At 68.6% G+C, this 55972-nt stretch carries 62 protein-coding genes and 1 pseudogene (1 of these 63 cut by a window edge); 35 read left to right on the forward strand and 28 right to left on the reverse strand.

Annotated features, from left to right (window positions below):
• Window positions 1–1718, reverse strand: a pseudogene (locus AD72_RS22610) (molybdopterin cofactor-binding domain-containing protein); the annotation flags it as partial.
• Window positions 1715–3055, reverse strand: coding sequence for an 8-oxoguanine deaminase (locus tag AD72_RS22615; RefSeq protein ID WP_031468565.1), 1341 nt, complete (start codon window positions 3053–3055; stop codon window positions 1715–1717). The pseudogene AD72_RS22610 and the gene AD72_RS22615, both read right to left, overlap by 4 nt.
• A 217-nt stretch (window positions 3056–3272) precedes the next feature.
• Here AD72_RS22615 and AD72_RS22620 point away from each other — a divergent pair, with 217 nt between their 5' ends.
• Window positions 3273–4625 carry a PepSY-associated TM helix domain-containing protein gene (locus AD72_RS22620; protein WP_037347013.1) on the forward strand — a complete coding sequence of 451 codons (1353 nt, stop codon included), beginning with the start codon at window positions 3273–3275 and terminating at the stop codon, window positions 4623–4625.
• A complete protein-coding gene (locus AD72_RS22625) occupies window positions 4622–5266 on the forward strand; it encodes a DUF5134 domain-containing protein (protein WP_037347016.1) in 645 nt (214 codons plus the stop codon). The genes AD72_RS22620 and AD72_RS22625 overlap by 4 nt, the downstream gene beginning before the upstream one ends.
• Window positions 5267–5276: 10 nt before the next feature.
• On the opposite strand, the gene AD72_RS22630 is transcribed toward AD72_RS22625, so the two are convergent.
• Complete coding sequence (locus tag AD72_RS22630; RefSeq protein ID WP_231644935.1) at window positions 5277–5816, reverse strand: MarR family winged helix-turn-helix transcriptional regulator; 540 nt, start codon at window positions 5814–5816, stop codon at window positions 5277–5279.
• Between the two features lie 64 nt (window positions 5817–5880).
• Between AD72_RS22630 and AD72_RS22635 the strand changes: the two genes are divergently transcribed.
• From AD72_RS22635 to AD72_RS22645, 3 genes are read left to right on the forward strand one after another with little or no spacing between them, the layout of a single operon-like run.
• Entirely contained in the window at window positions 5881–6708 is an 828-nt protein-coding gene (locus tag AD72_RS22635; protein ID WP_031468569.1) for an SDR family NAD(P)-dependent oxidoreductase, read from the forward strand.
• A gap of 7 nt (window positions 6709–6715) precedes the next feature.
• Complete coding sequence (locus tag AD72_RS22640; RefSeq protein ID WP_031468570.1) at window positions 6716–7594, forward strand: sugar phosphate isomerase/epimerase family protein; 879 nt, start codon at window positions 6716–6718, stop codon at window positions 7592–7594.
• Window positions 7591–8205, forward strand: a complete 615-nt coding sequence (locus tag AD72_RS22645) for a nucleoside/nucleotide kinase family protein (protein WP_031468571.1) — start codon at window positions 7591–7593, stop codon at window positions 8203–8205. The genes AD72_RS22640 and AD72_RS22645 overlap by 4 nt, the downstream gene beginning before the upstream one ends.
• 5 nt (window positions 8206–8210) lie before the next feature.
• Here the strand turns inward: AD72_RS22645 and AD72_RS22650 are convergent, their stop codons facing one another.
• Window positions 8211–8810, reverse strand: coding sequence for a superoxide dismutase (locus AD72_RS22650; protein ID WP_031468572.1), 600 nt, complete (start codon window positions 8808–8810; stop codon window positions 8211–8213).
• Window positions 8811–8932: 122 nt separating this feature from the next.
• Between AD72_RS22650 and AD72_RS22655 the strand changes: the two genes are divergently transcribed.
• Both AD72_RS22655 and AD72_RS22660 read left to right on the forward strand, forming a co-directional pair.
• On the forward strand, window positions 8933–9355 hold the full coding sequence (locus tag AD72_RS22655; protein ID WP_031468573.1) for a pyridoxamine 5'-phosphate oxidase family protein: 423 nt from the start codon (window positions 8933–8935) through the stop codon (window positions 9353–9355).
• Window positions 9352–10197, forward strand: a complete 846-nt coding sequence (locus AD72_RS22660) for a hypothetical protein (protein ID WP_051898899.1) — start codon at window positions 9352–9354, stop codon at window positions 10195–10197. The genes AD72_RS22655 and AD72_RS22660 overlap by 4 nt, the downstream gene beginning before the upstream one ends.
• Here AD72_RS22660 and AD72_RS22665 read toward each other — a convergent pair.
• The 7 genes from AD72_RS22665 to AD72_RS22695 form a co-directional block, all read right to left on the reverse strand.
• Window positions 10142–11560 (reverse strand): MFS transporter, encoded by a 1419-nt coding sequence (locus AD72_RS22665; RefSeq protein ID WP_031468575.1) that lies wholly within the window; start codon window positions 11558–11560, stop codon window positions 10142–10144. The genes AD72_RS22660 and AD72_RS22665 overlap by 56 nt on opposite strands.
• Window positions 11561–11603: 43 nt before the next feature.
• Window positions 11604–13175: a sialidase family protein gene (locus tag AD72_RS22670; RefSeq protein ID WP_031468576.1), complete on the reverse strand. Its 1572-nt coding sequence runs from the start codon at window positions 13173–13175 to the stop codon at window positions 11604–11606.
• Between the two features lie 93 nt (window positions 13176–13268).
• Window positions 13269–14105 carry an ABC transporter permease gene (locus AD72_RS22675; RefSeq protein WP_031468577.1) on the reverse strand — a complete coding sequence of 279 codons (837 nt, stop codon included), beginning with the start codon at window positions 14103–14105 and terminating at the stop codon, window positions 13269–13271.
• Window positions 14102–15064 carry an ABC transporter permease gene (locus AD72_RS22680; RefSeq protein WP_031468578.1) on the reverse strand — a complete coding sequence of 321 codons (963 nt, stop codon included), beginning with the start codon at window positions 15062–15064 and terminating at the stop codon, window positions 14102–14104. The genes AD72_RS22675 and AD72_RS22680 overlap by 4 nt, the downstream gene beginning before the upstream one ends.
• Complete coding sequence (locus tag AD72_RS22685) at window positions 15061–16737, reverse strand: ABC transporter substrate-binding protein (protein ID WP_082469103.1); 1677 nt, start codon at window positions 16735–16737, stop codon at window positions 15061–15063. The genes AD72_RS22680 and AD72_RS22685 overlap by 4 nt, the downstream gene beginning before the upstream one ends.
• Before the next feature lie 68 nt (window positions 16738–16805).
• On the reverse strand, window positions 16806–17291 hold the full coding sequence (locus AD72_RS22690; protein WP_031468580.1) for a DUF1003 domain-containing protein: 486 nt from the start codon (window positions 17289–17291) through the stop codon (window positions 16806–16808).
• Window positions 17284–18561, reverse strand: a complete 1278-nt coding sequence (locus tag AD72_RS22695) for a magnesium transporter MgtE N-terminal domain-containing protein (protein ID WP_031468581.1) — start codon at window positions 18559–18561, stop codon at window positions 17284–17286. Before AD72_RS22695 ends, AD72_RS22690 begins: the two co-directional genes overlap by 8 nt.
• Window positions 18562–18795: 234 nt before the next feature.
• On the opposite strand from AD72_RS22695, the gene AD72_RS22700 reads away from it, so the two are divergent.
• The 7 genes from AD72_RS22700 (at window position 18796) to AD72_RS22730 (ending at window position 24212) form a co-directional block, all read left to right on the forward strand.
• Window positions 18796–19098, forward strand: a complete 303-nt coding sequence (locus AD72_RS22700; RefSeq protein ID WP_156365331.1) for a hypothetical protein — start codon at window positions 18796–18798, stop codon at window positions 19096–19098.
• Window positions 19099–19235: 137 nt separating this feature from the next.
• On the forward strand, window positions 19236–19871 hold the full coding sequence (locus tag AD72_RS22705) for a hypothetical protein (RefSeq protein ID WP_031468583.1): 636 nt from the start codon (window positions 19236–19238) through the stop codon (window positions 19869–19871).
• Window positions 19872–20090: 219 nt separating this feature from the next.
• On the forward strand, window positions 20091–20822 hold the full coding sequence (locus AD72_RS22710) for a S1 family peptidase (protein WP_425480780.1): 732 nt from the start codon (window positions 20091–20093) through the stop codon (window positions 20820–20822).
• A 103-nt stretch (window positions 20823–20925) separates the two neighbouring features.
• Window positions 20926–21285, forward strand: coding sequence for a VOC family protein (locus tag AD72_RS36750; protein WP_031468585.1), 360 nt, complete (start codon window positions 20926–20928; stop codon window positions 21283–21285).
• A 239-nt stretch (window positions 21286–21524) separates the two neighbouring features.
• Complete coding sequence (locus tag AD72_RS22720; protein ID WP_255357175.1) at window positions 21525–21932, forward strand: DUF6228 family protein; 408 nt, start codon at window positions 21525–21527, stop codon at window positions 21930–21932.
• A gap of 366 nt (window positions 21933–22298) precedes the next feature.
• Complete coding sequence (locus AD72_RS36755) at window positions 22299–22700, forward strand: hypothetical protein (protein ID WP_156365332.1); 402 nt, start codon at window positions 22299–22301, stop codon at window positions 22698–22700.
• A gap of 321 nt (window positions 22701–23021) precedes the next feature.
• Complete coding sequence (locus AD72_RS22730; protein WP_031468588.1) at window positions 23022–24212, forward strand: acyl-CoA dehydrogenase family protein; 1191 nt, start codon at window positions 23022–23024, stop codon at window positions 24210–24212.
• Here AD72_RS22730 and AD72_RS22735 read toward each other — a convergent pair.
• The gene (locus tag AD72_RS22735) at window positions 24209–24751 is read right to left on the reverse strand and encodes an NADPH-dependent FMN reductase (protein WP_031468589.1); all 543 of its coding nucleotides are present in this window, start codon (window positions 24749–24751) and stop codon (window positions 24209–24211) included. The genes AD72_RS22730 and AD72_RS22735 overlap by 4 nt on opposite strands.
• 93 nt (window positions 24752–24844) lie before the next feature.
• Here AD72_RS22735 and AD72_RS22740 point away from each other — a divergent pair, with 93 nt between their 5' ends.
• Complete coding sequence (locus tag AD72_RS22740; protein WP_031468590.1) at window positions 24845–25411, forward strand: YflT domain-containing protein; 567 nt, start codon at window positions 24845–24847, stop codon at window positions 25409–25411.
• Between the two features lie 150 nt (window positions 25412–25561).
• Here AD72_RS22740 and corA read toward each other — a convergent pair whose 3' ends face one another.
• Window positions 25562–26647: a magnesium/cobalt transporter CorA gene (gene corA, locus AD72_RS22745; RefSeq protein ID WP_020498148.1), complete on the reverse strand. Its 1086-nt coding sequence runs from the start codon at window positions 26645–26647 to the stop codon at window positions 25562–25564.
• A gap of 331 nt (window positions 26648–26978) precedes the next feature.
• Between corA and AD72_RS22750 the strand changes: the two genes are divergently transcribed.
• Window positions 26979–27491 carry a MaoC family dehydratase gene (locus AD72_RS22750; RefSeq protein WP_031468591.1) on the forward strand — a complete coding sequence of 171 codons (513 nt, stop codon included), beginning with the start codon at window positions 26979–26981 and terminating at the stop codon, window positions 27489–27491.
• A complete protein-coding gene (locus AD72_RS22755; RefSeq protein ID WP_031468592.1) occupies window positions 27488–28600 on the forward strand; it encodes a DUF2332 domain-containing protein in 1113 nt (370 codons plus the stop codon). Before AD72_RS22750 ends, AD72_RS22755 begins: the two co-directional genes overlap by 4 nt.
• Here AD72_RS22755 and AD72_RS22760 read toward each other — a convergent pair.
• A complete protein-coding gene (locus tag AD72_RS22760; protein WP_031468593.1) occupies window positions 28584–28985 on the reverse strand; it encodes an NUDIX hydrolase in 402 nt (133 codons plus the stop codon). The two genes, AD72_RS22755 and AD72_RS22760, sit on opposite strands and share 17 nt — an antisense overlap.
• 152 nt (window positions 28986–29137) lie before the next feature.
• Between AD72_RS22760 and AD72_RS37215 the strand changes: the two genes are divergently transcribed.
• The 6 genes from AD72_RS37215 (at window position 29138) to AD72_RS22785 (ending at window position 32642) form a co-directional block, all read left to right on the forward strand.
• Window positions 29138–29299: a hypothetical protein gene (locus AD72_RS37215; protein ID WP_197285051.1), complete on the forward strand. Its 162-nt coding sequence runs from the start codon at window positions 29138–29140 to the stop codon at window positions 29297–29299.
• Window positions 29300–29318: 19 nt separating this feature from the next.
• Window positions 29319–29897, forward strand: coding sequence for a PH domain-containing protein (locus AD72_RS22765; RefSeq protein ID WP_031468594.1), 579 nt, complete (start codon window positions 29319–29321; stop codon window positions 29895–29897).
• A gap of 67 nt (window positions 29898–29964) precedes the next feature.
• Entirely contained in the window at window positions 29965–30825 is an 861-nt protein-coding gene (locus tag AD72_RS22770) for a PHP domain-containing protein (protein ID WP_031468595.1), read from the forward strand.
• A complete protein-coding gene (locus AD72_RS22775) occupies window positions 30822–31439 on the forward strand; it encodes a MarC family protein (RefSeq protein WP_031468596.1) in 618 nt (205 codons plus the stop codon). Before AD72_RS22770 ends, AD72_RS22775 begins: the two co-directional genes overlap by 4 nt.
• Window positions 31440–31449: 10 nt before the next feature.
• Window positions 31450–32283, forward strand: coding sequence for a RecB family exonuclease (locus tag AD72_RS22780; RefSeq protein WP_156365333.1), 834 nt, complete (start codon window positions 31450–31452; stop codon window positions 32281–32283).
• Window positions 32283–32642, forward strand: a complete 360-nt coding sequence (locus AD72_RS22785; RefSeq protein WP_156365334.1) for a hypothetical protein — start codon at window positions 32283–32285, stop codon at window positions 32640–32642. The genes AD72_RS22780 and AD72_RS22785 overlap by 1 nt, the downstream gene beginning before the upstream one ends.
• A 7-nt stretch (window positions 32643–32649) precedes the next feature.
• Here AD72_RS22785 and AD72_RS22790 read toward each other — a convergent pair whose 3' ends face one another.
• Window positions 32650–33183, reverse strand: coding sequence for a VanZ family protein (locus AD72_RS22790; RefSeq protein WP_031468599.1), 534 nt, complete (start codon window positions 33181–33183; stop codon window positions 32650–32652).
• A 117-nt stretch (window positions 33184–33300) separates the two neighbouring features.
• Here AD72_RS22790 and AD72_RS22795 point away from each other — a divergent pair, with 117 nt between their 5' ends.
• Entirely contained in the window at window positions 33301–34308 is a 1008-nt protein-coding gene (locus tag AD72_RS22795) for an NAD(P)H-dependent flavin oxidoreductase (RefSeq protein ID WP_425480781.1), read from the forward strand.
• Window positions 34309–34339: 31 nt separating this feature from the next.
• Here the strand turns inward: AD72_RS22795 and AD72_RS22800 are convergent, their stop codons facing one another.
• Both AD72_RS22800 and AD72_RS22805 read right to left on the reverse strand, forming a co-directional pair.
• The gene (locus AD72_RS22800) at window positions 34340–35797 is read right to left on the reverse strand and encodes an amino acid permease (protein WP_425480782.1); all 1458 of its coding nucleotides are present in this window, start codon (window positions 35795–35797) and stop codon (window positions 34340–34342) included.
• A gap of 121 nt (window positions 35798–35918) precedes the next feature.
• Complete coding sequence (locus tag AD72_RS22805; RefSeq protein WP_031468602.1) at window positions 35919–36884, reverse strand: zinc-binding dehydrogenase; 966 nt, start codon at window positions 36882–36884, stop codon at window positions 35919–35921.
• A gap of 58 nt (window positions 36885–36942) precedes the next feature.
• Between AD72_RS22805 and AD72_RS36760 the strand changes: the two genes are divergently transcribed.
• The gene (locus AD72_RS36760) at window positions 36943–37110 is read left to right on the forward strand and encodes a hypothetical protein (RefSeq protein WP_156365335.1); all 168 of its coding nucleotides are present in this window, start codon (window positions 36943–36945) and stop codon (window positions 37108–37110) included.
• 132 nt (window positions 37111–37242) lie between these two features.
• Complete coding sequence (locus AD72_RS22810) at window positions 37243–37518, forward strand: barstar family protein (RefSeq protein ID WP_231644937.1); 276 nt, start codon at window positions 37243–37245, stop codon at window positions 37516–37518.
• 25 nt (window positions 37519–37543) lie between these two features.
• Here AD72_RS22810 and AD72_RS22815 read toward each other — a convergent pair whose 3' ends face one another.
• The 11 genes from AD72_RS22815 to AD72_RS38120 all read right to left on the reverse strand — a co-directional run bounded on the left by AD72_RS22815 (window position 37544) and on the right by AD72_RS38120 (window position 47483).
• Entirely contained in the window at window positions 37544–38176 is a 633-nt protein-coding gene (locus AD72_RS22815; RefSeq protein WP_051898903.1) for a hypothetical protein, read from the reverse strand.
• Window positions 38177–38191: 15 nt separating this feature from the next.
• A complete protein-coding gene (locus AD72_RS22820; protein ID WP_031468605.1) occupies window positions 38192–38962 on the reverse strand; it encodes an enoyl-CoA hydratase-related protein in 771 nt (256 codons plus the stop codon).
• Window positions 38959–39663: a sirohydrochlorin chelatase gene (locus AD72_RS22825; protein WP_031468606.1), complete on the reverse strand. Its 705-nt coding sequence runs from the start codon at window positions 39661–39663 to the stop codon at window positions 38959–38961. Before AD72_RS22825 ends, AD72_RS22820 begins: the two co-directional genes overlap by 4 nt.
• Window positions 39660–40544 carry an ABC transporter permease gene (locus tag AD72_RS22830; RefSeq protein ID WP_031468607.1) on the reverse strand — a complete coding sequence of 295 codons (885 nt, stop codon included), beginning with the start codon at window positions 40542–40544 and terminating at the stop codon, window positions 39660–39662. Before AD72_RS22830 ends, AD72_RS22825 begins: the two co-directional genes overlap by 4 nt.
• Window positions 40525–41316 carry an ABC transporter ATP-binding protein gene (locus tag AD72_RS22835; RefSeq protein ID WP_031468608.1) on the reverse strand — a complete coding sequence of 264 codons (792 nt, stop codon included), beginning with the start codon at window positions 41314–41316 and terminating at the stop codon, window positions 40525–40527. The genes AD72_RS22830 and AD72_RS22835 overlap by 20 nt, the downstream gene beginning before the upstream one ends.
• A 10-nt stretch (window positions 41317–41326) precedes the next feature.
• A complete protein-coding gene (locus tag AD72_RS22840; RefSeq protein ID WP_031468609.1) occupies window positions 41327–42391 on the reverse strand; it encodes an ABC transporter substrate-binding protein in 1065 nt (354 codons plus the stop codon).
• Window positions 42392–42401: 10 nt separating this feature from the next.
• Window positions 42402–43712 carry a sulfate adenylyltransferase subunit 1 gene (locus tag AD72_RS22845; protein ID WP_031468610.1) on the reverse strand — a complete coding sequence of 437 codons (1311 nt, stop codon included), beginning with the start codon at window positions 43710–43712 and terminating at the stop codon, window positions 42402–42404.
• A gap of 2 nt (window positions 43713–43714) precedes the next feature.
• A complete protein-coding gene (gene cysD / locus AD72_RS22850; protein ID WP_051898904.1) occupies window positions 43715–44659 on the reverse strand; it encodes a sulfate adenylyltransferase subunit CysD in 945 nt (314 codons plus the stop codon).
• Complete coding sequence (locus AD72_RS22855; protein ID WP_031468612.1) at window positions 44656–45351, reverse strand: phosphoadenylyl-sulfate reductase; 696 nt, start codon at window positions 45349–45351, stop codon at window positions 44656–44658. Before AD72_RS22855 ends, cysD begins: the two co-directional genes overlap by 4 nt.
• A 210-nt stretch (window positions 45352–45561) precedes the next feature.
• On the reverse strand, window positions 45562–47283 hold the full coding sequence (locus AD72_RS22860) for a nitrite/sulfite reductase (RefSeq protein WP_031468613.1): 1722 nt from the start codon (window positions 47281–47283) through the stop codon (window positions 45562–45564).
• A 101-nt stretch (window positions 47284–47384) separates the two neighbouring features.
• Window positions 47385–47483 (reverse strand): putative leader peptide, encoded by a 99-nt coding sequence (locus AD72_RS38120; RefSeq protein ID WP_343123744.1) that lies wholly within the window; start codon window positions 47481–47483, stop codon window positions 47385–47387.
• A 117-nt stretch (window positions 47484–47600) separates the two neighbouring features.
• On the opposite strand from AD72_RS38120, the gene hemW reads away from it, so the two are divergent.
• The 9 genes from hemW to AD72_RS22905 all read left to right on the forward strand — a co-directional run.
• Window positions 47601–48815, forward strand: a complete 1215-nt coding sequence (gene hemW, locus AD72_RS22865) for a radical SAM family heme chaperone HemW (RefSeq protein WP_031468614.1) — start codon at window positions 47601–47603, stop codon at window positions 48813–48815.
• A gap of 158 nt (window positions 48816–48973) precedes the next feature.
• Complete coding sequence (locus AD72_RS22870) at window positions 48974–49357, forward strand: hypothetical protein (RefSeq protein ID WP_031468615.1); 384 nt, start codon at window positions 48974–48976, stop codon at window positions 49355–49357.
• Window positions 49358–49421: 64 nt separating this feature from the next.
• Complete coding sequence (gene hrcA, locus AD72_RS22875; protein WP_031468616.1) at window positions 49422–50453, forward strand: heat-inducible transcriptional repressor HrcA; 1032 nt, start codon at window positions 49422–49424, stop codon at window positions 50451–50453.
• 75 nt (window positions 50454–50528) lie between these two features.
• Window positions 50529–51701, forward strand: a complete 1173-nt coding sequence (dnaJ, locus tag AD72_RS22880; protein ID WP_031468617.1) for a molecular chaperone DnaJ — start codon at window positions 50529–50531, stop codon at window positions 51699–51701.
• The gene (locus AD72_RS22885) at window positions 51698–52465 is read left to right on the forward strand and encodes a 16S rRNA (uracil(1498)-N(3))-methyltransferase (protein WP_031468618.1); all 768 of its coding nucleotides are present in this window, start codon (window positions 51698–51700) and stop codon (window positions 52463–52465) included. The genes dnaJ and AD72_RS22885 overlap by 4 nt, the downstream gene beginning before the upstream one ends.
• Before the next feature lie 539 nt (window positions 52466–53004).
• The gene (locus AD72_RS22890; RefSeq protein ID WP_031468619.1) at window positions 53005–54066 is read left to right on the forward strand and encodes a PhoH family protein; all 1062 of its coding nucleotides are present in this window, start codon (window positions 53005–53007) and stop codon (window positions 54064–54066) included.
• Window positions 54063–54593, forward strand: coding sequence for an rRNA maturation RNase YbeY (gene ybeY / locus AD72_RS22895; protein ID WP_031468620.1), 531 nt, complete (start codon window positions 54063–54065; stop codon window positions 54591–54593). The genes AD72_RS22890 and ybeY overlap by 4 nt, the downstream gene beginning before the upstream one ends.
• Window positions 54594–54599: 6 nt before the next feature.
• A complete protein-coding gene (locus tag AD72_RS22900) occupies window positions 54600–55892 on the forward strand; it encodes a hemolysin family protein (RefSeq protein ID WP_031468621.1) in 1293 nt (430 codons plus the stop codon).
• Window positions 55889–55972, forward strand: partial view of a hypothetical protein gene (locus AD72_RS22905; protein WP_031468622.1) — the 5' end (the start) only. Its footprint extends 276 nt past the window's final position; 84 of the gene's 360 nt are visible here — the first part of the coding sequence; its start codon is at window positions 55889–55891; the stop codon falls past the right edge of the window. The genes AD72_RS22900 and AD72_RS22905 overlap by 4 nt, the downstream gene beginning before the upstream one ends.

Here is a 55972-nt window from a genome sequence, read left to right on the forward strand (position 1 = left end):
CGGTCTCCGGATCGAGCGGGTGCGTCTCGCGGTGCCGCCAGCACACGGTTTCCTCGAGCTCGCCCGCACCGTCCCAATCCGGAAGGCGCTCGCGCAGCGCCGCGCAGGCGGCCCGCACCGCGCCCGCGGCCATATAGGTCTGGCGCGAGGCGGACGTGGACCCCGCGCTGCCGATACCGGTGTCGGCCGGTGCGACCGTCACCACCCGGACACCGAGCTCGGTACGCACGAGTTGTTCGAGCACGGTGGTCAGTCCCTGCCCGACCTCGCAGGCGGCGGTGTGCACCAGGGCGGCGGGTTCGCCACCGAGGAGATGCAAGCGCACCCGTACCTCGGCATCGTCGGCGAACCCCTCGGCGAAGCCGACGTTCTTGATGCCCACCGCGTAGCCGACACCGCGCACCACGGATTCGCCACGGGTGGTGTTTCCCGCGGCCCCGGGCAGTTCGAGCGGATCCGTGGCCCGCGGCGGGGGAAGCGGGGCCGCGCGCACCCGGCGCAGCAGCTCGGCGACCGGGGCGGGGGAATCGATGCGCTGCCCCGTCGGTGCGGTCGCTCCCTCGTGCAGGGCATTGCGTTCGCGTAGTGCTACCGGATGTATGTCGCAGGCTTCGGCGAGCCGGTCCATCTGGGACTCGTAGGCGAACGCGGCCTGGACGGCGCCGAATCCGCGCATGGCACCGCACGGGGGGATTGTTCGTGTAGACGCCAAAGCAGTCGATCGAGACGTTCGGTACCACGTACGGTCCTACCCCCAGGGTGGCGGCGTTCGCCACGACCGAGGCCGTCGAGGAGGCGTACGCGCCGCCGTCGAGATAGATGCGCGCCTTCACGTAGACCAGCCTGCCCTCGGCATCCGCGCCGTGCTCGTAGTGCAGTACCGCCGGATGCCGGTGCACGTGGCCGTGGAAGGACTCGGTGCGGTCATAGACCATCTTCACCGGTTTCCCGGTCCGCAGGGCGAGCAGGCAGGCATGCGCCTGGACGGAAAGATCCTCGCGGCCGCCGAACGCCCCGCCCACTCCGGAGAGGGTGAGCCGCACCTTGTCCGCGCCGAGCCCGAGCGCGGCCACGAGCTGGCGCTGGTCGGCGTGCAGCCACTGCGTCGCGACATAGAGGTCGACGCCGCCGTCCTCGGCCGGGACGGCGAGCCCGGCCTCCGGGCCGAGGAAAGCCTGGTCCTGCATCCCGACCCGGTAGCTGCCGCGCACGACCACATCCGCGACCGGATTCCTCGTGCCACGGCGGATCGGCAGGTGCCGCACGATATTGCCGCCCTCGTGCAGTGGGGGAGCGGCGGGCGCGGTCTCGGCATCGATGACCGGTTCGAGCGGGGTGTAGTCGACGCGGATACGGCCGAGTGCCCGGCGCGCGGTCTCCGGATGATCCGCGGCGACGAGTGCGAGCGGTTCGCCCTGATAGCGCACCAGATTCTCGGCGAGCACCGGCTGATCGGCGCGTTCGAGACCGTAGCGGTTGCTCCCGGGAACGTCCTCGTGGGTGAGCACGGCGTGCACCCCGGCCAGGGCCACCGCCCCGGTGATGTCCACCCGGTCGACGCGCGCGTGCGGATGCGGGCTGCGCAGGGTCGCGCCCCAGAGCATGTCCTCGTGCCACAGATCGGAGGCGTAGGCGAACTCGCCGCGCACCTTCGCGCCGCCGTCCGTCCGGAGTGGACTCGTGCCGATGCCCTCGGCGCTGGTCGCGACCCCGGTCATGCCAGCCTCCCGGTTGCCGCGCGCAGCTCGGCGGCCAGCTCCCGCGGCGACCAACCGTGCGGTTCTCCGTGGGAGACAACGGGTTTCCCGCCGACGAGCAGCAGTTCGAGCGGTGCGGGCGCGCCGAGCACCAGCGCGGCCACCGGATCGGCGATCCCGGCGTGTTCGAATCCGTCGAGCCGCCACACCGCGATATCGGCGAGCTTGCCCGCCTCGATCGAGCCGAGCTCCCGGTCCCGGCCGAGGCAGCGTGCTCCGCCCATGGTCGCCATGCGCAGCGCCTCCCGCACGGTCAGCGCGCCCGTCCCATCCCGTTGCCGCGCCTGCACCAGCGCCGCACGCATTTCCTCCGCCAGGCCGCCCGCTTCGTTCGAGGCCGCACCGTCGACGCCGAGCCCGACCGGGACACCGGCGTCGAGCAGGGCGCGCACCGGAGCGATTCCGCTGCCCAGCCGTCCGTTGGAGCTCGGGCAGTGCGCGCTTCCCGAACCGGTGGCGCCGAACAGCCCGATGGCCTCGGGGTCCGGATGCACCGTGTGCGCCAGCCACACATCGGCGCCGAGCCAGCCGAGCCGCTCGGCGTACTGTGCCGGGGTGAGGCCGAACTCGGCGCGGCAGCGGCGATCCTCCTCGGCGGTCTCGGCCAGATGGGTGTGCAGCCGGACTTCCTTGCGCCGCGCCAGTTCCGCCGCGCCGCGCATGAGCCGTTCGGTCACCGAGAACGGGGAACACGGGCCGACCGCGATCCGGACTCGCGCGTTCGGCGCCGGATCGTGGTGCACCTCGATGGCCGCCTCGGTCCCGGAAAGCGCTTCCTCGGTGTCCTCGACCAGCTCGTCCGGTGGCAGACCGCCTTCGCGGGCGCCGCGGTCCATCGAACCGCGCACCAGGTGGCACCGGGTACCGATCCGCTCGGCCGCCGCGAGCACCGCGCCCACCTGATCGCCGCCCCCGTGCGGGAAGATGTAGTGGTGGTCGGCGACCGTGCTCGTACCGGTCAGGGCGAGCCGGGCGAGACCGGCGCTCGCCGCGGCGTGCGTGATCTCCGCGTCGAACCGGCTCCACACCGGATACAGCGCGGTGAGCCAGTCGAAGAGCCCGGCGTCGACGGCGTGCCCGCGGGTCGCCCACTGGTACAGGTGGTGATGGGTATTGATCAGGCCGGGGGTGACCAGGCAGCCGCTCCCGTCGACGCGGTGTTCCTGGGGCGCACCGGTCGACGGGGCCGGACCCGCGCCGACGGCGGTGATCCACTCCCCGTCGAGCACGACGTACCCGTTCGCGTACTCGGTACCGGCCGAATCCACGGTGCAGATCGCGACGTTCTCGATGATCATGCCGACCACGCCGCCCGTTCAACCCTTGCCGGGTGCCGCGGTGAACTTCGTTGTCCACGGGATGCCATGACTCAAGTACACACGCTCGAACACGCAGCGGCAACGACATGAGCGCGCGAATGGCACCATTGACGTGTCGTGGATCGGCGTGTCCGGGCCCACAGCAGGGCGCCGAAACCTCGGGAACCGATCGGCACCGCCCGACGACTCCTTATACGTGACCCAAACCGCCGAACCGGAGATCGCCACGCAGGATCCGCGCGCCCGCGCGGACTGGTGGCCGGGGCTGCGCGCGCTTCTGCTGCGGCTGCATACCTACGCCGGGATCCTCATCGGGCCGTTCCTGCTGGTGGCCGCATGCACCGGCCTGCTCTACGTGTTCAGCCCGCAGATCGACAAGCTGCTCTACGCGCACGAGCTGACCGTGCCCGCCGCGCCCGGGAACGTCCCGCTGACCGCCCAGATCGACGCGGCGCGGGCCCAGCTGCCGGGTGCCGGGCTGCATTCGGTGCTGCCCTCGGCGAGCCCGACGCAGAGCACCCAGGTGGTCTTCGACGCTCCCGATCAGGGCGAGGAGCACTTCCGCTCGGTGTTCGTGGATCCGCACGACGGTTCGGTGCGCGGCACCCTGGACAACTACCGCAATGTGCACAATCTGCCGGTGCAGAGCTGGTTCGACGAGTTGCACCGGGGACTGCATCTGGGGCAGTTCGGCCTGTTCTACAGCGAACTCGCGGCCAGCTGGATGTGGGTCCTGGTGTTGGCCGGAGTGGTGCTCTGGCTGCGCAAGCGGTTCGTGGCGCGCCGTTCCGGTACCCGGCGGCGCGCGGTGAACGGCAGGCGGCGACTGCTTTCCTGGCACGGGTGGGCAGGCCTCGGGATCAGTCTCGTACTGCTGTTCCTCTCCGCGACCGGGATGACCTGGTCCACTCTGGCCGGGGACAATGTGTCCAAGTTCCGTGCCCAGTTTTCCTGGCAGGCACCGGAGATCTCGACGACCCTACCGGCACGCGCGGCCGTCGGCGCGGACATCGGTTTCGACCGGGTGCGCGAAGCGGTCTCCGCCGCGGGGCTGCGCGGACCCCTGGAGATCACCCCGCCGAGCGGCCCGGGGGCGGCCTACGAGGTCAAGCGTGAGGTCCGGGCCTGGCCGGGGAGCATCGACACCATGGCCGTGGATCCGGGAACCGGACGGATCACCGCCGATCTGCCGTACGCCGACTACCCGTTCATGGCCAAGCTGAGCCACTGGATGGTGCTGGCGCACCAGGGACTGTTGTTCGGCTGGGTGAACCAGATCGTGCTCGCGATCGTGGCGATCGCCCTGATCCTGGTGATCGTGCTCGGCTACCGGATGTGGTGGATGCGCGGCCCGGCGAAACGCGGATTCGGCAGGCTTCCGGCCCGCGGAACTTGGCGCAGGGTCCCCGGAAAGGTGCTCGCCCCGATCGTGCTCGGTGCGGTACTCGCCGGCTACTTCGCCCCGTTGCTCGGCGGATCCCTGCTGCTGTTCCTGTTCATCGACGGACTGCTCGCGCTGCGGGCCAGGCGTAGGGAGGCCACGGCGTGATCGAGTCGATGCTGCTGCGGGTACTGCTCACGATCCTGTTCGCGGGTACCGGCCTGTGGTGCCTGTACGCCGCCGTGCGCCGGTTCCCGAAGGTGCGCCCCTCGGCCGCCGACCGGGTCAGCTGGATCGCGCACGTCCTGATGAGCGCCGGAATGATCGCGATGGCCTGGCCGTGGGGGATGAGCCTGCCGATGAACCCGCAACTGGTGCTGTTCGCCCTCGTCGCGCTGTGGTTCCTCGGTCTCGCCGTGCGCGGGCATCAGCCCTGCGTGGGGCACGGCAATCTGCGCAGGCTGCCGCACGTGCACCACGCCGTGATGATGGGGGCCATGGTGTGGATGATCGCCTCCATGCCGATGGCGATGGGCGGCGGCGCAAGCTCCGGAGGGCACCACCACATGGCGATGCCCGGGATGCCGGGAATGGACATGCCCGCCACCCCATCGCTTCCGGTGGTGTTCGTGGTCGCCAACCTGGTGCTCGGCGCCTACTTCCTGGTCACCTCGCTCGGCTGGATCGCCTCGGCCGTCGACCACGCCAAGGTCGCGGACACCGGACTGAACCGGTTCGCCGCCGGGGAATCCACCTGCCACGCGGCGATGAGCATCGGTATGGGCGCGATGTTGCTCGCCATGCTCTGATCTTCCCCATTCACTGCCGCAGCCGTGGCGTGTCGTGCTTCGGCGCGGGACCGAGCTGCTGCTCGAAGTGACCGAGCAGGGTGGCGAGCAGACCGTTGAGCCTGGCCAGTTCCCGCTCGGTGAGCGCCTCGGTGAACAGCTCGCGCTCGGATGCGGCCCGTTTGCCGGTCGCCGCCCGCCATTGGGTGTGCCCGCGCCGGGTCAGCCGCACCGGTTTGCTGCGCCCATCGCTGGCCCCTGCCGGTTCGACGAACCCGGCGCGGATCAGCCGATCCAGCCGCACGCTCACGGTGCCCGAGGTGAGCCCCAGCGTTTCGCCGAGTTGCTTGGGGGTGCGCTCGTACGGCGGGCCGCTGCGCCGCAGCACCGAAAGCGCCTCCAGGTCGCCGATGGACAGCCCCTGCCCCTCGGCGGCCCTGGCCAGCAACCCCTCGCAGGAGCGGACGAGCCTGCCGAGCCGCTGGCGCGCGGCCTCGACCTCCCCGTCGACCCCGGAAGGCATGGCCCGTAACCATTCCGGGAGTTCCGCGCCGACCGAATCCGTAACCACTGGACACCTCTTGATATTCAAGCTAATTTGTCTTGAGTATCAAGCTATCAGGTTGGAGTCGCGGATGCGGAAGGTATGGTTCGTCACCGGGGCGAACAGGGGACTGGGCAAGGCGATCACCCGCGCGGCGCTGGCCACAGGGGATCAGGTCGTGGCGACCGCGCGCGATGCCGCGGGGCTGGCCGAACTCACCGGACTGGGCGCCACGGCACTGCGCATGGATGTCACCGAACGCGGCGGTGTGCAGGCCGCGGTGCGCGAGGCGATCGACCGGTACGGCCGCATCGACGTACTGGTGAACAACGCCGGGCACGGCCTGATCGGCGCACTCGAGGAGTTGTCCGAGGACCAGATCGACGCGGTGCTGGACACCAATGTGCGCGGGGTCCTGCACGTGACCCGTGCGGTGCTGCCGCACATGCGCGCCCGCCGCGGTGGGCACATCGTGCAGCTGTCCTCGGTCGGCGGGGTGGTGGCCAATCCGGGGCACGGTATCTATGCGACCTCCAAGTTCGCCCTCGAAGGCATGTCCGAGGCGCTCGCCGGAGAACTCGCCCCGTTCGGCATCCGGGTCACCCTGGTCGAACCGGGGCCGTTCCGCACCGACTTCGCGGGCACCTCGATGCGGTTCGCCGCGCCGATCGAGGACTACGCGCAGAGCCCGGCCGGGCAGCTGCGCGAACGGTTCCCCGCCCAGGACGGGAAGCAGCCGAACGATCCGGACCGCGCGGCGGAGCTCATCGTGCGGCTCGCCGGTGCGGATTCCGCGCCACTGCGGTTGCCGCTCGGTCCCGAAGCCGTGGACCGGATCCGGGAGAAACTGCGCGGGCAGCTCGCGGAACTGGAGCAGTGGGCCGAGGTCGCGGCGGACACCCGGTTCGCTGGGCGATAATCACCGCATGGACCACGTGTTCCCGAACCCGCTCGGGGTCCATTCGCTGGTGTGGACCGGGGAATGGACGGCCGGTGCGGCCCGCGACGCGGTGCGCGCGACCGCGGCCTGCGGCTACGACCTGCTCGAGCTGACCCTGCACGACACCACGGCGATCGACACCGCGGGAACCAGAAACCTGCTCGCCGAGCACGGGGTGGAGATCGCGTGTTCCCGCGGCCTGTCCTTCGAGGCCGACCTGTCCAGCACGGATGCCGAGGTGTCCGCGCGCGGTGAGGCGCTGCTCGACGAATCACTGCGGGTCGCGGGGGAGCTCGGCGCCCGCTATCTGTGCGGCGCGCTCTACGGTGCGCTCGGCAAGTATCCAGGACCGGCCAGTGCGCGCGGCCGCGCGCATGTGGTCGCCGGGCTCACCAGGCTGGCCGGGCGGGCCGCGGACCTCGGGATCACCCTCGGACTCGAGGTGGTGAACCGGTACGAGAGCAATCTGGTGAACACCGCGGAGCAGGCGCTGGCGCTGATCGCGGAGGTCGATGCACCGAACCTGATGCTGCACCTGGACACCTATCACATGAACATCGAAGAGCCGGATCTCGTGACCCCGGTGCTGCGCGCGGGGGAACGGCTCGGCTACGTGCATATCGGAGAGAACCACCGCGGCTATCTCGGTTCCGGGCACCTCGACTTCGGCGCGTTCTTCCACGCCCTCGCCGAGATCGGATACGCGGGGCCGGTCACCTTCGAAAGCTTCTCCTCGGCGGTGGTCTCACCCGGACTGACCGCGGACCTCGCGATCTGGCGGGACCTGTGGACGGACGGGGCCGATCTGGCGGCGCACGCGCAGCGGTTCATCGCGGGCGGGCTCGAAGCGGCGTGGCGCCGATGAACCTGGAGGCATTGGCGCAGCGCTGCTCCGGGCTGCTCGCGGCCGCGCCGTCGCAGCGAAGGGTGATCGTGGGCATCGTCGGGGCGCCGGGAGCGGGCAAGTCCACGCTCGCCACGGCACTGGCCGAACGGCTCGGTGAGGTCGCGGTGACCGTGCCGATGGACGGGTTCCATCTCGCGCAGCGGGAACTGGACCGGCTGGGCCGCGCCGAGCGCAAGGGCGCGAGGGACACCTTCGACGCCGTCGGATACGCCGCGCTGCTGCGCCGTTGCCGGGATGCGGAGGATCCGGTGTACGCCCCGGACTTCGACCGCGGCCACGAGGAACCGATCGCGGGGTCGATTCCGGTGCACAAGGCACGGATCGTGCTCACCGAAGGGAACTATCTGTTGCTGGACGAGCCGCCGTGGAGCGCGGTCCGCCCGCTGCTGGACGAGGCCTGGTACCTCGCGGTGCCCGAGGACCGGCGAACCGGGCGGCTCCTCGCTCGGCACATGCGGTTCGGGCGCACCCGCGAACAGGCCGAGCGGTGGGTGAGCCGGGTGGACGGGCCGAACGCGGCGCTGATCGAGCGGACCGCGCGCCGCGCCGACCTCGTCCTGGACGGCTAGCCTGCTCAGGCGCGCGCGGCGTCGAAGCGGGACTGCGCGTCCGCCCAGTTCACGACGTTCCACCAGGCCTTGACGTAGTCCGGCTTCACGTTCTTGTACTGCAGGTAGAAGGCGTGCTCCCACATGTCCAGCATGACGATCGGAACCTGGTTGGCCGGCAGGTTCGCCTGCTGGTCGTAGAGCTGGTGCACCAGCAGCTGGCCACCGAGCTTGTCCCAGCCCAGGATCGCCCAGCCGGAGCCCTGGATCGTGGTGGCCGCGGCGGTGAAGTGCGCCTGGAACTTGTCGAAGGAACCGAAGGTCTCGTCGATCGCGGCGGCGAGCTCACCGGTCGGCTTGTCGCCGCCGTCCGGGGACAGGTTGTTCCAGAAGATGGAGTGGTTGACGTGCCCACCGAGGTTGAACGCCAGGGTCTTCTCCAGGCCCACGATCGCGTCGAAGGAACCGGCGGAGCGGGCCTCCTCGAGCTTGTCGAGGGTGCCGTTGAGGCCGTTGACGTAGGTCTGGTGGTGCTTGCTGTGGTGCAGCTCCATGATCTCGCCCGCGATGTGCGGTGCCAGTGCACCGTAGTCGTACGGCAGATCCGGAAGCGAGTATTTCGCCATGAAAGGATTCCTCCTCGTCGTGTCTACGGAAACGATCATGCAACCTCGATCTCGCTTGAGGTCAACGGGGGTGTGAGCTTCGGAACCAGGTTTTGTCGGTGGCCCCGGTTATGGTGCCTGGCATGGCCCTTTCCGTTACAGAACGCGAACAGTTTCTCGCCGAACCGCACATCGGCGCCCTCTCCGTACTCGAATCACCCGATCGTGGTCCGCTGAGTGTTCCCACCTGGTACGACTACGAACCGGGAGGTGAACTCCTCATCCTCACCGCGGTCGGCTCGCGCAAGGGCAAGGCGATCGAGGCGGCCGGAAGGTTCACCCTACTCGCCGAGCGAGTCGAGCCGACGGTGCGCTACGTGTCCGTGGAAGGACCGGTGACCGGCATCGTGCGCGGCACCGAGGAAGAGCTGGTCCGGATGGCGCACCGGTACCTTCCCCCGGACAAGGCCGAGGCATACCTGGAGTTCGCCCGCAGCGACCATCCCGATCAGCTCGTGGTGCGGATGCGCCCGCGGCACTGGCTCTCCGCGGACCTCGGCGGATGAGCGGTGCGGAACAGCGGACCGGGGCTGCCCGCGGGGCGGAGGACGGGGAGCAGGTCCTCACCGACGCGGTCGCCGCCGCCGAACGGGTGTTCGGTCCGGAACTCGAAGCCGCGTACGCCCTCGGCAGCCTGGCGCACGGTGGGTTCGCGCCGCTGGTCAGCGATGTCGACCTGGCGCTCGTGCTCACCGAGGTGAACGAGCACACGCCAAGCGGGATCGCCGAGATCCGGGCACGTACCCCGGGGGCGCTGGCCGAACGGCTCTCGGTGTTCTACGCCGACTGGTCCGGTGTGCGCGCCGGCCGGCCGGAACCGGGACGGCTGCCCGCGATCGACCGGCTGGACCTGCTGGAGTCCGGGCGGCTGCTGTACGGCACCGACCGGCGCACCGGAGCCGAGCCACCCGGTCGGCACGAACTCGTGCGCTGCGGTGCGGAGTTCGCCGCGGACCGGTTCGACCCCGCCTATCTCCGCGAGATCCGGGACCCGGCCGCGCTTCCCGGGCGCGGGGTACGTGCGGTGACCAAGCTCGTGCTGTTCCCGGTGCGGTTCCTGTACACCCTGCGTGAGGGGCGGATCGGGCACAACCAGGCGGCGGGGACGTGGTACCGGGGTGCGGCCCGGGACCTCGTGCTCGCGGCGCTCGACTGGCGTGAGCACGGCCTGCCCGCGGATCCGGTGCCGCTGCTGGAGAGTGAACTCGCCGGGCTGTACCTGGAATTCCTGGACGCCTACATCGACGCGGTTCCGGAGTTCGCCGAGCAGCTGCGCGTGGTGCGTTCGGGCCTCACCGCACCGGATCGACCTGCTGCTCCTCGTGCACGGGGAACCGCCGGGGAGTGAGCACCAGCAGCACGAGCAGGACGGCAACCGCGATCAGCAGCATGGCGAGGAAGACGTGGTGCGTGCCCGCGTAGACCGCGCGCGGTCCGTGCCCGGTTTCCGTACTCGCGTTCGACACGGCGCCGTACACGGCCGCGCCGAGCCCGGATCCGAGATAACGGGCGAACTGGTTGGCCCCGGTGACCACGCCACGCTCACTCCAGCCGACACCGGCCTGCATACCGATCAGCAGGGAGGCCGAGAGCAGCCCGAACCCGCCGCCGAGCAGGGCGACCGCCAGGACGCACTGCCACACCGATCCGGGGTCGGGCAGCGCGAACAGCACCGCCGAACCGGCGATCGCGAGCAGGGCCCCGATCAGCGCCGTATCGCGGAAGCCGATGCGCAGATAGCAGCGCGCCGAAAGGGCCGAGGCCAGCGGCCAGGTCAGGCTCATGGTGGATAGCACGAGCCCGGCGGCGATCGGGCCGAGTCCGAGCAGGGACTGGGCATAGGTGGGCAGGAACGTACTCGGGCCGATCAGCAGCAGCCCGAGTCCCGCGGTGGCCAGGCAGGACCCGGCGAGCGCGCGCCGGGACCAGATCCATGGCGGCACGATCGGTTCCGCCGCGCGGCGCTCCACGAACACCGCGGCGAGCAGTGCCAGGAGCCCGCAGCCGTGCAGGAGCAGGCTCGGCGCGGACAACCAGGCCCAGCCGGTGCCGCCCTCGGTGATCCACAGGAACAGCGCACCCGAGGCGAGCAGCACCAGTACGGCCCCGGGATAGTCGATCCGATGGGTCGTCCGTGGCCGCTGTTCGCGCAGATAGCGCAGGAGCAGCAGCAGCGCGATCGCCCCGATCGGCAGGTTCACCAGGAAGATCCACCGCCACGAGGCGTACTCGGCGAACGCGCCGCCGAGCAGCGGGCCGAGGATCGCCGACACGCCCCACACGCTGGACAGCCAGCCCTGCACCCTGCCGCGCTCGGCGACCGTGTAGAGGTCCGAGGCGACGGTGGCGATCATCGACTGCGCACCACCCGCGCCGATTCCTTGTACCGCGCGGAAAACGACGAGCAGCACCATGTTCGGGCTGACCGCGCACAACGCCGAGCCGAGCAGGAACACCAGGATGCCGACGAGCAGCACCGGTTTGCGCCCGTAGAGGTCGCCGAGCTTGCCGTAGACCGGGATGGTCACCGTCTGCGCCAGCAGGTACGCCGAGAACACCCAGCTGAACAGGGTGTACCCGCCGAGATCTCCGACCAGCTGGGGGACCGCGGTCGCGACGATCGTGGTGTCCATCGCGGCCAGGGCCATGGTCGCGACGAGTGCCGCGAGCACCTTGCCGCGGCCGGTGGATCCGGTTCGCGCATCGCTCACCGGATCATCCTCGAAGCTCGTGCGCGGTGGAGGTCAAGGCCGGTCAGGAGAGCGAGCCGAGCCGCACCTCGCGCGCCCAGATCGCATAGGGCGCGGGTGCCGGGCGTGCCCAGTTCGCGCCCCGGTCACCGAAAACGAGCAGCGAGTTCCCGGTCCGCACCATGGTGCCGTTGCCCGAGTTCCGGTAGTCCACCGAGATCGGTGCGTTCCACCGGATCCCGTCCCGCGAGGTGTACAGCCGCAGCCCGGGACGCCCGGTGAGCAGGGCGAGCCGTCCGCCGGGAAGTGGTTCGAGCACCGGGTAGATGCTGGTGACCGGAAGCTCCTCGGATCCGGATCGCAGCACCTGCGGCGGGTCCCAGGTGCGCCCGTCGTCGGTGGAGCGCGCGGCGACCATCGCCCGGTAGTCCCCGGTGCGCATCACCGCGAGCAGGGCACCGTCGGCCGTGTGCGCGAACGCGCCCTCCGCGTAGCCCTGGCCCCCGCCCTGCGCGGCGACGGTCGAGCGCACCGTCCAGTTCCGGCCCCCGTCGGTCGAGGCGAGCAACAGCTGCCGGTAGGTCCGGTCGTTCGCGTAGTAGCCGTAGGCGGACTGCAGCAGGGTTCCGTCCGGCTGCTCGAGCGCGCCGTGCACCAGGACGAACCCACCGAGCCGGGTACCGGGGCGGTCGGTCTCGGTGGAGATCGGCCGCATTGCCTGCGGGGTGTGCAGCACCCCGGTGCGCCGGGTCCAGCTCGCGCCGCCATCGGTGGACACGCTGGTCTCCACGCTCGCCTCGGTGTTGCTGCCCTTGCGCAGGTAGGTGTGGTAATTCGTGGCGAGCAGGGTGCCGCCGGAAAGCTTGGTGAGATTCACCGAGGGGACCTCCGGCATCGGGTTGCCCGAGCGGTCGGTGGTCCAGCTCCGGCCGCCGTCGTCGGAGTACACGTACCGGTTACCGGCACCCGCGCTGTCGTCGGTGTGCACCGGATAGCTCATCCGGATGCGTTCCCCGCGCGGTCCGGGCACGGTCACCGCGGAATTGGGCATCTGCTCCGGGGAATCCGAGTGGGACAGGAGTTCCGGCTCACCGACCCGCGGATGGGCGCTGGGCGGCCAGGCACGCGCGGAGACCGGCTCCAGCCGGGGACCGTCGGGCAGTTGCGGTTCGAACCGGACCCCTTCGAGGCGAACCGGTGCCCGCATGCCGACCGGGCCGAACTCGCCGATGACCCGGGATCCGACCGCCAGATAGGCGCGTTCCCGGTTGGGCGGTACGTAGAGCGCCATGGAGACCGGGGAATCCGGCACCGTGCCCGCGGTGGCGATCTCGGTCCAGCCCGAGCCGTCCCACCAGCGGATCGAACCGTCGGCCGGGACGGAGAACCGGAACACCGGTCTGCTGCCCGCGATACCGGTCACCGTGCCGAGCACGGTGACCGTCTGGACCGTGCGTCTCTGTTCGAGGCTGAATCGCAGCGCGAGCGAGTCCTGCCGGGTGAGTGCCTGGTACCCACTCGCCGGACCGGTGTTCCCGCCGCCCGGTTCCGCCGAGGCCGGTGTGGCCGCGAGCGAATTCGCCGCGATCGTGCTGAGGCCGAGGAAGGCGCCGATCAGGCTCGTGTTCAACCGCATACAAAGCTCCATTGCTCGTGTGTCCGGGCTGGTGGGGCTATCAGTACTGCACGCAGAGGTGACAGGCAATCGCCCTTTGTGTGGATAGTGGGTTCAGCGCACCCGGTCCACCTGCGAGCGCGGTTCGAGGGCATCGCGCAGCCCGTCCCCGAGGAAGTTGACCGCGAGCACGGTCAGCGCGATCGCCACCCCGGGTGCGGCCCACAGCCAGGGCAGCTTCGTGATGACGGTGAGGCTCTGCGCGTCGGTGAGCATATTGCCCCAGCTGGCCGCCGGTGGTTGTACGCCGACGCCGAGGAAGGACATGGTCGCCTCGAGCGCGATCGCCTGGGCCAGTGCGATGGTGCCCGCCACGCTCACCGAGGGAAGTACCGCGGGGAGCACGTGCCGCAGGAAGATCCAGCCGGACCCGGCCCCTGAGGCGCGGGCAGCCCGCACGTACTCCCGTTCCCGCAGGCTCAGGGTCAGCCCGCGCACCAGGCGGGCGATGGTGGGGAACTGGAAGATCCCGATCGCCAGGGTCATGGTGGTGACGCTCGGCCCGATGATCCCGGCCAGCACGATCATCACGACGAGGGAGGGAAAGGAGAGGAACACGTCCGCGCCGCGCATGAGGATCTGGTCGATCCAGCGGCCGAAGAGCCCGGCGATTCCGCCGATCAGGGTACCCAGCAGCACGCCGATCAGCGCGGCGCTCCCGCCGACCCCGAGCGAGACCCGTCCGGCGTAGAGCAGCCGGGACAGCTCGTCCCTGCCGAGCGAATCGGTGCCGAGCCAGTGCCGTGCCGAGGGGCCGGAACGGACCAGGTCCAGGTCGATGTCCGTCGGCGCGTAGCCGGAAAGGGGACCGGCGAAGACCGCGGCGAGCACCAGGACGGCGAGCAGCACCGCGGCGGCGACGGCCATCCGATTGCCGAGGAACCGTCTCATGTCAGCCGCACCCTGGGGTCGATGAGCGGATAGAGCAGATCCGCCACCAGATTGGAGATCAGCACGAACACCGCGACCACGAGCGCGAACCCGATGATCACCGAATAGTCGTGACTCTGCACCGAGGACAGGGCGAGCTGGCCCAGCCCCGGCCAGGCGAACACCTGCTCGATCACCACCGCGGCGGCGAGCTGCTGCGGCAGGTTCGCCGCCACCACGGTCACCACCGGGAGCATCGCGTTACGGAGGATGTGACTGCGCGCGATCCGGCCAGGCGAGGTGCCCTTGGCCGCCGCGGTCCGCACGTAGTCGGCCCCGATCTCCCCGAGCACGCTGGAACGCACATACCGCATATAGGGCCCGGCATTCGTCAGCCCGAGCACCAGCACCGGAAGGATCAGGTGCCAGACGAGATCACCGAGACCGGCACCCGATCCGGGGGTGCTGATCCCCGAGGAGGGCAGCAACGGCAGCTGCACGCTCAGCAGGAAGATCGCCACGATGGCGAGGAAGAACGGCGGGATCGAGACCGCGCCGAGGCTGAGCACGGTCACCGAATGGTCGAGAACCGTGTTGCGGCGCAGCGCGGCCAGCGTGCCGAGCGGGATCGCCAGCAACAGCGCGATCGCCAGCCCGATCCCGGTCAGCTCCAGGGTCGGCCCGATGCGCTCGGCGAGCAGTTCGCCCACCGGGCGGCCGTTGACAAGGGAATAGCCGAGGTCACCGTGCACCGCGCCGGAGACCCAGCGCAGATACTGCACCGGCAGCGGCAGATCGAGCCCGAGCTCGTGTCGCTTCGTCGCGATGAACGCCGCGCTGCCGGCGTTCAGCTGTGCGGGCGGGATCTGCATCGCGATCGGGTCCCCCGGCGCGTTGTGCACCAGCGCGAAGATGGCGATGGTGATCAACACGAACACCACGAGATTCGCGGCGATCCGGCGCACCAGGTAACCGGTCATCGGGTGAGCCGCCAGCTCGCCGGGTCCCAGAAGGCGGGCGTGTCCTGGGATCCGGGCGCCTGGAAGCCGTGCACCCGGTTGTTCACTCCCCACAGTCCGCGCGGCGCGTAGAGCCACATCAGGTCGGCCATCGCATTGCTGCGCCGGGCCGCTTCGGCATAGGTGGCCGCACGCGCCCGCGGATCGGCGAGCGCGTTGGCCCGGTCCATCAGCCGGTCGAGCTCGCGGTCGCAGAAGAAGTCGATGTTGCCTCCGTCCGGGTAGAACTGCCCGCATCCGCTGATCACCGCGACGCTGTTCGGATCGGCCGCGTAGTTCCCGCCGCCGTAGAGCGTCAGATCGTAGCTGCGGTCGGTGTAGCTCGGCGGCAGCTGCGCGGCCTGCACCTGGTCGATCCGGACCCGGACCCCGACCTTGCCCAGCTGTTCGGCGACCACCATGGCGGTCAGGTCACGGTCGCGCTGCCCGGGAACCAGCTGCAGGGTGAGGGTGCGGTTCGGATCCCAGCCCGCCTTGGCGAGCAGGGCACGCGCCTTGGCCGGGTCATAGGCATAGGGATCGAGATCCCGCGGCGCCGAACGGTTGAAGAAATCGGAATTCTGTACCTCCGCGTTGCCGAGCAGCACATTGCGCACGATCTTGCGCCGGTCGACCGCGTACAGAAAAGCCTTGCGCACCCGCACATCCCGGAAGTAGGGCCTGGACTGGTTCAGCGCGATCCGCACGAATCCGGAGCCGAGCCCGGAGGCGATCCGCACCGAGGGGAAACCGCTGGCCACGTCCAGATCGGTGGGAGAGAGGGAGGCGATGTCCAGACCGCCGCTGCGTAGCTGCGCGGCCGCGACATCGGATTTCATCATCTTGAGGTAGATATCGCGTATTCCGGCTTTCCGGTAATAAAATCGGTTCGCGGTCACGTGTACGAATTGGTTGGATCGGTAATCGACGAACCGGAATGGACCGTTCGTCACGGTCGGGGACCGGAAATACGGTGCCTTCGCGACCTTCTCGACCGGGATCTTCCCGAGCACGTGCTCGGGAAGGATGGGCGAGGTGCCGATCCGGGCGAGCAGCCCGGCGTCCGGTTTCCCGGTCCGGATCACGAAGGTGTGCGCGTCCGGGGCGGAGAGCGCGGTGATGTCCGCGTAGTTGCTCGCGTTCGCCGAGGTACTTCGCTTGTCGCCGAGCAGCCGGTAGGTGAACACCAGGTCCGCGGAGGTCAGTGCGCGGCCGTCGCTCCACCGTGCCTCCGGCCGGAGGTGGAAGGTGAAGGTGCGCGCGTCCGGGGAAACCCGGTAGTCGCGCGCGATCCGCGGCCGGATGCGGTAGTCCGGCCCGACCGCGAGCAGGCCCTCCTCGATGAAGGAGAGCACCTGGGTGTCCGGCCCGGAGGCGGGCGCGAGCGGGCTGAACACCCCGGTTGGTTCCTGGTATAGGTAGACCTGGAGCGCGGAGTTCCCGGCAGCGAGATTCGCCGAGGCGCCCGGACCGGCGCAACCGGCGAGCAGAAGCAGCAGGGCGCAGACGACCGGCCCGCGCGCGGTGTACCCGCGAGCGGGCCGGCTGGATGCGTTCCCGCCTGCCCATCCCCACCGAGCCCGGCGAACATATCGTGTTCCCCGGAGCGGGCGCAGCTTTTTTAGCGAATCGGCCTTGGTCATCTGAAAATTCATCCGTATGGACTAGGTTTGATCTTCTTAGGACGAATTTCCAAGCAATTGTCCCGGCACCGCCGACCGCCTCACTCGCTCCTCGCCTTCCCCGCGGAGTCCAGCTCGGCGCGCAGTTTCTCCAGTTCGCCCCGGATGTAGTCGCGGGTGGCGACCTCGCCGACCGCGATACGCAGCGCGGCGAGCTCCCTGGCGAGATACTCGGTGTCCGCCTTGGTCTGTGCCGCGCGCGCCCGGTCCTCCTCGAGCGAGACGCGGTCCCGGTCGTCCTGGCGGTTCTGCGCGAGCAGGATCAGCGGGGCCGCATACGCTGCCTGGGTGGAGAAAGCGAGATTGAGCAGGATGAACGGATAGGGGTCCCAGCTCAGGCTGACCGCGGCGAGGTTGAGGACGATCCAGGTGACCACGATCAGCGTCTGCCAGAACAGGAACGTCCCGGTGCCGAGGAATCGGGCGAGTGTCTCGGACACCCGGCCGAACGCCTCGGGATCGACCGAGACCGCCAGCCTGCGCGGGGTGCGTGGCTGATCGATCCGGCGTCCGCGCAGTTCAGGCATCTTCGCCCGCCTCCGTTCGCTGTTCGGTGGGCGCGGTCTCGCGCCAGCCCTCGGGGAGCATGTGATCGAGCACGTCGTCGACCGTCACCGCGCCGAGCAGGTGCTCCTGGGAATCCACCACCGGACCGCACACCAGGTTGTACGCCGCGAAGTACCGGGTGACCTCGGCGAGCGAGACGTGCGGGGAAAGCCGGGCCAGGTCGGTGTCCAGGGTGCCGCCGACCAGATCCGAGGGCGGTTCGCGCAGCAGTTTCTGGAAGTGCACGCAGCCGAGATAACGCCCGGTCGGGGTGGCCGTCGGCGGACGACAGACGAACACGATGCTGGCCAGTGCCGGGGTCAGGTCGGCATTGCGCACCCTGGCGAGCGCCTCGGCGATCGTGGAGTCCGGGGCGAGCACGATGGGGCTCGAGGTCATCAGCCCGCCAGCGGTGTCCGAGGAGTACGCGAGCAGCCGCTTCACCGGAGCGGATTCGGTGGGTTCCATGAGTTCGAGGAACCGGTCCTTCTGCGTCTCACTCAGTTCACCGAGCAGATCCGCGGCGTCGTCCGGGTCCATCGCCTCGAGCACATCCGCGGCGCGCTCTTCCTCCAGGTGATCCAGCAGATCCTTCTGGTCCTCGTCCGGGAGTTCCTCGATGACATCGGCGAGCCGTTCGTCGTGCAGTGCGTCGGCCACCTCGTAGCGCCGCTTGCCGGGCAACTCGCGCAGCGTGCTAGCCACATCGGCGGCCCGCATCGTCTCGAACAGCGCGAGCAGTTCGCGCGCACCCTGTTCCCGCTGATTCAGCTCCAGCATGTCCAGCCCGCGCACCTCGCCGACCCGAACCACGTGGGTCGGGCCCCTCCTGCCGAAATGCCCGCGCCTGCCACGCACCGCGAGCCGGGTGATCAACCAGTCCCTGGTGCGGGTGCGCTCCATGCCCGCGTCCACCACGGTCGCCGCGGTCCCGTCGGGAAGTTCCACCCGGGCGTCCAGCAGCTGCCCCACGACCAGTACCTCGTTGGGCCGCTTGTGGAACCGGCGCAGATTCACCGAACCGGTCGCGAGTGTGACCGCGTTCGGTTCGATCGCGGTCACCCGCAGCATCGGCACGAAGATGCGGCGCCGGGTCGCCATCTCCACGACGAGGCCGAGTACTCGCGGTTCACCGCCCCCGTAACGCAATCCCGCGACGAGCTCGCGTAATTTGCCGAGCTGTTCCCCGTCCGGACCGAAGACGGGAAGGCCGACCAGTTGTGCGGCGAACACCTTGTCCACGGCGGTCATTCCCAGAGGCTAGCGGAGCCCGCTCGGCGATCGGCGCAGCAACGTGCGGCAGACCGTGATCGCGCCGGAACAGACCGGGTAGTGCGGTGAACGGCGCGTGTCGCGCGCCGGGCGGCCATGTTCTCGATGAATGACTCAGCGCGACTGATCGGCAAAGTTTCGGTTGCCGTGAAATAACGCACAGGTCACGGAAGAGGCTTGCGCCACTCGCTCGGCTCCGTGAGAGTGGAATTCATGGCCAAGCATCGTCTTGAGGACAAGCTCGCTCCCGAACCGGTTCAGGTCCCCGCTCCTGCACCGGCTCCCGCGCCGATGCAGGCGGCGCCGGTGCAGACGGCGCCAGTGCAGACGGCGCCCGCGAGGCACCGCAACCAGGAGCGCAGCGGGTTCTGGAACCTCCGCCGTAAGCAGGCCGATGACCTCTACGAACGCAGTTTCCGCTTCTGCACCCGGTGTGGCAACGAGGTTTACGTGCTCGCCGACGGGTGCCGGCACTGCAACGACGCCCGCAGCCTCACCGCGGCACCCGCGCTGTAATTCTCCGGTCACGCGACGTTCCGGTCGCGGTCCGATTCTCCCGCGTGCACGAATCCGAACCGTATGTGTGCAGGCCATCGGTTCTCCCTATATCGGTGCGGGTAAATTGATTTTCCTTCCCGGATAGCGTTTCCGGTATGGATGATCTCGACCAGGTTTTCGCCGATATTCCCCGGGCGGGAACCTTCGAAGCCTGTGTGTTCGGCTGCTTTTCGGCGGCCGAGATCGCGCTGTTGTCCGGTGATCCCGCGCTGATCCCGGACGAGCTGGTGTGGTCGGTCTCTTCCGGCGGCACCGTGTGCGTCGGCGACCAGCAGCAGTTCAGCCTGCTGTACAGGGCCTTGATGCCCCGGATACTGCGCGCGTTCGAGAAGGACCTGGACGGGATGTTCCTGAACGGTCTGGACTACGCCGAGTTCTCCGCCTGGCCCGCGGAAGAGCGCGCCGCAGTCGACCGATTCCTGCGTGGCGTGTTCGATCGCGCCGTGCTCGGTGGCGCCGAGCCTGCCGCGGTGCTCGAGCTTTTGTCCTGTCTCGCTCACCTGGACGACAATCCCGGATACTGGCTCGGTTACCTCGACGCGATGCCCGTCGCCGCGGACACCGTGCTCTGTGAGCTCGCGCGCTATCTCGCCGAGGAATTCACCGAGCGTGCGGACCCGGATCCGTTGTGGCCCGAAGCATTTCGGGACTGGCTCTACTCCGACGCGCTGTACGAGCGGATCACCCGGATCGGATCGCGGGACACCCTGATCGCCATCGCCGAGATGTGAGCGCCGCACCGGAAACCCGGTGTTCCTGATTCTTGTATCGAACGGTGCGGCGCTATTCTTGAGCAATTAACAATTGACATTTCCGCGCTGCTCGGCACACCCCTTCTTTCGTCTGTCCGGCACCCTCCATTCGGCAGTTACCGCGATAAAAGCGGGCGATTACTGTGCAGAACCAGTTGGTCGCAATGCCGTTCGGATGATGCGTGGAAGGACAATTTCGTGAAAAGATTCAGGCAGTTCACCATGGCCTCGGTCGCCGCGCTGACGTTGACCGCCCTAGGTTCGCTCGCGCACGCCGCCGCCTCGAACACCGATGAACCGCGGATCGTGGGCGGCACCACCGCGCCTTCGGTTTCCTGGGGCGCGCAGGTGTACGTCAACACACCCGACCGGCCGTTCAACGGATTCAACTGTTCCGGTTCGATCATCGCCGCGGACTGGGTACTCACCGCGCATCACTGCCTTGACGAGGACAACAGCGGAATGCACGTCAAGGTCGGCAGCAACGACCTCGGTCAGGGGACCGAGGCAAAGGTGGACCGCAAGGAAGTATCGCCGAACGGTGATATCGCCCTCCTGCACCTGGCGACGAGCGTGAACACCGAATACATCAAGCTCGGCGACAAAGACCCGGCCGAGGGTGCCACGAACCAGCTCTACGGCTGGGGACGGGAAACCCCGACCGGTCCGCCCGCCGACAAACTCAAGACCGCCGACGTCAAGGTCAGCGGATCCAGCACGGACAACGACGGCGGCAAGGCGATCCAGAGCGTCGGCGTCAACGGCGCAGCGTGGAAGGGCGATTCCGGCGGCCCGGAACTCGACAACGGCGTCCAGGTCGGCGTGGCCTCCACGGTGACCAACCAGGACGGCACCAACAAACAGGGAACCAACAACTACGGCAGCGTCGCCGCCAGTCGCGACTGGATCAAGCAGACCGCGGGCGTCTGATCCGCTTGGTGTGTCAGCACCGAGGTGCGGGTGTGCCCGGCCACTTCCGCGAGAGTGGCCGGGCACCCTCGTTTTCCGTCCCTCGGCTGTGGGAAGCTGTCGCATGGCCACTGGAAAACCGCACTCTCAATCGGTGATACCGCGTGTGTTCGTTCGTGAGCCGGCCGCATTCATCGCGTTTCTTCGGGACATTTTCGGTGCTCAGGGAGAATTTCATGATGGCCGCCCTTCCGGCGTGGTGATCGGTGACTCGACCATCATGGTTTCGGGGATCGAGGAACGCGGCGAATTCCCGGCCTTTCTCTACATCTATGTCGAGAACGCGGACACGGCATTTCAACGTGCACTCGATACGGGCGCTGAATCCCTGGAGGAACCCGCGGACATGTTCTACGGGGATCGACGCGCGATGATCCGCGATCCGTTCGGCAACATCTTCCAAATAGCTCACCGCATGACCTGAACGTTCGGACGAATCAGTGCCTGAGCCGCGCTGGCGCGCCGGAATTCCTATTCGCGCTACCGACGAGTGGTCCGTACAGTCACCGCCGTGATCACGCGATGCCCGCACAACTGGCCGCCGAACCACGCGAACCTGACGTGTCTGGACGACACCGAGGTAATGCTCCGGTGTGAGGCCGACCATTCGGTATCGATCCGCTTCGCGGAACGCCATGCGGAGCCCGGCTCGCCTGCCCCGCACTGCGCTTTGCCGTCTATTTGCAGGCGCGCGATATGGACGCGCGGGTTCAGGGCATCACCAACTATGTCACCGGGCGTGGTCTTGCGCGGTTCATCGACGGCCTCGACTTCCGCGGCTGGCGTGGCGAACAGCACTGGGTCAACTCCAATCGCGATCTGAAAGTCAGTGCTGTCTACGGAACCAGGGGACACATCGCCCTGACCTGGACGCTGCGAACCGGGATTTTCGGCACCTGGGAAGCCCGGGTCATGACGTGGCTGGAAGCCGGTGCTGCCAAGGACGATTTCGCCGCGCGACTGCACCACTTCCTCACCGCGGACGAATTCCCCGTCGTTTACGGCGACGGCGGCAACGAGTTCGGTGACTGGCCGCCCCTTGGATGTTTTGCGGATGAACAGGGCCCCTGAACACTCCCGGATGGACCGAGTTGTTCGAGACCCAAGGTGCACTGATCGACATCGTCGTCACGGACATGACCGCCGAGGACTGGGGCGCCGTATTCGCTCACTTCGCGGCTCGCCCGGCCGTACGGACCCTCAGCATGAGTGTCGAACGTGCCGAACGAAGGGTCGCCGATATCCCACGGTGAGACCCGACGAATGGGCTTTCGCCCGGTCGGACCACCCAGGGCGATCCTTCACATAATCGAGTGCCCGCGCCAGTTCGTCATGGCAGCTTCCATCGGTGGAATTCCGCTGCGAGCTACAGGGCACGGGATAGGCGGAAGCCTCGATCAATGACGGGAAGAACACGGTCACCATCCTGCGGCGTACATGTCGGATGCTCTGAGGGGATTTGCTCGGCACGGTTCGGAGACTGCTCGAAGGCGCCAAGAACGCGCGCTGCTCGAAGGCGCCAAGAACGCGCGCTGCTCGTGGACGGATGAGCTGACGCGATACGAGCGGGTTCTCAACCGGAGCAGTGACCAGACCACCTCTCTTCGCGTGTTCCGTCTCGTTGATCGTCCGTACTTCGAGAACGAGAACATCAACGACCACATGTCCCTGTACTTCAGGACGCGGCAACCGAAACGAATGCTGGAAGAAGCCATCGCCCGGGGTGCCTCGGAGGTTCGTGAAAAGCACGGAGCTGAGGGGTACTTGGCGGAATGGCAAGGGCACGCTTTCCCGTCCGGGCACCTTGCCGTCGTCGAGCAGCTACTGCCCCAGGAGTGACCCGTGGCGGCGCCGAATCGGCCGGACGCGCATGGCGAGCGCCCTACCCGCGCGGATCGTCTCCCGGCAGGCGGTGAGACCTGGGTAACAGCGGCTGACCACGCGACGGAGTCTCCAAGGTGACATTTACCTCATACGAGGCAGGGCGGTCCGCGCCTCGTGATGTCATCTCGTTCGCTCGCCGAATCGAGCTGATCAGCCGCGTTCCGGCCGCGTGGCTGCTCGGAGTCGATCAGCCTCCCACTCCGGGTGACGGGGGTGAGCTTGATACCGGGTGGAATACTGCTCGGTAACAAACGAGGTGAATGTGGAGGACGCAGCATGGCTCGCCTTGCCCAGACCACGGGATTGACCGATGTTCAGCAGGAGATTCTGAGCACGGTGCGGGATTTCGTGAACAAGGAGATCATTCCGCATGCGCAGGCGCTGGAGCATGGGGACACGTATCCGGCGGACATCGTGGCCGGGATGAAGGAGATGGGCCTTTTCGGCCTGATGATCCCGGAGGAGTACGGGGGTCTGGGTGAGTCGCTGCTGACCTACGCGCTGGTGGTGGAGGAGATCGCGCGTGGCTGGATGAGCGTGTCCGGGGTGATCAACACGCATTTCATCGTGGCCTACATGCTGCGTCAGCACGGTACGGATGCGCAGAAGCAGCATTATCTGCCGAAGATGGCCGAAGGAGAGATCCGCGGCTCGTTCTCGATGTCGGAGCCGGATCTGGGTTCGGATGTGGCCGCGATCAAGACCCGCGCGAAGCGTGAAGGCGATGACTATGTGATCGACGGTTCGAAGATGTGGCTGACCAACGGTGGCAGCTCGAACCTGATCGCGTTGCTGGCCAAGACCGATGAGGGCGCGGAGAAGGCGCACCAGAACCTGACGGCGTTCCTGATCGACAAGCCCGAAGGCTTCGGTGAGGTGGCTCCGGGGCTGCGGATCCCGGGCAAGATCGACAAGATGGGCTACAAGGGCGTGGACACCACCGAGGCGGTGTTCGAGGGCTTCAAGGTCGGCGCGGACAAGGTGCTCGGCGAGGCCCCGGGCAAGGGGTTCGCGTACATGATGGACGGCATCGAGGTCGGCCGGGTGAACGTGGCCGCGCGGGCCTGCGGGATCGCGATCCGCGCGTTCGAACTCGCGGTGGAGTACGCGCAGCAGCGCACCACCTTCGGCAAAAAGATCGCCGATCACCAGGCGATCTCGTTCAAGCTCGCGGAGATGGCCACCAAGGTGGAGTCGGCGCACCTGATGATGACCAACGCCGCGAAGCTCAAGGACTCCGGGGAACGCAACGATGTCGCCGCGGGAATGGCGAAACTGGTCGCCTCCGAGTACTGCGCCGAAGTCACCCAGGAATCGTTCCGCATCCACGGCGGCTACGGCTACTCCAAGGAGTACGAGATCGAGCGCCTCATGCGCGAGGCACCGTTCCTGCTCATCGGCGAAGGCACGAGCGAGATCCAGAAGACCATCATCAGCCGCGGACTGCTGCGCGACTACAAGATCTAATCCCGCACGGCGGCGACGAGCGCGTGCAGCACGGCCGTGACGCGCTCGCTCGCCGCCGGATCGGTGAGCAGTCCGTCCGCGCCGACCGACTCGTGCGCGACCGGCACATGGGCGCAGGCTCGTTCGACGATCACGGATCCGGCGTAGCCGAGGACCTCGCGCAGTGCGGCATGTGCCTTCTCGGCGCCGCGTTCGGCGGCGTTGATCCAGGCGAGTGGTTTGCCGTTCAGCGAGCCGGGGGAGTCGTCCGCGATGGTCCAGTCGATGAGGTTCTTGAAGGAACCGGGAAGCCCGCCGGCGTATTCGGGAACGGCGAGCAGGACCGCGTCCACGGCGTGGATGCGGGCGCGCAGTTCGGCGACCGGTTCGGGGAGCGGATCCGTGTCCTCGTCCGGATTGAACTGGGGGAATGCGGCACCGGTGTAGTGGTGGGTGATGATTCCCGGTCCGGCATTCGCGGCGGCGGTACGCAGTGCGGCGGTATTGGTGGACTGCTCGCGGAGGCTTCCGGAGATCAGCAGTAGTTCGGTTGTGCTCATGGCTCGTCCAACCTTGCCAGCATCCGGGATGGTCCGTAAAGGGTCACCCGCAGGTGCCGCCCGATTCGCGGAGTTCCCGGCGGTCTTGGCAAGATGGGAGCAGAACCGGAGGTGATCGTGGTGACGGGTCCATTCCAAGGTCAGGGGCAGCAGCCGCGCAACATGCCGCGCCTGCCGACTCCGCCGACCGGCTGGCCGATCGGGTCGTACGAGACCTACGAGGAGGCGCAGCGAGCCGTCGACTATCTCGCGGACTCCGAGTTCGCCGTGCAGGATGTGACGATCGTCGGGGTCGACCTGATGAGCGTGGAACGCGTGGTGGCGAGGTTGACCTGGGGCAAGATCCTGGCCAATGGCGCGCTTTCCGGGGCCTGGTTCGGTCTGTTCGTCGGGCTGTTGCTGTCGTTTTTCATCTCCCGGGGCAATCCGCTGTGGCCGATCCTGCTCGGTCTCGGATTCGGGCTGGTGTTCGGCATCGGATTCGCCGCGGTGGCCTACGGCTCGAGCCGGGGGAACCGGGATTTCGCCTCGACCTCGCAGTTGGTCGCCGGTCGGTACGACGTGCTGTGCGAGCCGCGCAACGCCGAGAAGGGGCGAGAATTGCTCGCCAAACTGCAGTTGCGCGGCCCGAACCCGAACCCTGGTGGCTCAGCTCTGTGAAATGAGCAGGAATACGCCGGCGACCCAGCCGAGGGCGGCGGCCAGTGCCCAGAAACGGAAGTTCGTGAGTGCGCGCAGCATGACAAAGTCCTTTCGATGGTGCGGGGGATAATCGCCTCGATCAGGGACGCGCCGGAATCCGGCACGCCCCTACAACCATCGATTTCGTCGCAGAATCCGGTAAAGGAAGAAGCAGACGACGAGGATGATGAGCAACGTCAGCGGGTAGCCGAATTTCCAGTGCAGTTCCGGCATGACGTCGAAGTTCATCCCGTAGATACCGGCGAACATCGTCGGGATGGCAATGATCGCCGCCCATGCGGTGATCTTGCGCATATCGGTGTTCTGCTGCAGCGAGATTTTCGCCGTCGTCGTGTCGAGCAGTGAGGAAAGCAATTCGTTGAATCCGGTCACCTGCTCGGCGACTTTGGTGAGGTGGTCGTCGACGTCCCGGAAATACGAACGGACCTCGTCGTGCACGACACGCGAATATCCCTCGGCGAGCCGGCGAAGCGGGGCGGCGAGCGGAAGCACCGCGCGGCGCATCTCGAGCACCTCGCGCTTCATCAGGTAGATGGATTCCGAACCCATCACGGTGCGCGGCGCGAAAACCCGCGTCTCGAGCTCGTCGATGTCGTCCTCGACCGCCTCGGCGACCGCGAGGTAGGAGTCCACGACGTGGTCGGCGATCGCGTGCAGCACCGCGGAGGGGCCGTAGGCCAGTTGCTCCGGGTCGTTCTCCAGCGCCCTGCGGATCTTGGCGAGGCTGGAGTGATTGCCGTGCCGGACGGTGACGATGAACTCCTTGCCGAGGAACGCCATGATCTCGCCGGTGTCCACGATCTCGTTCGCGGTGTGCGGCGACTCGTGCTCCACGAACCGCAGTGTCTTGAACACCATGAACAGCATGTCGTCGTAGCGCTCGAGCTTCGGGCGCTGGTGCGCGTGCACCGCGTCCTCGACGGCGAGCTCGTGCAGGCCGAAAGTCTCGGCGACACCCTGGATCTGTTCGTCGTCCGGCTCGTGCAGGCCGATCCAGGTGAAGCCCTCGCCGCGGCGCGCGACCTCTTCCACGGCCTCGGTGTGCGTGTAGTGCCCGGGTAGCCGTTTCCCGTCGACGTACACGGCACAGTCGACGACATAGGCCGAGGTCGGTGGTGGTGCGGTGACCTCGGTGAGGCCTGCCTTGCGGGTGGCACGACCACGGAGACCACCGAGTGGGCGGATGGCGGGCATGGGACACCTCCGGACTTCGCGGGGCTGGGCTTGGCGAACTGGCGTGCCGCGGCCCCGACCGACTGCGCTCGGTTCGTCAGCGAAGGCCGAGCTCGATGGGGACGCGGGTGGTACTGGAACCGCTCGCACTATCGCTTGGACTCATCCGCGTCCTCACCTCCTTCGGGTGTCCTCTCACACAGACAGTTGTCGAGAATACTCCTGCTCCGGCCACACTGGGTACCCGGTGCTGGTTCCGTGCGGCTGGGCGGGGAGCGTGCGGCGCGAGGAGCCGGGTGACACAGGTAGGTTGAGCATTCCCACGAGTGCGCCGACATAGTCAGGAGAGGTCGTGCAGTTCGGACGCTATTACGAGGAATTCGAAGTCGGTGCCGTCTACAAGCACTGGCCGGGCAAGACGGTCACCGAGTACGACGACCACCTGTTCTGCCTGATCACCATGAACCACCATCCGCTGCACATGGACACGAACTACGCCGAGCAGACCACCGACTTCGGCCGCAACGTCGTGGTCGGGAACTACATCTACTCGCTGCTGCTCGGCATGTCGGTGCCGGATGTCTCCGGGAAGGCGATCGCGAACCTCGAGGTCGAGTCGCTGCGGCACATCAAGCCCACCTTCCACGGGGACACCATCTACGGCGAGACCGAGGTGCTGGACAAGACTCCCTCGAAGTCCAAGGACGACCGGGGAGTCGTGGCGGTCGAGACGCGCGGTTACAACCAGGACGGCACCGTGGTGTGCGTGTTCCGCCGCAAGGTCATGGTGCCCAAGCGTTCCTACGGTGAGGCGCGCGGTGGCGAGCAGCCGGGCCGTCCGGAGCCGAAGCTGGACGGCAAATGACCGAACTCGCCGCACTGCAGGGCAAACTGCGGGAGTTCGCCGAAAGCGGCGAGGTGGCCGCCTCGCCGCTGTACGCCCATCTCGCGGCGCAGGCCGCCGAGGACACCGAGATCGCCGGGCTGCTCACGGCGACCGCACCGGAGGACGCGGTCCCCACGCTGTTGCTCGCGGCCGCGCACCGGCTGGTGATCGCCGAACCGATCAGTGATCTCGCCGAGTACTACCCCTCGGTGGGCGGCACCCACGGGGTGGACGAGCAGGTCTGGGGAACGTTCCGCTCGTTCGTGCTCGACCGCGCCGATCGGATGCGCGAGCTCATCGGTACCCGGGTGGTGCAGACCAACGAGGTGCGCAGGGCGGCGGCCGCCTACCCCGCGGTCGCTCTCGCCGCGCGCGAGGCGGGCGGGCCGATCGGCCTGCTCGAGGTCGGCTGCAGCGCGGGCCTGTTGCTGGGGATGGACGCCTACGGGTACCGCTACACGCTCGGGCAGTCGGATCAGCTCACCGGTGGACCGGTGCGCTCGCCGCTGGTGCTCACCGCGGATCTGGCCCTGGGCACCGGCGCGGGCAAACCGAAGGTGCCCAAGAAGCTGCACCTGTCCGCCAAGGTGGGGCTGGACCGGCATCCGGTGGACGTGGCCGACGAGGACGAGCTCGCCTGGCTCGAGGCCTGCATCTGGGCCGATCAGCCGGAGCGGCTGCGCCGGTTCGGGCTGGCCGCCTCGCTGGTGCGGGCCAAACCGCCGGAGCTGGTCACCGGGGACGCGGTCGAGGGAATCGAGGAGGCCGCGGAGCGGATTCCCGAGCACCTGCCACTGGTGGTGCTCAGTTCGCACGTGCTCGCCTACCTGGACGAGGAGCGCCGGGCCGCCTTCTCCGCGCGGATCGCCGAGCTCGGCGCGCGGCGACAGCTCTGGTGGGTGAGCAAGGAGGCGAACGACGCGGGCCTCGACACGGTGTTCGGGGAACGGGCGCGGCTGGATCACACGAGGCCGGAGAACTGTGCGGTCGGCATGGCGCGGTACCCGGGTAACCCGAACGGCCGGGTGGACGTGGAAGTGCTCGCGACCGCCACCTCGCACGGTGACTCGCTCACCTGGCTGGTGTGACCCGCCACTGCCGCAGCGCCTCGGCGAGGCCGGTGGTGAGCTCGCCCGCCTCGTCGAGCGCCTCGAACTCGGCGGAGGTCACGAAGCCGAGGTCGGCCGCGTCGTCCCCGGCACGCGGCCGGCCACCGGTGACCGTCGCGGTGTAGTCGAAGATCGCGTACCGGCCCCTGGTCACCGTGCCGCACACGGGGCCGACCTCGACCGCGAGACCGGTCTCCTCGGCGATCTCCCTGCGCACCGCGGCTGAATCGGTCTCGCCGGGCTCCACCCGGCCGCCGGGCAGTGACCACCGTCCGCATTCGGGCTCATGACCTCGGCGAATGAGCAGAAGCCTGCCCAGTTCATCGTGGACGACGGCCCCGACGCACCGGATCGGGTCACACACGGTAACTCCCCTGAGATCGGTCCCACCCGTCCGGTGGCTGTCGCCGGAGGGCCGGGCACGGTACAACGGTGTTTGGTTCGTGTTGGCTTTCCACCCTATGTGGTGGGCCAGTACGATTGCCGCGAATTCGTAGAGCAGACAGGGCAGGTGCCATGAACGTCAAGAAGATAGCGATCATCGCGGCAATCGCGTTGGTTGCCTTCTTTCTGATCACCCAGCCGACTTCGTCGGCCAACGTGGTCAAGAACATTCTCGGTGGTCTCGGCGACGGCGCGGAAGCCGTCGTCAGCTTCGCCAAGAACCTCGTCGCGTAGAGGGAGGTCGCAGCGCACCGTGTCCGCGTTGACACCACGGGACGCAGACGATTACCTGCTCGCGAGCGAGCGGCGGGTGATCCGGGTACGTCGGCACTGGGCGTGCCTGGCATGGGAGGTGTTCGAGGCGGCGGCGCTGGTCGCCGTCGCGGTGATGCTCTCGTACATCGTCGATCCGGAATGGACGATCGTGCAGAACATCCTCTGGTACGGTGCGCTGCTGGTCATTCTCCGATTCGCCTACCAGGTCGTCGACTGGTGGGTGGAGCAGATCATCGTCACCGACAAACGGGTCATGCTCACGACCGGGGTGTTCACCACACAAGTGGCGATGATGCCCATCGGCAAGGTCACCGACCTCACCTACGAACGGAGCGCGAACGGGCGTGCCTTCGGCTACGGCACGCTCGTCGTGGAGTCCGCGGGACAGATCCAGGCGCTGAACCGGATCGAGTTCCTTCCCCGCCCGGAAGAGGTCTACGACGCCATCTCCGAGCTGGTCTTCGGCGACAAGAAGGAGCAGGAGGAGCGCTTCTCGATGCGCAAGGCCGAGCAGATGGCACGCAAGCGGCGGCTGCTGGACGGCAACAAGCGCTGACCGTGCGGACCACACCGGGAGCTTCTCGATCAACGTCGCGGCCGGCTTCGCGATAAGCTCCCTCGTCGTGCGCATCGACCTGCATACCCACTCTCATCGTTCGGACGGCACCGACAGCCCCGCGGAACTGCTCGAGAATGCCGTCGCCGCAGGTCTGGACGTACTCGCGCTCACCGATCACGACACCACGGCGGGCTGGCCGGAAGCGGCGGCCGCGGTACCGGAGGGGCTGCGCGTGGTTCCGGGTGCGGAGTTCTCCTGCGAGTCCGAGACCGGCAGGGGCGGCACCTGCACCGTGCACCTGCTCGGCTACCTCTTCGATGCCGAAGCCCCCGCCATCGTCGCCGAACAGGGGCGGCTGCGGGCGCAGCGGCGCGAGCGGGTGGACCGGATGGCCCGGCTGATGCGCGCGGACGGATACCCGGTGGATCCGGACACGCTGATGGCCGAACTGCCGCCGGACGCGCCGGCCGGACGGCCGCATCTGGCACGGGCGCTGATCGGGGCGGGCGTGGTCGCCACCGTGGACGAGGCCTTCCGGTTGTTCCTGCACAGCAGGGGCCGCTACCACGTCGCCAAACGGGACACCCCGGTGCGCGAGGCCATCGCGATGGTGCACGCGGCAGGCGGGGTGTGCGTGCTGGCGCACCCGTTCGCGGTCACCAGGGGGCCGACGGTCACCCGCGAGGTCGTCGCCGCGCTCGCCGAGGCCGGACTGGACGGCGTCGAGGTGGACCATCCGGACCACGCCGAGCCGGAACGAACGGACCTGCGCGCGCTCGCCCGCGCGCACGGACTGTTGATGACCGGCTCGAGCGACTACCACGGGGAGAACAAGGTCAACCGGCTCGGCCAGGAGACCACGAGCCCCGAGATGTTCGAGCGGCTGCTGGCCATGGGTACCGGTGCGAAGGTGATCGAGCGATGACGTTCTTCGACGCGACCCTGTTCGCCCATTCACTGATCACCCTGCTGGTGATCATGGACGCGCCGGGCAACATCCCGGTGTTCCTCGCCCTCGTCGGGCGCAAACCGCGGGAGGTGCGCAACCGGGCGGCGCGCCAGGGCGTGCTGGTCTCGTTCGGAGTGATCGCCGGGTTCGCCATCGCGGGCGGCTGGATCCTCGACTACCTCGGCATCGGCATCGCCGCGCTGCAGGGCGCGGGTGGCCTGCTGCTGCTCATCGTGGCGCTGGATCTGCTCATGGACCGCGAATCCGCGCAGCCCAAGCAGGTCGAGGATGTGAACATCGCGCTCGTCCCGCTCGGTATCCCGCTGCTCGCCGGTCCCGGTGCCATCGCGACGACGATCGTGTTCGCCAGGCAGGCCGAGGGCAACTTTGGCAGTTATGTGGCGATCGGGGCGGCCATCATCGTGGCGCACCTCGCGCTGTACCTGGTGCTGCGGTTCTCCGGTGCGCTGATCCGGGTGCTGCGCGAGGGCGGGATCGTACTGCTGGCCAAGATCGCCGGCCTGCTGGTCGCGGCGATCGCGGTGAACCTGATCGCGACCGCGGTTCGCGGGTTCGTCGCCGGTGGGTAGCGTTGGGGATGTGGCGCAACAGCAGCTTGGTTTCGAGAGCATGCCGACCCGGTTGATCAAGGTGACCCCGGCGCGGCTGGCCACCTGGACCGACTGCCCGCGCCGTTACCGGATGACCTATCTGGACCGGCCGACGCCGCCACGGGGCGGCGCCTGGGCGCACAGCACCCTCGGCGCGAGCGTGCACAACGCCCTGCGCGCGTTCTTCGACCTCCCGCCCGAGCGGCGCACCCCGGAGGAGGCGGCCGCCCTGGTGCGCGGCTGCTGGAAATCCGAGGGCTTCGCCGGACTCGAACAGTCGGCCGAGTACCGCGAACGGGCACAGGGCTGGGTCGCCGACTACGTGGAGGGGCTCGATCCCGGACTGGAACCGGTGGGGCTGGAGCGCTGGGTGGCCGCTCCGGTGGGCACGATCATCGCCGAGGGCCGAGTGGACCGGATCGACGAACGCGACGGCGAACTCGTGATCGTGGACTACAAGACCGGAAGGCACGGGCTCAGCACCGACGAGGTGCGTTCCTCCCAGGCGCTGGCGATGTACGCGACCGCGGCACGGCGCACCCTGCGCCGGGAATGCCACACCGTGGAGCTGCACCACCTGCCGACCGGTGAGGTCTGGCAGTGGGAACACACCGAGGCCACGCTCGAACGGCATGTGCGGCGCGCCGAGGAGACCGCGGCGGATCTGCAGCTGGCCAAGGATACCCTCGATGCGGGCGGTGATCCCGAGATCCTGTTCGAGGCACGGCCGGGCAGGCGCTGTGCCTGGTGCGATTTCCGGCGCAGCTGCCCGGAAGGTCAGCAGGCCTCCGCCGAACTCGAACCGTGGGCGCTGCTCGGCTGATGAGTACCACTCGATCGATCAGTGCCGAAGGGAGTCAGGTGACCGAGGAGTACCCGGTGCGGCCCGCGCGGGCGAATCCGCCGGGCATCGCGGGCCGGATTCTCGCGTGGTTCTCGGGTGCCGCGGCCGCGGCACTGGTGCTGCTCGCGCTCGTGCTGCTGGGCGCCGTCGTGGTCACCGCACTGGACGACCGGCCGGGCCCGCTCGCCGGGACCGTCATCGTGCACGTGCTCGCCGCACTGGTGACCGTGGTGCTGCAGCGGTTCGCCGACCGCTATCCGGGACGGGTGCGGGTGCTCTGTTCCTGGGCGGTGCTGGTGATCTTCGTGGTCGTGCTCGCGCTCTACTGGTGGTTCTAGGGCCGGATCAGGACTGCCGAGTGCGGTAGCGCTCGGTGCCGAACAGCGAATAGCACACCCACCCGGCGCAGGCGGCGAGGATCCCGCCGATGGTGTTCGTGTAGAAGTCGTTGCTCTCGCAGACCCCGATCCCGGAGGCCGCCTGGAAGAGTTCGATGCCTCCGGAGAGCACCGCGCAGCAGAGCATCAGCACGATGGGGCGCCGGGCGGCGATGGTGCCGAAGAAAGCGAACGGCATGAGCATCGCGAAGTTGAGCTTGTTCTCCGTGCTGGACAGGGAGAACTGGCTGTCGACGCAGGAAGCGAACGGATTGCCGCTGGTGTCCGGGGTGGAGAACACTCCGGGCCGGGCCAGGGTGACCGCGAGGGCGAGCGCGAGCCCGCACGCGGAGAGCGCGGCCGCGATCCTGGACCAGCCGAGCCGCCCAGCGAGGAACCAGGCGAGGACGCCGATCACCAGTGAGCCGAGCACGGTGGCGGCGAACACACCGGGCTTGCTGAGCATCTCCTCGGCGGCGCCGAGTTCGGCCTCACCACGCATTCGCATTCCCCTTCCCGGTTTCACTGCTAGCGACGCGCGTTCGCACGAACGGGTTGCCTCGCGGCGGTGGGACGTAGTTCACGCTTCCGTGCGCTGCCGTGCCGTTCACGTGCACCTATGCTCGGCGCCATGTTCACCCAATCTCCCGTGATCCTTGGCCCCATGGCCGGAGGAGTGAGCACCCCGGAGCTCGTCGCCGCGGTGAGCGAGGCAGGTGGGTTCGCCTTTCTGCCTTCCGGCTATCTCAGCGCGACGGAGTTCGCCACGCAATGGGCGCGCACGCACGAACTGACCGGTGCACCGTTCGGTGCGAACCTGTTCGTCCCGGGTGCGCAGAGAGCCCAGGGAGTGCGGGAGTACGCGGAGCGGCTCGTTCCGGACGCACTGGAGTACGGCATCGCGCTCGGTGAGGCGCGCTTCGAGGACGACGAGTACGCGGCGAAACTCGAGCTGCTCATCGCCCAGCGCGCGCCGGTCGTGTCGTTCACCTTCGGGCTGCCCACCGATGGTGACGTGCGCAGGCTGCACGCGGCGGGCAGTACCGTCGTGGCCACGGTGACCACCCAGGGGGAGGCGGCCGCCGCAGCCAAGATCGGCGTGGATGTCCTTGTCGCGCAAGGGATCGAGGCGGGCGGACACCGCGGCGGATTCGATCCGGGGCAGACCACGGGGATGGGCTTGCTCGCGCTGATCGGTGCGATCACCACGACCCTGGAGCTGCCGGTGATCGCCGCGGGCGGGATCATGCGCCCGGCCGATGTGTCCGCGGTGCGCACGGCGGGCGCGGTCGCGGCGCAGTGCGGTACCGCGTTCCTGCGCTGCCCCGAGGCGGGCACCAAGCAGACCCACCGGAACGCGCTGGCCAAGGGAAACCGGGACACCACGGTGACCAAGGCGTTCACCGGGCGGGCGGCGCGGGCGCTGACCAACACGTTCATCGCCAAACACGACCGGCACGCCCCGACCGCCTATCCGCAGGTGCACCACCTCACCAAGCCGCTGCGCACCGCCGCCGCGGAGGCGGACGATCCGGAACGCCTGCATCTGTGGGCGGGCCAGGGGTACCGGCTCGGCAAGGAGGAACCGGCAGCCGAGGTGCTGCGCTATCTGACTTCCGGGCAGTAGGGCAGCACCCCGGTCACCCCGGACCGCTCGCTCAGCTGTCCGGGGTGACCGACCCGGTGTCCTGCCCCTTGCTCATCTTGGAGTGGCGGTAGCCGTAGAGGCCGTAGACGATCATGCCGATGACGAACCAGATGGCGAAGCGCAGCCAGGTGGCCGGTTCGAGGAAGGTGACCAGCCAGAGCGAGAAGACCACACCGATCAGCGGCACGACCGGCATTCCGGGGCAGCGGAAACCGCGCTCGAGCTCGGGGCGTTTGTAGCGCAGGACGATGACCGCGAGACAGACCACCACGAAGGCGAGCAGGATGCCGATGTTGGTGAGCTCCGCGGCCTCGCCGATCGGCAGTACCCCGGCCAGTACGGCGGCGACGATGCCGATGATCCAGGTGAACCGGCTCGGGACACCGCGTTTGGAGGTCTTGGCGAACCAGGAGGGGAGCAGTCCGTCACGGCTCATGGAGTAGCCGACCCTGGTGGCGCCGAGCATGAAGGTGAACAGCACGGTGAGCACGCCGATGATGGCGCCGATCGCGATCACCGCACCGAGGATGGGCAGTCCAACGGAGGCGAAGGCCGAGGACAGCGCGGAATCGGGGTCGATCTTGGTGTAGGTGACCATGCCGGTGAGCACCAGGCAGATGAGCACGTACAGGACCATGGAGATGGCCAGGGACAGCATGATCGCCTTGGGCAGGTGCTTCTGCGAGTCCTTGGATTCCTCGGCCGCGGTGGACATCGAGTCGTAGCCGAAGACGGCGAAGAAGGTCAGTGCGGCCCCGGAGAAGGCACCGGTGACCCCGAACGGGAAGAACGGGGTGTAGTTGCCCGCCTTGATGTGCCCGATACCGGCGATGATGACCACGAGGACGATGCCGACCTTGAGGAACACCAGGGTGGTCTCGAACCGGGCGGCGTTCTTCATCCCCTGGTTGAGTACGAAGGCGATCAGCAGGCACAGCAGGACCGCGATGAGGTTGACCTTGTAGGAGCCGGGGTCCACCCCGGCCGGTTCGGTGCCGGGTGCCCCGGTCATCCACAGCGGCAGATGAATGTCCAGGAAACCGAGCAGGTCGTTGAAATATCCGGAGATGGAGATCGCGACGACCGAGACCACGGCGGTGTATTCCAGGAGCAGGTCCCAGCCGATCAGCCAGCCGACGACCTCGCCGAGCACCGCGTAACCGTAGGTGTAGGCCGAGCCCGCCTTCGGGATCAGTCCGGCGAATTCGGCGTAGGAGAAGGCCGCGGCGGCCGAGGCGATCCCGGCGATCAGGAACGAGATGAGTACCGCGGGCCCGGCCTTCTCGTTGGCCACGGTTCCGGCGAGGGTGAACACTCCCGCGCCGATGATCCCGCCGATCCCGATCGCGGTCAGCTGCCAGAGCCCGAGCGTGCGCTTGAGCCCGGGTCCGGCTTCCGGTTCGATGGCACCGATCGGTTTGCGCCGGAATATGCCGGAACTGCTCACGACCCCGGAACGAGTGACCACGCTGTTACTCCTTGCACTGACTGGTGACTACGGTTCGCAAGACAGTACGGCAGGGTGTTCCAGATGGACACTGTTCCGGGGGACGACGATCCGCGATATCTGTTGTCCGATGGGACAAGAGTTAGCGGGTGAGCACGATCTTGCCCGCGGTCTCGCCGTCCAGCATCGACTGCATGGCCGTGCGCGCCTCGGTCATCGGTGTCTCGGTACCGATCGCCGGGCGGATCCCGGTCAGCGCGCAGAACGAGAGCAGCGAACCGAGCTCGTCCCTGGTGCCCATGGTGGAACCGATCACGCGCAGCTGGAGGAAGAAGATGCGCTGCAGCTCGGCCGCGGTGGCGTCCCCGCTCGTGGCACCGGAGATCACCAGCGCACCGCCCGGTTTGAGGGACTTCAGCGAATGCGACCAGGTGGCCTTGCCCACGGTCTCGAACACGCCGTCGACCCGCTCGGGCAGCCGTGCCCCCGACTCGAAGGTGGCGTCCGCGCCGAGGCCTTCGGCGATCGCGCGCTTGTCCGCGGTGCGGCCGGTGACCCAGACCCGCAGTCCCGCCGCCTTGCCGAGGGCGATCAGTGCGGTGGACACCCCGCCGGAGGCGCCCTGGACGAGCATGGTCTGGCCGGGGCGCAGGCCCGACTTCACGAACAGCATCCGATAGGCGGTCAGCCAGGCGGTGCCCATGCAGGCGGCCTCCGCGAAGCTGAGCTCGGCGGGCTTGGGCAGCACATTGCGCTCCGGCACGATGACCGAATCGGCGAAGGTGCCCTGATGCTTCTCGGTGAGCAGGGTGCGTTTCGGGTCGAGGGTCTCGTCGGCGACCCAGCCAGGGGAGGGCACCACCGAGTGCAGCACCACTTCGGTGCCGTCGTCCAGGACGCCCGCGCCGTCGCAGCCCAGGATCATCGGGAACTGTTCCTCCTTGATCCCCACCCCGCGCAGGGTCCAGAGGTCGTGCATGTTGAGGCTCGCGGCCTTCACGTTGACCTTGACCCAGCCCTCCGGGGCGACCGGTTCCGGTCGCTCACCGATCTCCAGTGCGGCGAGCGGGTCTTCCTTGTTCGGTTTGGCTGCGTATACGGCGAACATAGGGGTCACTCTTACATACCTGGGCGGGCTTGGGCACCACCCGCGTACGATGCGAGACGTGTTCGAGTGGTGGAACCAGTTCGCGCTGTGGCTGACCGGGCTGCAGTTCTGGATGCAGTTCGCCCTCGTGATGATCGTGCTGGTACCCGTGTGCGCCGTCGTGGCCTTCGCCGCCGACCGGGTCGCGGGCTGGCTCGGCAGGATTGTTCATCGGAGGGACTCGTGAATTCCTCACGCGGGCGGGTGGCCTTCGCCCTCATCGCGCTCGCGGTGATCGTCGTACTCGGTTGGTGGGTCGGCCTTGGCAAATGAACTGAGTCACGCGGACTCCGAGCGCGAAGCGGTGCGCCCCGGTGAGATCGCGCACCTGCTGCGCGCGCCGGGCTCCAAGCAACAGGCCCTCGCCGGGGTCGCCGAAGCGCTCGCCTTCCCGTCCTGGTTCGGGGGCAACCTCGACGCGCTGTTCGACTGCCTCATCGACCTGTCCTGGTTGCCCGAGGGCGAGCACGTGCTCGTGTGGACGGGGACGCGTGCGCTCGCCGATGCCGATCCCGGTGCCTACGCCGCCATCCGGGACACCCTCGCGGACGCGCTCGCGCAGCGCCCGCTGTTGCGCGTCGTTCTCGTGGACTAGCCAGGCGCCAGGGCTGTGTGGTGCGTCATGGACTGACCGCGCACAATGCGTGGAGCGTGGTCAGCCCCGGGTAGGTGGCACATGAGGTGTGTCGCGTCCGGTGGTAGCAGTCCCAGTAGCTGGTGGCCCGGGATTCGGTCAGGGCGATGAATTCCGGATTATGCTCGAAGAAGGACACGAAATTTCGCCGCATCGTTTTCCGTGTTCTCAGCGTCGTGTTCGTGAACTCGGCGATGTCCTCGCAGATATCGATGACATATTCGCCGAGTAGCTGAACAATGAACGGGATCACCCACGGCTCGTCCGAACTCAGTAACGGTGCGAGGTTGCGTTGCCGGACGAACCCGTCATGGTTTCTCGTGTACAGACAGGCGAGCAGCAGCCGCTCGAGCGCGTCGAGCTCGGCCAGGAACGCTTCCGATGGCTCCGGGTTGTAGATCCGATACGGGATCAGTAGCTTTTCGCCCTCCACTGATGGTTCCGGCCACGGCGGGCGTGCGGGATCGGACCATCGTGATCCGGTACTCGTGATCGACCGGGCGGGAGCGAGTCCGGTCTCCGGGAGTTCGGCGAAGACCGGTGCGGTGATCGACGCCAGGTGACGGGGAAATGCGGCGAGAAGAACCGGATTCACCCGCGCACCGGGAGCGCTTTTCATATCGGAAGGCTGTGACTACTGGCCTGGCACCCAGGAGGGCTTGCGCTTCTCCGCGAACGCGCGGATCCCTTCCTGCCCCTCCTCGCTGGCGAAGTGTTTGGCGGAGAGTTCGAGCAACCGGGGGAAGTCGTCGGCCGGGTTGGTGGCCCGTTCCCCGCGCAGCAGGCGTTTCGTCGCGGCGAGCGCGTTGGGCGCGGCGAGGGTGAGGGATTCGGTGAACCTGCTCACCTCGGCGTCGAGTTCGCCCGCGGCGACGGCGGAGTTGATCAGCCCGATCTCGGCGGCCCGTGCCGCGCTGAACGGCGCCCCGGTGAGCAGCAGTTCGTGTGCGGGGCGGGGGAGTAGCCGGGGAAGCACGGTGGCGGAGATGAGTGCGGGCACGACGCCGATGCGCACCTCGCTGAAGGCGAAGTTGACCTCTTCGGCGGCGACGACGATGTCCGCGGCGGCGATCATGCCCACCCCGCCGGCGCGCGCCGGACCGGCCAGCCGGGCCACGACCGGGGTCTCGGAGGTCCACAGCTGGTCGAGGATGGCCGGGAACTCGTTGACGCCCTGGTCCTCGGCGTCCGCTCCGCCCGCCTCTTTGAGGTCCATACCGGAGCAGAACACCGGGCCCTCGTGGGTGAGCACGATCACCCGCACGGCCTCGTCCTGTTGTGCGCCGCTCAGTGCCGCGCGCAGTTCCCCGCGCAGCTGCCTGGACAGGGCGTTGCGGTTGTGCTGCGAGTCCAGCGTGATCGTCGCGATGCCGTCCGAGACCGTGTAGTGCACAAGCTCCGTCATGCCGCGAGCGTATCGCGCGCCGTCGCGGCAAGGTAGCGGTCCAGCACGACGGCGGCGACGCGGGGATGCACCCCGAGCGGATCCGCGACCCGTGCGTCACAGGACTCCGCCTGCCCGGCGATGCGGTCCGGCAGCAGCCCGGGGGCGAGGAACCAGGAGGCCACCACGAGCCGTCGGGCCCCCGCCGCGCGCAGCGTTTCCACGGCCTCGGGAAGTTTCGGAGTGCCCGCCGAGGCGAACGCGGCGACCGTGGGCAGCCGGTCCGACCAGCGCCGCGCGGTCGCCCGGACCAGATCGTTGGCCTTTTCGAAGGAGGAACCGGCCGCGGCCAGCACGATCCCGTCGGCTTCGGCACCGATGCGCTCGAGCCGTTGCCAGGCAACGGTTTCCAGTCGCCGGTCGGGTCCGAGCACGGGTGCGGTGCTGACCTCCAGCGGTGCCTCGGCGGCGATCCGGGGAATGTCCACGGTCGCGTGGTAGGCCTCGCCGAGCAGCAGGGGCACCACCACGGCGTGCCGGTGTCCCTCGGCGTGCAGCCCTTCGAGCACCTCGGGCAGGCGTGGTTCGGACAGTTCGAGGAAGGCCACCCGCACATCCAGCCACGGCGCCCGGGCGCGCACGGTGTCCACGAGCGTGGTGATCGTGGCGGCCGAGCGGGGATCGCGGCTGCCGTGCGCGACGGCGATCAGCGGCGCGTTCACTGCGGTGCCCCGGACAGGCCACGCGCGCGGAGCACCGAGCGCTCCGCGGGCCGGAAGGCGAGCAGTTCGATCCCGATGCCCACGACGAGGATCAGCGCGATCGCGGCGATCACGGTCGGCATATCGGAGAACGAGCGGCCGTCGTCGAGGTAGGCGCCAAGCCCCTTGCCCAGCTGCGGGGAGCGGGCGATGATCTCGGCGGCCATCAGGGAACGCCAGGAGAACGCCCAGCCCTGTTTGAGCCCGGCGAGATAACCGGGAAGGGCGGCGGGTAACAGGATGTGGCGCGCCGCGGCCAGCCTGCCGGCGCCGAGTGCCTTGCCGACCCTGGGCAGGATCGGTGGTATCTGGTCGATCCCGGAGACGAGCCCGTTCGCGATCGAGGGCACCGAGCCGAGCAGCACGACGACGTAGATCGCGGTCGGGGTGACGCCGAACCACAGGATCGCCGCGGGAACCCAGGCGACCGAGGGCAGGCTCTGCAGTCCGGTCAGCAGTGGGCCGATCGCCCGGCGCACCACGTTCACCTTCGCCACGAGCAGACCGAGCGGGGTCGCGATGACCACACCGATCAGGAAACCGAGCACCGCGCGGTGCAGCGAGGTCCACAGGATCGTGAACACCTCGCCGGTGTGCAGCCGGGCCGACAACTCGTTCCACACCGTGAGCGGGGCGGGCAGCTGGTACTCCGGCCAGAAGGCCAGCGCCCACAGCAGCTGCCAGATGGCGATGATCCCGACGAGCGCCACGAGCGGGGGCACGACCACGCGCAGGAACTTCCGGGTCCGCGCAGCCGCGTTCGTCCGCTGCCGCACCGGAGTGTCCAGTGCGTCGAGGCCCGCCTCGAGTTCGCCGACCGTGTCAGGAGGTTGCGTGGGCACTGATCACCTCGCGCAAGGCGCCGTTGATCTCGTCGACGAGCTCCGGTTCGCTGTCCGGGTCCGCGTCCGCGGTGCGCCAGTCCCGGACGACCTTGCCCGGGCGGGAGGACAGCAACACCACTCGCTGGCCGAGCCGCACCGCCTCGCGCACGTCGTGGGTCACGAACAGCACCGAGGCGCCGGTCTGCGCCCAGACCCGGATCAGCTCGGACTGCAGCACGTCCCGGGTGATCGCGTCCAGCGCGGAGAAGGGTTCGTCCATGAGCAGCAGGACATCCTTGGCGGTTCCGGATTCCGCACTGTCCACAGTGGAGGCAAGGGCGCGGGCGAGCGCGACTCGCTGGCGCATTCCGCCGGAGAGTTCGTGCGGGCGCTTGCGGCCGAGCCCGCCGAGCCGCACCAGCTCCAGCAACTGCTCGACGCGCTGTTTGCGTTGCCCGCGCGGGATTCCGGCGAGTTTGAGCGGCAGCTCCACGTTGCGTGCCGCGGTGAGCCAGGGCAGCAACGCGGACTCCTGGAACATCACCGCGGGCCGCCCGGTGGCGAGCTCGATGCGCCCGTCGCTCGGCCGGTCCAACCCGGCGATGAGGTTGAGCAGGGTGCTCTTCCCGCACCCGGAAGCACCGAGCAGGCACACGAATTCGCCCGGAGCCACGTCGAGGTCGACCTGGTCGAGCGCGTGCACCTCGGCGCTGAACGACTTCGAGACCCGCTCGATGCGCACGGCGTTCGTCCGGATCGGATCGGTCAGCTCGTCCATGATCGCGGTCATCGTCTCGCCCTCACTTCTTGTCGAGCCCAGCTGAGCTGATGGTCGATTGGTGTGCCTGTGCGCGGACCTCGTTGAGCGCCCGCAGGTCCGCCATTCCGGAGACCTCGGGGGAGCGTGCGGTGATCCCGGCGGTCTGCTGGTCGCGGGCCAGTGCGGGGAACCGGGAACAGAGCGGATCGGCGGACACCGTGATGTCCGTCCATGCGCGGTCGATCACCTTGCCGGACAAGGATTTCCCGGTCAGCTTCTTCAGTTGCGCGTTGACCTCGGCCTTGGCGCCCGCCGGATCCCGCTCGGCGTAACCGATCGCGTCGAGTTCGCCGCGCAGCAGCGCGCGCACGGTCTCCGGATGCGCGTGCAGGAATTCGGTGCGCACCACGAGCACCGTGGTGGGGAACTGCCCGCCGGGCCACAGCGAGCTCTCGTCGAGCAGCACCTTAGCCCCGGCATCGAGCACCAGGCGTGAACTCCACGGCTCCGGCAACCAGGCGGCCTGTACCTCTCCGGAGCGGAAGGCGTTGAGCGTCTGGGAGTTCTGCATGCTGGTGATGTTCACCTTGCCGGTCAGCCCCTTGGTCGCGAGCCATTTCTTCGCCGCGACGTCCTGGGTGTTGCCGACCTGCGGGGTGGCGATCGTCTTGCCGCGCAACTGGTCCGGGGTGCGGATCTCGGGGCGCACCACCAGCTGCGCGCCCCGGCTCGTGGCGCCGGCGATCATCCGCACCGCGCTGCCCTCGGACTTGCTGAACGCGTTGATGGCCGGTCCGGAACCGATGAACCCGGCGTCCAGCGAACCGCCGAGCAGCGCGCCGACCTCGTCCGGTCCGGCGTTGAACTGGACCGGGGTGAGCCTGGTCTTGCCGAGCCGGTTCGCGAACAGGCCCTTGCCGGTGCCGATCAGCGCGGCGGCGTGGGTGACGTTCGGGAAGTAGCCGAGCCGCAGCTCCGCGGCGGGTCCCTGGTCGGGTACCCGCTCGGCCTCGTCGGTGCGCTGGATGCGGGTGCACCCGGCGGCGACCAGCAGCAGGATGGCCGCGGCCAGGAGCGCGGACGGACGGGCTCGGCGCCGGTTCACGGTTGGGTCCTCACGGTCCGGGGGAGACGTCGGTGTCCGCGCCGGTGGCCGAGGTGAGCGCCCGCAGTGGGGAGCCGACCAGCCCGGCGGCGAGGGTGGAGCCGTCGCCGGCGTCGATCAGGATGAAGGAGCCGTTGCGCGGATCGGTGCGGTAGTCGTCGACCGGGAGCGGCTCCGCCACCCGTAGCCGCACCTGGCCGATCTCGTTGAGCGACAAGGTTTCCGGTGCGTCCACACAGGACAGTGACTGCTCGTCGAAGCGGGCGGTGAGCTCACCGAGCATCGCCTGGGTGGTCCTGGTGCCGTGCTTGATCAGCAGCCGCGCGCCGGGGCGGAGCTGTTTATCCGCGAGCCAGCACAGGGTCGCCTCGATCTCGGTACTGGGCTGCGGGGCGTCCGGTTCGGCCGCGATGAGGTCGCCGCGGGAGATGTCGATCTCGTCGGCGAGCCGGATGGTCACCGAGCGGCCGGCCGCGGCGGAGTGCAGCGGCCCGTCGTAGGTGTCGATGGCCGTGATCGTGCTGGTGGCCCCGTTCGAGGCGATCACCACCCGGTCGCCGACGGTCGCGGTTCCGGAGGTCACCTGCCCGGCGTAGCCGCGGTAGTCCGGGAAATCCGCGGTGCGCGGGCGGATCACGTACTGCACCGGGAACCGGAACGGGGCATCGTGCGGATCGGTGGCGATGGGCACCGATTCCAGGTGCCGCAGCAGGGTCGGCCCGGTGTACCAGGGGGTGTTCGCCGAGGACTCGGCCACATTGTCGCCGACGAGCGCGGAGACCGGGATCGTGGTGACCGCATCGTCGGTGTAACCGAGTGCGGCGGCGTAGGCCGCGAACTCCTTGGCGATCAGCTCGAACGCGGACTGGTCGTAGCCGACGAGATCGATCTTGTTCACCGCGAGCACGAGCCGGGGCACCCCGAGCAGGGCGAGCACGGTCGCGTGCCGCCGGGTCTGCTCGACCACCCCGTTGCGCGCGTCCACCAGCAGCACGCCGAGCTGCGCGGTGGAGGCCCCGGTCACGGTGTTGCGGGTGTACTGCACGTGCCCCGGAGTGTCGGCGAGCACGAAGGAGCGCTTCGGGGTGCCGAAGTACCGGTAGGCCACGTCGATCGTGATGCCCTGCTCGCGTTCCGAGCGCAGCCCATCCACGAGCAGCGAGAGGTCCGGAGTGGACAGTCCCTTGTCGACACTGGCGCGGGTGACCGCGTCGAGCTGGTCGGCGAGCACGGACTTCGTGTCGTAGAGCAGCCTGCCGACGAGGGTGGACTTCCCGTCGTCGACGCTGCCCGCGGTCGCAAGCCGCAAAAGGTCGCTCATGGTCAGAAGTACCCTTCCCGTTTGCGGTCCTCCATCGCGGACTCCGAGATCCGGTCGTCCGCCCGCGTCGCGCCGCGCTCGGTGAGCCGGGACGCGCTGACCTCGGCGATGACCGAGGCCACGTCATCGGCCCCGGACTCGACCGCCCCGGTGCAGGAGCCGTCTCCGACGGTCCGGTACCGGACCTGCTTGCGGTGCACGGTCTCGCCCTCGCGCGGTCCGCCCCAGGGACCGGCGGTGAGCCACATACCGTCGCGGGCGAAGACCTCGCGGGTGTGCGCGAAGTAGATCGAGGGCAGCTCGATGTCCTCGCGCTCGATGTAGCGCCACACATCGGCCTCGGTCCAGTTGGACAGCGGGAACACCCGCACGTGCTCTCCGGCGGCGTGCCTTCCGTTGTACAGGTTCCACAGCTCGGGCCGCTGCCTGCGCGGTTCCCACTGGCCGAACGCGTTGCGCAGGCTGAAGATCCGTTCCTTGGCCCGGGCGCGCTCCTCGTCCCTGCGGCCGCCGCCGAACACCGCGTCGAAGCGGTTCTCGTTGATCGCGTCCAGCAGCGGGACGGTCTGCAGCGGGTTGCGGGTACCGTCCGGGCGCTCGCTCAGCCGCCCGTCGTCGATGTAGTCCTGCACCTTCGCGACGACCAGCCGCAGTCCGTGCCGCTGCACCATCCGGTCCCGGAATTCGAGCACCTCGGGGAAGTTGTGCCCGGTGTCCACGTGCAGCAGCGGGAACGGGACCGGGGCGGGCCAGAAGGCCTTGATCGCGAGGTGCAGCAGCACCGTGGAGTCCTTGCCGCCGGAGAACAGGATCACCGGCCGGTCGAATTCCCCGGCCACCTCACGGAAGATGTGGATCGCCTCGGACTCGAGCGCCTCGATGTTGTCCGCGACGACGGGTGCGTCCTCGTCGATGATCTTGCCTTCTTCGATCGTCTCGGCGTTCATCCGTGCAACCCGCATTCCGTCTTGGCCTGGCCCGCCCAGCGGCCGCTGCGCGGATCGGCGCCCGGCGCGACCTTCGCCGTGCACGGGGCACAGCCGATGGACAGATATCCCTGTCCGACGAGCGGGTTCTCCAGGACCCCGTTCGCCTCGAGGTACTCCCGGAATTCCTCGTCGGTCCACGCCGCGATCGGGTTCACCTTGACCAGCCCGTTGCGTTCGTCGAAGCCGACGATCGGGGTCTGCGCCCTGGTCGGCGCGTCCACCCTGCGTACCCCGGTCACCCAGGCCGAGTAACGGGAAAGCGTGCGCTGCAACGGAACCACCTTGCGCAGCTGGCAGCACCGGTCCGGGGCGGTCCGGTTGAGCTTGCCGTACTGCGCCTCCTGGTCGGCGACCGACTGCTCGGCCTCCGCATTGACGATGCGCACACCCGGGTAGATCAGATCGACCGCGTCCCGCACCCCGATGGTCTCGGCGAAGTGGTATCCGGTTTCGAGGAAAAGCACGTCGAAATCCGGTTTGGTGCGCGCGGCCACATCGATGAGCACCGCGTCCTGCATATTCGAAGCGACGATGAAATCGTCACCGAAAGTTTCGGCTACCCAACGCATAGCGGCATCGGCTCCGATTTCACCGAGTGCCGCCCCCTCCTCGGCGATCTCCCGCAACCGTGCGGTTTCCATCGTGGTCATGAGTTCACCTCGGTCACGCTCAGGCCGACAAGTTTCACCGAAAAAACGCGCATGCACGACTCACAACGCCAGGCGCCACGCGGATCTTCCCTCGGCATCAAATCCTCTTCACCGCAGTACGGACAATAAAACGGTGCCGCGCGTTCCATTATAGGGATTCCTCATCGTGAAGAATTGTCCGGACATTGCCTCGGCGCATTGTCCGGACAATCATTTCAGTTCGTCCTCCGAAGCGCGGGCGACCCAGGTGGCGAATCGCTCATCCGGTTCGCGTGCGGCGACGTAGCGCCGCACGACGCGCTCCACGTAATCCACCGCTTCGGCGCTGGTGACCTTGAGGCCGCGGACCTTGCGGCCGAAACCCGCGTCCACGCCGAGTGTTCCGCCGAGGTGCACCTGGAAGCCCTCGACCTGCTTGCCTTCGGCGTCGGTGACGATCTGTCCCTTCAGCCCGATATCGGCGACCTGGGTGCGCGCGCAGGCATTGGGGCAGCCGTTGAGGTTGAGCGTGATCGGGTGTTCCAGCTCGGCGTTCACATCGGCGAGCCTGCGCTCCAGTTCGAGCACGGCGTCCGCGGCCCGCCGTTTGGTCTCCACGATCGCGAGCTTGCAGAACTCGATACCGGTGCACGCCATGACACCGCGGCGCCACGGAGAGGGACTGGCCTGCAGGCCGAGCGAATCGAGTTCCGCGCTCAACCCGTCCAGCTCGGCCGATTCCACGTCCAGCACGAGCAGGTTCTGTTCCACCGTGGTCCGGATCCGCCGGGAACCGGCCCGTTCCGCGGCCTTGGCCACGTTCTGCAGGATCGAACCGGAGACCCGTCCGGCGATGGTGGAGACACCGAGGTAGTTGCGCCCGTCGGTCTGCGGGTGCACGCCGAGATGATCGCGCGCCCCGGTGTAGATCTCCGGTGCCGCGTTGTCCGCGAGTTTCCGGTCCAGGTACTCGGTTTCCAGTACCTCGCGGAAGCGTTCCACGCCCCAGTCGGCGATCAGGAACTTGATCCGGGCACGGTGACGCAGCCTGCGGTAGCCGTAGTCCCGGAAGATCTGCACAACGCCGTGCCATACCTCGGGCACATCCTCGAGGGAGACCCACACTCCGAGGCGCTGGGCGATCTTCGGGTTCGTGGAAAGGCCGCCGCCGACCCACACGTCGAAACCGGGGCCGTGCTCGGGGTGCACCGAGCCGATGAACGAGACGTCGTTGATCTCGTGCACTACATCCTGGCGTGGCGACCCGGAGATCGCGGTCTTGAACTTGCGCGGCAGGTTGGACAGGCTCTCGTCGCCGATGTAGCGCCGGGTGATCTCCTCGACGGCCGGGGTGGCGTCGATGATCTCGTCCGCGGCGATCCCGGCGACCGGGGAGCCGAGGATCACTCGCGGGCAGTCCCCGCAGGCCTCGGTGGTGGACAGGCCGACGGCTTCGAGTTTCTGCCAGATCGCCGGGACATCCTCGATGCGGATCCAGTGCAGCTGCACGTTCTGCCGGTCGGTGATGTCCGCGGTGTCCCTGGCGTAGGTCTCGGAGATCTCGCCGATCACCCGCAGCTGCTCGGTGGTCAGCGCACCACCGTCGATGCGCACCCGCAGCATGAAGTACGAGTCGTCGAGTTCCTCGGGTTCGAGGGTGGCGGTGCGCCCGCCGTCGATGCCCTGCCTGCGCTGCGTGTAGAGGCCGAACCAGCGGAACCGCCCGCGCAGGTCACCGGGATCGATCGCGTCGAACCCGCGGTGGGCGTAGATGTTCTCGATGCGCTCGCGGACGTGCAGCGGATTGTCGTCCTTCTTGGAGCGCTCGTTCGGGTTCAGCGGCTCGCGGTAGCCGAGTGCCCACTGGCCTTCGCCTCGGCGTTGCTTGGGCTTGGCTGGTTTGGCCGCGGGCTTGTTCGCGGTCTGCTCTGGAGCGGTCGTGGTGGGAGCCATGGGATTCCTCGCGGTTCACTGCGGCAGGATGCGGCGACGGGCGGAAACTTCCGGGCAGCTGGACCGGCGCTGAACCGAGAATGCGGAGTTCGACCGGGAGCTCAGGCGCCGGAAAGACGGACGCGCGGGCAGAGCGCGCTGGACACTCGCTGATAATCGACGTGCCTGCGCACGACGAGCCAGACGGACAGCGAGATCATGGAGAAAGCGTGCCACGCGTCTGTTCGGTGAGCGAGCCTTATCCGCATCGTGGGATCACGGTGCGGCAGGGGGTTGCGCCGGGCGTATCCGCACCACAAGCGACCAGAGGAGAGCCATTGCCATCCGTGCTGCCCGAGGGCGAACCAGCGCCGCGCGACGGGCGACTGCCGGAGTCCGCGCTCGCCGGTCTCGGGACACGGCCGTTCGGGGTGTACGTGCACGTGCCGTTCTGCGCGAGCCGCTGTGGTTACTGCGATTTCAACACCTACACCCCGACCGAGCTGGACGGAGCCGCCTCCCCGCAGACCTGGCTCGAGGGCCTGCGGGCCGAGCTCGAGCTCGCCGCCCGGGTGCTCGGTGCACCGCCGCGGGCCGAGACGGTGTTCGTCGGCGGCGGCACCCCCTCGCTGCTCGGGGCGGACGGGCTCGGTCAGGTGCTCGACGCGGTGCGCGGCAGCTTCGGGCTCGCCGAGCACGCCGAGGTGACCACCGAGTCGAACCCGGAGTCGACCTCCCCGGAGTTCTTCGCCGGGCTCGCCGAGGCCGGATACACGCGGGTCTCGCTCGGTATGCAGTCCACGGCTCGGCACGTGCTCGCGGTGCTCGAGCGTGCGCACACCCCGGGGCGTCCGGTCGCCGCGGCCAGGGAGGCGCTCGCCGCCGGGATCGAACACGTGAACCTGGACCTGATCTACGGCACGCCGGGGGAGCGGGACACGGATCTGCGCGCCTCGCTCGACGCGGTGCTCGAAGCCGGGGTGGATCATGTCTCGGCCTATTCGCTGATCGTGGAGGACGGCACCGCGATGGCGCGCAAGGTGGCGCGTGGCCAGCTGCCCGCCCCGGACGAGGATGTGCTCGCCGACCGTTATGAGCTCATCGACGCGCAGCTCGCGGCGGCCGGTCTGCACTGGTACGAGGTGTCCAACTGGGCGGGCACGGAATCCGCGCGATGCGCGCACAACCTGATCTACTGGCGCAGCGGGGACTGGTGGGGCGCCGGGCCCGGAGCGCACTCGCACATCGGCGGCACCCGGTTCTGGAACGTCAAGCACCCTGCCCGCTACGCCGCGCTGCTCGGTGAGGGCGGTTCCCCGGCTGCCGGGCGCGAGGTGCTGACCGGGGCGCAGCGCCGCTTCGAGCGGGTGCTGCTGGAACTGCGCTGCGCGGACGGGCTTCCCCTCGACGTGCTGGACGAGCGGGGAGTGCGGGAGGCCGAGGCCGCGGTGGCCGAGGGACTGCTGCGGATCGGGGACGGAGTGGCCGTGCTCACCCCGCGCGGCAGGCTGCTGGCGGACGGCCTGGCCACGCGGCTCGCCGATGCCGAGTGACCGAGCAGACAGTCTTGCTCTCTTGCGGGCGAACTCTCAGAGAGTTATTACTTAGGTGTGCTAATTAATCGGCGTTGAGCCGCCGGCCCCGGGACCGCGAAAGCGATTCCCCGACCTCCGACTCACACCGTCTACGAACTCTGTGGAGGTGTGCGGAAATGAAGATCAGTGCTCGTTTCGTCGTTGACCTGCTCGCCGTGCTCGGTGGAGCGTTCCTCGTCGTCGCCACGATGGCGTTCGGTGCGGGAACCACCGGCTGGCTGGGCTTCGGCGTCTCGACCGCGGTGCTCCTCGCAGCCGCCGCGGGCGCACTCGCAACGGGTCGACTCGACGCGCGGATCGGTGGCGCCACCCTCGGTGTCGTCGCTGCGTGGTCGCTCATCGCGGCGCTCGTGTTCAGCGGGACCGCGATGACCTGGCTGGTGTTCGCTGATGCCCTCGCGATCCTCGCGATCGGCGTCATCGACCTGGTGGTGCACGAAGCGCGCACCGAACGGGTCGTGCACCAGCTCGAGGTCCGGGAGTACGCCACGACCGCGTGATCGCCTGGCACGAATAGCGTGGTCCCCGCCGGAGATCCCGGTGGGGACCACTGCTGTCCGTAGAATGGAGACCGTGAATACCGACGAGCGCAGGTTCGAGGTGCTACGCGCGATCGTCACCGACTACGTCTCCGATCAGGAACCGGTCGGTTCGAAGGCGATCGTGGACCGGCACAACCTCGGCGTGTCCAGTGCGACCGTCCGCAACGACATGGCCGCGCTGGAGGAGGAGGGCTACATCGCCCAGCCGCACACCAGCGCCGGGCGTATCCCGACCGACAAGGGGTATCGGCAGTTCGTGGACCGGCTCGCCGAGCTCAAGCCGCTTTCCGAACCCGAACGCAGGGCCATCGACACCGTGCTCGGCGGCGCGATCGACCTCGAGGACGTGCTGCGCCGCAGCGTGCGCCTGCTCGCGCAGCTGACCAGGCAGGTCGCCGTGGTGCAGTACCCCATGCTCACCCGCTCGAGCGTGCGGCACGTGGAAGTCGTCTCGATCACCTCGGCGCGGCTGATGCTCGTCTCGATCACCGACACCGGACGGGTGGACCAGCGGCTGGTCGACCTCGGTGACGTGCTGTCCGAGGACGACGTGTCCCGGGTTCGCGCGCAGCTGAACTCCGCGCTCGCCGGGGAACGGCTCACCGATGCCGCGACCAAGCTCGCCGAACTGCCCGAGCAGGTGCCCCCGGAACTGCGCGATGCCATGGTCCGGATCTCGACCGTGCTCGTGGAGGCGCTCATCGAGCATCCGGAGGAGCGCATCGTGCTCGGCGGGACCGCGAACCTGACCCGCAACGTCGCCGACTTCCCGGGCTCGCTGCGCGGGGTGCTGGAAGCGCTCGAGGAACAGGTCGTGCTGCTCAAACTGCTCGCCGCGGCACAGGATCCGGACATCATCTCGGTGCGGATCGGCGGGGAGATCGAGCCCGCGGAGATGCGCAACACCTCCGTGGTCTCCATCGGCTACGGCGCCGACGGCTCGCTGCTCGGCGGGATGGGCGTGGTCGGTCCGACGAGAATGGACTACCCGGGCACCATGGCCGCGGTCCGCGCGGTCGCCAACTATGTAGGGCGGATCCTCGCCGGTCGGTAAGGCGGGTTCGGCAAGTCCAGCCAGTGCAGGCACACTGGATGGGGGAACGCAGGCAATCAGGAGGACTGGGAGAACGTGGCCAGGGACTACTACGGCACGCTCGGCGTGCGCAAGGACGCGAGCGCCGACGAGATCAAACGCGCGTACCGCAAGTTGGCCCGTGAGCTGCACCCGGACGTGAACCCGGACGATGCGGCACAGGAACGGTTCCGCGAGGTCACCGAGGCGTACGAGGTGCTCTCCGACCCGCAGAAGCGCCAGGTGGTCGACCTCGGCGGGGACCCGCTGGACGGTGCCATGGGCGGGATGCGCGGCGGCGGGGGCGGTGACCCGTTCGCCGGATTCGGCGGACTCGGCGACATCATGGACGCCTTCTTCGGCGCGGCATCGGGTGGCGGTGCCGCGCGCGGCCGCGGACCGCGCAGCAGGACCCAGCCCGGTTCGGACGCGCTCATCCGCATGGAGCTCTCCCTCGAGGAGTGCGCGAGCGGGGTGGAGCGCGAACTCACCGTGGACACCGCCGTGCTGTGCGACAAGTGCCGGGGCGCCGGGACCACCGAGGGCAGCGGCACCCGGACCTGTGACACCTGCGCGGGCCGCGGCGAGGTGCAGAACGTGCAGCGCTCCTTCCTCGGCCAGGTGGTCACCGCCCGGCCGTGCCCGGTCTGCCACGGTTTCGGCGAGGTCATCGAGCACCCCTGCGGACAGTGCGCGGGCGACGGGCGGGTCCGCTCGCGGCGCACGATCACCGTGAAGATGCCGCCCGGTGTCGGTGACGGCATGCGCGTGCGGATGGCCGACCAGGGCGAGGTCGGGCCGGGCGGCGGTCCGGCCGGTGACCTGTACGTCGAGGTGGCCGAAAAGCCGCACGAGGTGTTCGAGCGTGACGGGGCCGATCTGCACTGCGTGGTGCGGGTGCCGATGACCGCGGCCGCTGTCGGTACGACCGTTCCGCTCGAGACCCTGGACGGGGTCGAGGAGCTCGACATCGAACCGGGCACCCAGCCGGGTACCGAGCTGGTGATGAACGGCAAGGGCATGCCGCGGTTGCGCTCCTCGGGGCGGGTCGACGGCTACGGCGATCTGCACGTGCACCTCGAGGTCGTGGTGCCGACCAAGCTGGACGCCAAGCAGAGCGAACTGCTCCGTCAGCTCGCCGAACTGCGCGGCGAGGAGCAGCCGGAACTGGCCGTCAACGGCCGCGGCGGACACGGCCTGTTCTCCCGGCTGCGCGCCAAGCACCGGTGAGCACCGCGCCGGTCTTCCTCACCGAACGGCTCCCGGACGGCGAGTTCGCGGTGCTCGACGGGCCGGAGGGACACCACGCGGCTACCGTGCGCCGCCTGCGGGCCGGTGAATCACTCGTGCTCACCGATGGCGCGGGCACCAGTGCGAGCTGTGTGATCGAGAACGTGGAGCGTGACCGGCTCGAGCTGCGGATCACCGAACGCGTGCGCAGCGTACCCGCCCGGCCCCGGGTGACCGTGGCGCAGGCGCTGGTGAAAGGGGACCGGGGCGAGCTCGCCGTGGAACTGGCCACCGAAGCGGGCGCCGACGCGATCGTGCCGTGGCGGGCAAACCGCTGCGTTGCTCGCTGGGACGAGGGCCCACGTGGTGCGAAAGCCCTGGCCAAATGGCGGTCGACGGTGACATCGGCGGCCAAGCAGGCGCGGCGCTCCTGGGTTCCCGAGGTCGCCGAACCGGTGAACACACGCGGGCTCGCGGACCTCGCCGCCGAGATGGACCTGGCCCTCGTGCTGCACGAGTCGGCGAGCCGTCCGCTGACCGAGCTCGACCTCACCGAGGCGGGCGAGGTGCTGCTGATCGTCGGCCCGGAAGGCGGCATCGACGACGGTGAACGGGACCGGTTGACCGCGGCGGGCGCGGCCGAGATCCGGCTCGGCCCGCAGGTGCTGCGCGCCTCGACGGCGGCCGCCGTCGCCCTCGGTGCGCTCGGTGCGCTCACCTCGCGCTGGTCAGGCTCCGCCGGGGGCGACAGGATCGCCACTTAAGACACTCGTCCAGCTCAGCGGGGGTATGTGCATCAGCAACAACATGCTCGGGGAGATATTTTAGTTTCCAACGACGCTGGCGAACGCCGCGCGGAGGGGCTATTCTTTCAGTGACGGACACGAACGGCTGGCCCAGTGGACACGGAGTGTTCACCGGCCTCCTTCGACTCGCCGGACACCTCCCCCCTCGGTCCGGCGCGCGCCGCGTCGCGGTGGAGCGACCCCCAGGTTCCACCGCGACGCGGCCCTCCCTCGTTTCCCGGCCTTTGCTCGCGGAGAGCGCTCGCCTTGACTCGGTCGTCGATTGTTCGTGGGCGCCGAGCCCCCACGCCGCGCGGTGCGGTCGGTGGCGGTTGGCTGCGTGGTCCAGGACGGCGGTTGCTTTGGACGGCGTTTGGTTGCTTTGGGTTGTGTTGGTTGCCCGGGTTTCGGGTGCTTGGGGGAACTGTGGTGCGCTTGAGGGGGGCTTGGTTCTAGACTTTCGGTAGCGATATGCAGCCGGAGCGCACGAAGGGCGCAGGAAGTGGGCTAGAACGTCTGTGGCAGGCACAGCGAACAACGAGGCGGCGCGACTGGTGCCCGCCGAGCAAGCGAGTGAACCAACAAGCCCGGTCGGTGAGGTGAGCTCGCGACTGACCATCCCGGACGAGGCCCAGCTGCACGTACTCGGCGAAGCCGACGAGAACCTCCGCGTGCTTGAGGACGCCCTCAGTGCCGATGTGCACGTGCGGGGCAACGAGATCACGCTCTCCGGGGAACCGGCCGACGTGGCCTTCGCCGAGCGCGTGTTCGGCGAACTGCTCAGCCTCGCGGGCACCGGCAACCAGATCCGCCCGGACGCGGTGCGCCGTACCGTGGGCATGCTCTCCGCGGGGCACTCCGAATCCCCGGCGGACGTGCTCTCGATGAACATCGTGTCCCGGCGCGGCCGCACGATCCGTCCCAAGACGCTGAACCAGAAGAAGTACGTGGACGCGATCGACGCCAACACCGTGGTGTTCGGCATCGGGCCCGCGGGCACCGGCAAGACCTACCTGGCCATGGCCAAGGCCGTGCAGGCGCTGCAGGCCAAACAGGTCAACCGGATCATTCTCACCCGCCCCGCCGTCGAAGCGGGGGAGCGGCTCGGTTACCTGCCCGGGACCCTGTACGAGAAGATCGATCCCTACCTGCGCCCGCTCTACGACGCGCTGCACGACATGATCGACCCGGAATCGATCCCCCGGCTCACCCAGGCGGGCACCATCGAGGTCGCTCCGCTCGCCTACATGCGCGGGCGCACCCTCAACGACGCGTTCATCCTGCTCGACGAGGCGCAGAACACCACGCCCGAGCAGATGAAGATGTTCCTCACCCGGCTCGGCTTCGGCTCCCAGATCGTGGTCACCGGCGACATCACCCAGATCGACCTGCCCGGCGGCCAGCGCAGCGGACTGCAGGTGGTGCGCGACATCCTCAACGGTGTCGAAGACGTCGCCTTCCCGCAGCTCACCAGCGAGGACGTGGTGCGGCACAAGCTGGTCGGGGACATCGTGGACGCCTACGACCGCTGGCAGGCCACCCAGCCGCCCGCCCCGCAGCGACAGGGGAGGCGAGTGTGAGCGTCGAGATCGCCAACGAATCCGGGGTCGGGGTCGACGAACAGTCGATCGTGGACGCCGCCCGGTTCGCGCTCGGGCAGCTCGAGGTGTCCCCGCTGGCCGAGCTGTCCGTGCTGCTCGTGGACCTCTCGGTGATGTCCGATCTGCACGAACAGTGGATGGACCTGCCCGGGCCCACCGACGTGATGTCCTTCCCGATGGACGAGCTGGACACCGCGCGCCGCCCGGACGCCACCGAATCGGGGCCGAGCATGCTCGGGGACATCGTGCTGTGTCCCGAGTTCGCTCGCGACCAGGCACGCAAGGCGGGACACGCGCTCATGGACGAGCTGCACCTGCTCACCGTGCACGGGGTGCTGCACCTGCTCGGCTACGACCACGCGGAACCCGCCGAGGAACGCGAGATGTTCACCCTGCAGAAGCGCATCCTCGCCGAACTGGCGACCGCCCGCCGGGAGGCACGCGCGCAGGAGGCGGCCCGCGCCGCGGACAGCAGGCTGCTCGGCACGGTGGGGCTCGACGAGTAGCCTGCCGTGATCCCCACCCTGCTGATCGTCGCGGTACTGCTCGTCATCGCAGCCGGCGGGTTCGCCTGCGCGGACGCCGCGCTCGGGGCCACCTCCCTGGCCCGGGTCGAGGATTTGCGCCGCGAGGGACGGCCGGGAGCCAAGGCACTGCTCGCCGTGGTGCGGGAACGGCCGCGGCACATCAATCTGCTCCTGCTGTTGCGGCTGGTCTGCGAACTCACCGCGACCGTGCTGGTGACCATGGTGTGCTGGCAGCTCATCGACCCGATCTGGCTCGCCGCCCTGGTCGCCGCGGCCGCGATGGTGATCGTCTCCTACGTGCTCGTCGGGGTCGGCCCGCGCACCATCGGCCGCCAGCACTCCTACCGCGTCGGGCTCACCTCGGCGGTCGTGGTGCGCGCGCTCGGGGTGCTGTTCGGCAGGCTCTCCCGGCTGCTGATCCTGATCGGTAACGCGATCACCCCGGGCCGGGGATTCCGGGACGGTCCCTTCTCCTCGGAGGTGGAGCTGCGCGAACTCGTCGACCTCGCCGGGGAGCGCGGACTGGTCGACGCGGGCGCCCGCGAGATGATCCACTCGATCTTCGAGCTCGGCGACACGATCGCGCGCGAGGTCATGGTCCCGCGCACGGAGATCGTCTGGATCGAGCACACCAAATCGGTGCGCCAGGCCCTCGCCCTTTCGCTGCGCACCGGATTCACCAGGATCCCGGTGATCTCCGAGAGCGTGGACGACATCGTCGGCGTGCTCAACCTCAAGGACCTCGCCCGTGCCGGGATCCAGCATCCCGGGGAGGCGAAACTCACCGACCTCATGCAGCCCGCCGCGTTCATCCCGGACACCAAACGCCTCGACGGGCTGCTGCGGCAGATGCAGCGGGACAACACGCACCTGGCCGTCGTCGTGGACGAATACGGCGGCACCGCCGGACTGCTGACCATCGAGGACGTGCTCGAGGAGATCGTCGGGGAGATCACCGACGAATCCGATGCGTCCGAGAACGTACCCGTCGAACACCTCGAGGACGGGCTGCTCCGGGTTTCCTCGCGGCTGCCCGTCGAGGACTTCGGCGAACTGTTCGGCCTGGAATTCGACGAACCGGATGTGGAGACCGTCGGCGGGCTGCTCGCCCAGCGCATCGGGCGGGTACCGCTGCCGGGCACCGAGGCCGAGATCGACGGCCTTCGGCTGCGTGCCGAGGGCGGCAAGGACCGCAGGGGACGGATGCGGATCACATCCGTGCTCGCGCACCGCACCGAGCGCGCGGACGGGAACGAGGAACAGGAGACACGGGAATGACCGGACAGGACGTACACGGGGAACTCGGGGACCTCGGAGCCGAGGACGCCAAGCTCCTCACGCTCGCCCGGTCCGCGCGG

Origin of the sequence: Sciscionella sediminilitoris (assembly GCF_000737195.2) — a bacterium.
Taxonomy (GTDB): domain Bacteria; phylum Actinomycetota; class Actinomycetes; order Mycobacteriales; family Pseudonocardiaceae; genus Sciscionella; species Sciscionella sediminilitoris.

Coding starts and splice junctions, on each gene's coding strand:
- AD72_RS22615 (WP_031468565.1), bottom strand. CDS start 3,055: ATGATCATCGAGAACGTCGCGATCTGCACCGTGGATTCGGCCGGTACC.
- AD72_RS22635 (WP_031468569.1), top strand. CDS start 5,881: ATGCGGAAGGTATGGTTCGTCACCGGGGCGAACAGGGGACTGGGCAAG.
- AD72_RS22640 (WP_031468570.1), top strand. CDS start 6,716: ATGGACCACGTGTTCCCGAACCCGCTCGGGGTCCATTCGCTGGTGTGG.
- AD72_RS22645 (WP_031468571.1), top strand. CDS start 7,591: ATGAACCTGGAGGCATTGGCGCAGCGCTGCTCCGGGCTGCTCGCGGCC.
- AD72_RS22650 (WP_031468572.1), bottom strand. CDS start 8,810: ATGGCGAAATACTCGCTTCCGGATCTGCCGTACGACTACGGTGCACTG.
- AD72_RS22655 (WP_031468573.1), top strand. CDS start 8,933: ATGGCCCTTTCCGTTACAGAACGCGAACAGTTTCTCGCCGAACCGCAC.
- AD72_RS22660 (WP_051898899.1), top strand. CDS start 9,352: ATGAGCGGTGCGGAACAGCGGACCGGGGCTGCCCGCGGGGCGGAGGAC.
- AD72_RS22670 (WP_031468576.1), bottom strand. CDS start 13,175: ATGCGGTTGAACACGAGCCTGATCGGCGCCTTCCTCGGCCTCAGCACG.
- AD72_RS22675 (WP_031468577.1), bottom strand. CDS start 14,105: ATGAGACGGTTCCTCGGCAATCGGATGGCCGTCGCCGCCGCGGTGCTG.
- AD72_RS22680 (WP_031468578.1), bottom strand. CDS start 15,064: ATGACCGGTTACCTGGTGCGCCGGATCGCCGCGAATCTCGTGGTGTTC.
- AD72_RS22685 (WP_082469103.1), bottom strand. CDS start 16,737: ATGAATTTTCAGATGACCAAGGCCGATTCGCTAAAAAAGCTGCGCCCG.
- AD72_RS22690 (WP_031468580.1), bottom strand. CDS start 17,291: ATGCCTGAACTGCGCGGACGCCGGATCGATCAGCCACGCACCCCGCGC.
- AD72_RS22695 (WP_031468581.1), bottom strand. CDS start 18,561: ATGACCGCCGTGGACAAGGTGTTCGCCGCACAACTGGTCGGCCTTCCC.
- AD72_RS22700 (WP_156365331.1), top strand. CDS start 18,796: ATGGCCAAGCATCGTCTTGAGGACAAGCTCGCTCCCGAACCGGTTCAG.
- AD72_RS22705 (WP_031468583.1), top strand. CDS start 19,236: ATGGATGATCTCGACCAGGTTTTCGCCGATATTCCCCGGGCGGGAACC.
- AD72_RS36750 (WP_031468585.1), top strand. CDS start 20,926: ATGGCCACTGGAAAACCGCACTCTCAATCGGTGATACCGCGTGTGTTC.
- AD72_RS36755 (WP_156365332.1), top strand. CDS start 22,299: ATGTCGGATGCTCTGAGGGGATTTGCTCGGCACGGTTCGGAGACTGCT.
- AD72_RS22730 (WP_031468588.1), top strand. CDS start 23,022: ATGGCTCGCCTTGCCCAGACCACGGGATTGACCGATGTTCAGCAGGAG.
- AD72_RS22735 (WP_031468589.1), bottom strand. CDS start 24,751: ATGAGCACAACCGAACTACTGCTGATCTCCGGAAGCCTCCGCGAGCAG.
- AD72_RS22740 (WP_031468590.1), top strand. CDS start 24,845: ATGGGAGCAGAACCGGAGGTGATCGTGGTGACGGGTCCATTCCAAGGT.
- corA (WP_020498148.1), bottom strand. CDS start 26,647: ATGCCCGCCATCCGCCCACTCGGTGGTCTCCGTGGTCGTGCCACCCGC.
- AD72_RS22755 (WP_031468592.1), top strand. CDS start 27,488: ATGACCGAACTCGCCGCACTGCAGGGCAAACTGCGGGAGTTCGCCGAA.
- AD72_RS37215 (WP_197285051.1), top strand. CDS start 29,138: ATGAACGTCAAGAAGATAGCGATCATCGCGGCAATCGCGTTGGTTGCC.
- AD72_RS22775 (WP_031468596.1), top strand. CDS start 30,822: ATGACGTTCTTCGACGCGACCCTGTTCGCCCATTCACTGATCACCCTG.
- AD72_RS22785 (WP_156365334.1), top strand. CDS start 32,283: ATGAGTACCACTCGATCGATCAGTGCCGAAGGGAGTCAGGTGACCGAG.
- AD72_RS22790 (WP_031468599.1), bottom strand. CDS start 33,183: ATGCGTGGTGAGGCCGAACTCGGCGCCGCCGAGGAGATGCTCAGCAAG.
- AD72_RS22795 (WP_425480781.1), top strand. CDS start 33,301: ATGCTCGGCGCCATGTTCACCCAATCTCCCGTGATCCTTGGCCCCATG.
- AD72_RS22805 (WP_031468602.1), bottom strand. CDS start 36,884: ATGTTCGCCGTATACGCAGCCAAACCGAACAAGGAAGACCCGCTCGCC.
- AD72_RS22815 (WP_051898903.1), bottom strand. CDS start 38,176: ATGAAAAGCGCTCCCGGTGCGCGGGTGAATCCGGTTCTTCTCGCCGCA.
- AD72_RS22820 (WP_031468605.1), bottom strand. CDS start 38,962: ATGACGGAGCTTGTGCACTACACGGTCTCGGACGGCATCGCGACGATC.
- AD72_RS22835 (WP_031468608.1), bottom strand. CDS start 41,316: ATGACCGCGATCATGGACGAGCTGACCGATCCGATCCGGACGAACGCC.
- AD72_RS22845 (WP_031468610.1), bottom strand. CDS start 43,712: ATGAGCGACCTTTTGCGGCTTGCGACCGCGGGCAGCGTCGACGACGGG.
- cysD (WP_051898904.1), bottom strand. CDS start 44,659: ATGAACGCCGAGACGATCGAAGAAGGCAAGATCATCGACGAGGACGCA.
- AD72_RS22855 (WP_031468612.1), bottom strand. CDS start 45,351: ATGACCACGATGGAAACCGCACGGTTGCGGGAGATCGCCGAGGAGGGG.
- AD72_RS22860 (WP_031468613.1), bottom strand. CDS start 47,283: ATGGCTCCCACCACGACCGCTCCAGAGCAGACCGCGAACAAGCCCGCG.
- AD72_RS38120 (WP_343123744.1), bottom strand. CDS start 47,483: ATGATCTCGCTGTCCGTCTGGCTCGTCGTGCGCAGGCACGTCGATTAT.
- AD72_RS22870 (WP_031468615.1), top strand. CDS start 48,974: ATGAAGATCAGTGCTCGTTTCGTCGTTGACCTGCTCGCCGTGCTCGGT.
- hrcA (WP_031468616.1), top strand. CDS start 49,422: ATGGAGACCGTGAATACCGACGAGCGCAGGTTCGAGGTGCTACGCGCG.